The organism is Litoreibacter ascidiaceicola (genome assembly GCF_900129235.1).
Lineage (GTDB): Bacteria > Pseudomonadota > Alphaproteobacteria > Rhodobacterales > Rhodobacteraceae > Litoreibacter > Litoreibacter ascidiaceicola.
The window spans coordinates 1-57,671 of record NZ_FQUV01000011.1 but is presented as its reverse complement, the minus strand read 5'-3'; the positions used below and the strand labels follow the sequence as shown (position 1 = coordinate 57,671).

Annotated in this window: 52 protein-coding genes (1 of these 52 running past the window's edge); 20 read left to right on the top strand and 32 right to left on the bottom strand. The window is 55.1% G+C overall.

What is annotated here, in order from left to right; translation table 11 throughout:
* Window positions 1-1,416: the 5' portion of a 3D-(3,5/4)-trihydroxycyclohexane-1,2-dione acylhydrolase (decyclizing) gene (iolD, locus tag BUB72_RS17315; RefSeq protein WP_073146112.1), read on the bottom strand. It extends 450 nt beyond the left edge of the window; only the first 1,416 of its 1,866 coding nucleotides appear in the window; it begins with the start codon at window positions 1,414-1,416; its stop codon lies beyond the left edge, outside the window.
* A 121-nt stretch (window positions 1,417-1,537) separates the two neighbouring features.
* Between iolD and BUB72_RS17310 the strand changes: the two genes are divergently transcribed.
* From BUB72_RS17310 to BUB72_RS17300, 3 genes are all read left to right on the top strand, one after another.
* Window positions 1,538-2,641, top strand: a complete 1,104-nt coding sequence (locus tag BUB72_RS17310) for a Gfo/Idh/MocA family protein (RefSeq protein ID WP_073146111.1) — start codon at window positions 1,538-1,540, stop codon at window positions 2,639-2,641.
* Window positions 2,642-2,655: 14 nt separating this feature from the next.
* Window positions 2,656-3,543, top strand: coding sequence for a sugar phosphate isomerase/epimerase family protein (locus tag BUB72_RS17305; RefSeq protein WP_073146110.1), 888 nt, complete (start codon window positions 2,656-2,658; stop codon window positions 3,541-3,543).
* A 63-nt stretch (window positions 3,544-3,606) separates the two neighbouring features.
* Window positions 3,607-4,761 (top strand): Gfo/Idh/MocA family protein, encoded by a 1,155-nt coding sequence (locus tag BUB72_RS17300; RefSeq protein WP_073146109.1) that lies wholly within the window; start codon window positions 3,607-3,609, stop codon window positions 4,759-4,761.
* 33 nt (window positions 4,762-4,794) lie between these two features.
* Here the strand turns inward: BUB72_RS17300 and BUB72_RS17295 are convergent, their stop codons facing one another.
* The 15 genes from BUB72_RS17295 to BUB72_RS17225 all read right to left on the bottom strand — a co-directional run bounded on the left by BUB72_RS17295 (window position 4,795) and on the right by BUB72_RS17225 (window position 22,541).
* Complete coding sequence (locus BUB72_RS17295; protein WP_073146108.1) at window positions 4,795-5,799, bottom strand: LacI family DNA-binding transcriptional regulator; 1,005 nt, start codon at window positions 5,797-5,799, stop codon at window positions 4,795-4,797.
* Window positions 5,800-5,820: 21 nt separating this feature from the next.
* Window positions 5,821-6,042 carry a hypothetical protein gene (locus BUB72_RS17290; RefSeq protein ID WP_217653871.1) on the bottom strand — a complete coding sequence of 74 codons (222 nt, stop codon included), beginning with the start codon at window positions 6,040-6,042 and terminating at the stop codon, window positions 5,821-5,823.
* On the bottom strand, window positions 6,026-6,799 hold the full coding sequence (locus tag BUB72_RS17285; protein ID WP_073146107.1) for an ATP-binding cassette domain-containing protein: 774 nt from the start codon (window positions 6,797-6,799) through the stop codon (window positions 6,026-6,028). Before BUB72_RS17285 ends, BUB72_RS17290 begins: the two co-directional genes overlap by 17 nt.
* 15 nt (window positions 6,800-6,814) lie before the next feature.
* Window positions 6,815-7,888: an ABC transporter permease gene (locus BUB72_RS17280; protein ID WP_073146106.1), complete on the bottom strand. Its 1,074-nt coding sequence runs from the start codon at window positions 7,886-7,888 to the stop codon at window positions 6,815-6,817.
* Window positions 7,889-7,983: 95 nt separating this feature from the next.
* Window positions 7,984-8,922: a substrate-binding domain-containing protein gene (locus tag BUB72_RS17275; protein ID WP_073146105.1), complete on the bottom strand. Its 939-nt coding sequence runs from the start codon at window positions 8,920-8,922 to the stop codon at window positions 7,984-7,986.
* A gap of 73 nt (window positions 8,923-8,995) precedes the next feature.
* Window positions 8,996-9,316: a hypothetical protein gene (locus tag BUB72_RS17270; RefSeq protein WP_073146104.1), complete on the bottom strand. Its 321-nt coding sequence runs from the start codon at window positions 9,314-9,316 to the stop codon at window positions 8,996-8,998.
* Between the two features lie 298 nt (window positions 9,317-9,614).
* Entirely contained in the window at window positions 9,615-10,562 is a 948-nt protein-coding gene (locus BUB72_RS17265; RefSeq protein WP_073146103.1) for an ABC transporter substrate-binding protein, read from the bottom strand.
* Between the two features lie 42 nt (window positions 10,563-10,604).
* The gene (locus BUB72_RS17260; protein WP_073146102.1) at window positions 10,605-11,600 is read right to left on the bottom strand and encodes an ABC transporter permease; all 996 of its coding nucleotides are present in this window, start codon (window positions 11,598-11,600) and stop codon (window positions 10,605-10,607) included.
* Window positions 11,600-13,108 (bottom strand): sugar ABC transporter ATP-binding protein, encoded by a 1,509-nt coding sequence (locus tag BUB72_RS17255; protein ID WP_073146101.1) that lies wholly within the window; start codon window positions 13,106-13,108, stop codon window positions 11,600-11,602. Before BUB72_RS17255 ends, BUB72_RS17260 begins: the two co-directional genes overlap by 1 nt.
* A complete protein-coding gene (locus tag BUB72_RS17250) occupies window positions 13,105-14,238 on the bottom strand; it encodes a Gfo/Idh/MocA family protein (RefSeq protein WP_073146100.1) in 1,134 nt (377 codons plus the stop codon). Before BUB72_RS17250 ends, BUB72_RS17255 begins: the two co-directional genes overlap by 4 nt.
* A complete protein-coding gene (locus BUB72_RS17245) occupies window positions 14,235-15,293 on the bottom strand; it encodes a sugar phosphate isomerase/epimerase family protein (protein WP_073146099.1) in 1,059 nt (352 codons plus the stop codon). Before BUB72_RS17245 ends, BUB72_RS17250 begins: the two co-directional genes overlap by 4 nt.
* Before the next feature lie 16 nt (window positions 15,294-15,309).
* A complete protein-coding gene (gene xylA, locus BUB72_RS17240) occupies window positions 15,310-16,620 on the bottom strand; it encodes a xylose isomerase (protein WP_073146098.1) in 1,311 nt (436 codons plus the stop codon).
* Complete coding sequence (locus BUB72_RS17235) at window positions 16,617-17,624, bottom strand: LacI family DNA-binding transcriptional regulator (RefSeq protein WP_073146097.1); 1,008 nt, start codon at window positions 17,622-17,624, stop codon at window positions 16,617-16,619. Before BUB72_RS17235 ends, xylA begins: the two co-directional genes overlap by 4 nt.
* A 137-nt stretch (window positions 17,625-17,761) precedes the next feature.
* A complete protein-coding gene (locus BUB72_RS17230) occupies window positions 17,762-19,396 on the bottom strand; it encodes an MFS transporter (RefSeq protein WP_073146096.1) in 1,635 nt (544 codons plus the stop codon).
* An 808-nt stretch (window positions 19,397-20,204) separates the two neighbouring features.
* Entirely contained in the window at window positions 20,205-22,541 is a 2,337-nt protein-coding gene (locus BUB72_RS17225) for an AAA family ATPase (protein WP_083588724.1), read from the bottom strand.
* A 211-nt stretch (window positions 22,542-22,752) separates the two neighbouring features.
* Between BUB72_RS17225 and BUB72_RS17220 the strand changes: the two genes are divergently transcribed.
* Complete coding sequence (locus BUB72_RS17220) at window positions 22,753-23,904, top strand: DUF2130 domain-containing protein (protein WP_073146095.1); 1,152 nt, start codon at window positions 22,753-22,755, stop codon at window positions 23,902-23,904.
* Window positions 23,905-24,139: 235 nt separating this feature from the next.
* Window positions 24,140-25,690: a hypothetical protein gene (locus BUB72_RS17215; protein ID WP_139250715.1), complete on the top strand. Its 1,551-nt coding sequence runs from the start codon at window positions 24,140-24,142 to the stop codon at window positions 25,688-25,690.
* A 191-nt stretch (window positions 25,691-25,881) separates the two neighbouring features.
* Here BUB72_RS17215 and BUB72_RS17210 read toward each other — a convergent pair whose 3' ends face one another.
* Both BUB72_RS17210 and BUB72_RS17205 read right to left on the bottom strand, forming a co-directional pair.
* On the bottom strand, window positions 25,882-26,148 hold the full coding sequence (locus tag BUB72_RS17210) for a hypothetical protein (protein WP_073146093.1): 267 nt from the start codon (window positions 26,146-26,148) through the stop codon (window positions 25,882-25,884).
* Between the two features lie 253 nt (window positions 26,149-26,401).
* Entirely contained in the window at window positions 26,402-27,253 is an 852-nt protein-coding gene (locus BUB72_RS17205) for a cation diffusion facilitator family transporter (RefSeq protein ID WP_073146092.1), read from the bottom strand.
* Window positions 27,254-27,316: 63 nt separating this feature from the next.
* Between BUB72_RS17205 and BUB72_RS17200 the strand changes: the two genes are divergently transcribed.
* Window positions 27,317-27,667 carry an ArsR/SmtB family transcription factor gene (locus tag BUB72_RS17200; protein WP_014132722.1) on the top strand — a complete coding sequence of 117 codons (351 nt, stop codon included), beginning with the start codon at window positions 27,317-27,319 and terminating at the stop codon, window positions 27,665-27,667.
* Window positions 27,668-27,861: 194 nt separating this feature from the next.
* On the opposite strand, the gene BUB72_RS17195 is transcribed toward BUB72_RS17200, so the two are convergent.
* Together BUB72_RS17195 and BUB72_RS17190 are read right to left on the bottom strand one after the other, a co-directional pair.
* Window positions 27,862-28,296 carry a DUF4275 family protein gene (locus tag BUB72_RS17195; protein WP_073146091.1) on the bottom strand — a complete coding sequence of 145 codons (435 nt, stop codon included), beginning with the start codon at window positions 28,294-28,296 and terminating at the stop codon, window positions 27,862-27,864.
* Window positions 28,297-28,506: 210 nt separating this feature from the next.
* Window positions 28,507-30,027: an RNA repair transcriptional activator RtcR family protein gene (locus BUB72_RS17190; RefSeq protein ID WP_245814922.1), complete on the bottom strand. Its 1,521-nt coding sequence runs from the start codon at window positions 30,025-30,027 to the stop codon at window positions 28,507-28,509.
* Between the two features lie 333 nt (window positions 30,028-30,360).
* Here BUB72_RS17190 and BUB72_RS17185 point away from each other — a divergent pair, with 333 nt between their 5' ends.
* A complete protein-coding gene (locus tag BUB72_RS17185; protein ID WP_073146089.1) occupies window positions 30,361-31,773 on the top strand; it encodes an RtcB family protein in 1,413 nt (470 codons plus the stop codon).
* Window positions 31,774-32,101: 328 nt separating this feature from the next.
* Here BUB72_RS17185 and BUB72_RS17180 read toward each other — a convergent pair whose 3' ends face one another.
* On the bottom strand, window positions 32,102-32,734 hold the full coding sequence (locus tag BUB72_RS17180) for a tyrosine-type recombinase/integrase (protein WP_047998255.1): 633 nt from the start codon (window positions 32,732-32,734) through the stop codon (window positions 32,102-32,104).
* Between the two features lie 188 nt (window positions 32,735-32,922).
* A complete protein-coding gene (locus BUB72_RS17175) occupies window positions 32,923-33,789 on the bottom strand; it encodes a LysR family transcriptional regulator (protein ID WP_047998256.1) in 867 nt (288 codons plus the stop codon).
* Between the two features lie 231 nt (window positions 33,790-34,020).
* Between BUB72_RS17175 and BUB72_RS17170 the strand changes: the two genes are divergently transcribed.
* The 3 genes from BUB72_RS17170 (at window position 34,021) to BUB72_RS17160 (ending at window position 36,055) form a co-directional block, all read left to right on the top strand.
* On the top strand, window positions 34,021-34,665 hold the full coding sequence (locus tag BUB72_RS17170) for a putative quinol monooxygenase (protein ID WP_245814920.1): 645 nt from the start codon (window positions 34,021-34,023) through the stop codon (window positions 34,663-34,665).
* A 437-nt stretch (window positions 34,666-35,102) separates the two neighbouring features.
* Window positions 35,103-35,453: a TA system antitoxin ParD family protein gene (locus BUB72_RS17165; protein ID WP_073146088.1), complete on the top strand. Its 351-nt coding sequence runs from the start codon at window positions 35,103-35,105 to the stop codon at window positions 35,451-35,453.
* A gap of 2 nt (window positions 35,454-35,455) precedes the next feature.
* Window positions 35,456-36,055 (top strand): ATPase, encoded by a 600-nt coding sequence (locus tag BUB72_RS17160; protein ID WP_281250226.1) that lies wholly within the window; start codon window positions 35,456-35,458, stop codon window positions 36,053-36,055.
* 480 nt (window positions 36,056-36,535) lie between these two features.
* On the opposite strand, the gene BUB72_RS17155 is transcribed toward BUB72_RS17160, so the two are convergent.
* Window positions 36,536-37,204 carry a GntR family transcriptional regulator gene (locus BUB72_RS17155; RefSeq protein WP_073146086.1) on the bottom strand — a complete coding sequence of 223 codons (669 nt, stop codon included), beginning with the start codon at window positions 37,202-37,204 and terminating at the stop codon, window positions 36,536-36,538.
* A 161-nt stretch (window positions 37,205-37,365) separates the two neighbouring features.
* Between BUB72_RS17155 and BUB72_RS17150 the strand changes: the two genes are divergently transcribed.
* From BUB72_RS17150 to BUB72_RS17120, 7 genes are all read left to right on the top strand, one after another.
* Window positions 37,366-37,659, top strand: coding sequence for a ribbon-helix-helix domain-containing protein (locus BUB72_RS17150; protein ID WP_073146085.1), 294 nt, complete (start codon window positions 37,366-37,368; stop codon window positions 37,657-37,659).
* 111 nt (window positions 37,660-37,770) lie between these two features.
* Window positions 37,771-38,166, top strand: a complete 396-nt coding sequence (locus BUB72_RS17145) for a VOC family protein (RefSeq protein WP_073146139.1) — start codon at window positions 37,771-37,773, stop codon at window positions 38,164-38,166.
* Between the two features lie 20 nt (window positions 38,167-38,186).
* The gene (locus tag BUB72_RS17140) at window positions 38,187-38,711 is read left to right on the top strand and encodes a Twin-arginine translocation pathway signal (protein ID WP_073146084.1); all 525 of its coding nucleotides are present in this window, start codon (window positions 38,187-38,189) and stop codon (window positions 38,709-38,711) included.
* Window positions 38,712-38,726: 15 nt separating this feature from the next.
* Window positions 38,727-40,298 (top strand): GMC family oxidoreductase, encoded by a 1,572-nt coding sequence (locus BUB72_RS17135; protein ID WP_073146083.1) that lies wholly within the window; start codon window positions 38,727-38,729, stop codon window positions 40,296-40,298.
* 53 nt (window positions 40,299-40,351) lie between these two features.
* The gene (locus BUB72_RS17130) at window positions 40,352-41,590 is read left to right on the top strand and encodes a PQQ-dependent sugar dehydrogenase (protein ID WP_073146082.1); all 1,239 of its coding nucleotides are present in this window, start codon (window positions 40,352-40,354) and stop codon (window positions 41,588-41,590) included.
* 59 nt (window positions 41,591-41,649) lie between these two features.
* A complete protein-coding gene (locus BUB72_RS17125) occupies window positions 41,650-41,970 on the top strand; it encodes a c-type cytochrome (protein ID WP_073146081.1) in 321 nt (106 codons plus the stop codon).
* 122 nt (window positions 41,971-42,092) lie between these two features.
* Window positions 42,093-42,638, top strand: a complete 546-nt coding sequence (locus tag BUB72_RS17120; RefSeq protein WP_073146080.1) for a YaeQ family protein — start codon at window positions 42,093-42,095, stop codon at window positions 42,636-42,638.
* Between the two features lie 93 nt (window positions 42,639-42,731).
* Here BUB72_RS17120 and BUB72_RS17115 read toward each other — a convergent pair whose 3' ends face one another.
* Window positions 42,732-43,364: a tyrosine-type recombinase/integrase gene (locus tag BUB72_RS17115; RefSeq protein WP_073146079.1), complete on the bottom strand. Its 633-nt coding sequence runs from the start codon at window positions 43,362-43,364 to the stop codon at window positions 42,732-42,734.
* 265 nt (window positions 43,365-43,629) lie between these two features.
* Here BUB72_RS17115 and BUB72_RS17110 point away from each other — a divergent pair, with 265 nt between their 5' ends.
* Window positions 43,630-44,184 (top strand): tetratricopeptide repeat protein, encoded by a 555-nt coding sequence (locus BUB72_RS17110; RefSeq protein WP_073146138.1) that lies wholly within the window; start codon window positions 43,630-43,632, stop codon window positions 44,182-44,184.
* A gap of 419 nt (window positions 44,185-44,603) precedes the next feature.
* Here the strand turns inward: BUB72_RS17110 and BUB72_RS17105 are convergent, their stop codons facing one another.
* From BUB72_RS17105 to BUB72_RS17085, 4 genes are all read right to left on the bottom strand, one after another.
* Window positions 44,604-45,497, bottom strand: coding sequence for a hypothetical protein (locus tag BUB72_RS17105; protein ID WP_073146078.1), 894 nt, complete (start codon window positions 45,495-45,497; stop codon window positions 44,604-44,606).
* Window positions 45,498-45,854: 357 nt separating this feature from the next.
* Window positions 45,855-46,742 carry a DMT family transporter gene (locus tag BUB72_RS17100; RefSeq protein WP_342742175.1) on the bottom strand — a complete coding sequence of 296 codons (888 nt, stop codon included), beginning with the start codon at window positions 46,740-46,742 and terminating at the stop codon, window positions 45,855-45,857.
* Window positions 46,743-47,144: 402 nt separating this feature from the next.
* Window positions 47,145-48,524 (bottom strand): IS5/IS1182 family transposase, encoded by a 1,380-nt coding sequence (locus tag BUB72_RS17090; RefSeq protein ID WP_073146076.1) that lies wholly within the window; start codon window positions 48,522-48,524, stop codon window positions 47,145-47,147.
* Between the two features lie 92 nt (window positions 48,525-48,616).
* Window positions 48,617-49,510 (bottom strand): hypothetical protein, encoded by an 894-nt coding sequence (locus BUB72_RS17085; RefSeq protein ID WP_073146075.1) that lies wholly within the window; start codon window positions 49,508-49,510, stop codon window positions 48,617-48,619.
* A 669-nt stretch (window positions 49,511-50,179) separates the two neighbouring features.
* Here BUB72_RS17085 and BUB72_RS17080 point away from each other — a divergent pair.
* Window positions 50,180-50,653: a DUF3859 domain-containing protein gene (locus BUB72_RS17080; protein WP_073146074.1), complete on the top strand. Its 474-nt coding sequence runs from the start codon at window positions 50,180-50,182 to the stop codon at window positions 50,651-50,653.
* Window positions 50,654-51,020: 367 nt separating this feature from the next.
* Entirely contained in the window at window positions 51,021-51,716 is a 696-nt protein-coding gene (locus BUB72_RS17075; RefSeq protein ID WP_073146073.1) for a phytanoyl-CoA dioxygenase family protein, read from the top strand.
* 351 nt (window positions 51,717-52,067) lie between these two features.
* Here the strand turns inward: BUB72_RS17075 and BUB72_RS17070 are convergent, their stop codons facing one another.
* The 4 genes from BUB72_RS17070 to BUB72_RS17055 all read right to left on the bottom strand — a co-directional run bounded on the left by BUB72_RS17070 (window position 52,068) and on the right by BUB72_RS17055 (window position 57,429).
* On the bottom strand, window positions 52,068-52,415 hold the full coding sequence (locus tag BUB72_RS17070) for a hypothetical protein (protein WP_245814919.1): 348 nt from the start codon (window positions 52,413-52,415) through the stop codon (window positions 52,068-52,070).
* Window positions 52,416-52,677: 262 nt separating this feature from the next.
* Entirely contained in the window at window positions 52,678-53,100 is a 423-nt protein-coding gene (locus BUB72_RS17065) for a DUF7684 family protein (protein WP_073146072.1), read from the bottom strand.
* Between the two features lie 255 nt (window positions 53,101-53,355).
* Window positions 53,356-54,507, bottom strand: a complete 1,152-nt coding sequence (locus tag BUB72_RS17060) for a DUF2130 domain-containing protein (protein ID WP_073146071.1) — start codon at window positions 54,505-54,507, stop codon at window positions 53,356-53,358.
* Window positions 54,508-54,726: 219 nt separating this feature from the next.
* Window positions 54,727-57,429, bottom strand: a complete 2,703-nt coding sequence (locus BUB72_RS17055; protein WP_073146070.1) for an AAA family ATPase — start codon at window positions 57,427-57,429, stop codon at window positions 54,727-54,729.
* Window positions 57,430-57,671: the final 242 nt, after the last annotated feature.

The following is a 57,671-nucleotide window of genomic DNA, read 5'->3' as shown; positions in this document are numbered from 1 at the left end:
ACCGGTAAACACGATGGTGTCTTTATCAGGCTCCTTTTCCGCTTGGGCGATACGAGCCCCCCAGCCGCCTGCAATCTCATACCCCATGCACGAAAAGCCGAACTCCACGTCCACGGTGCCGATATCAAGCGTCCGCCAGTTCGCGGTCACCTCGGCAGGCAAACCACCCGCCGCAGCCACAACGCGGTCACGCGGATCGCATGCGGCATTCACCGCACCGATCGCTTGCGCGTAGGACGCAGGCCCGTTTTTGATGCGGGTGTTTTCAGCGACGTAGTCGTTCCACTTGGCGCGCTCATTCTGCGCCATTACAGTCCAGTCAGACGGTGATTTATAGCCGCCCAATGCATCATCCAAAGCAGCCAGCCCCAGCTTTGCATCACCGACTACCGTCATCGACATGTGCTTGGCCGCGTCATGCCGCGCAGCATTTAACCCGATGATGCGGGCGTCATGGGCGAAAGCCGTCCACGAGCCTGTTGTGAAGTCCTGCAACCGCGTGCCAACGGCCAAGATCACGTCAGCCTTCTCCGCTATGGTATTTGCCGAGTCCGATCCTGTGACACCGATTGGGCCAATGTTCAGGGCGTGATCGTCCAGCAGGTTGGCACGACCCGCGATGGTTTCCACGACCGGGATACCGTGCGCTTCGGCGAATTTGGTCAGTTCTGCCACGGCACCGGAGTACTGAACACCACCCCCTGCGATGATCATCGGGCGCTTTGCAGAGCTAAGCAGAGCCGCTGCGTCTGAAATCTCTTCCTCGTCAGCAGCTTGGCGACGAATGCGGTGTATTTGCTCGTCAAAAAAGGACAGCGGATAGTCATAAGTCCACCCCTGCACATCCTGCGGCAGGCCAATGAACGCCGGACCGCAATCCGCCGGATCCAGCATTGTATTCAAAGCGGCGGGCAGGGACTGCAAAATCTGTGCAGGATGGGTGATCCGATCCCAATAGCGGCTGACCGCCTTGAACGCATCGTTAACTCCAAACGTCGGATCTCCGAAATGCTCTAATTGCTGAAGGACAGGGTCGGGCAATCGGGTCAGAAATGCATCGCCGCAAAGCATCAGCATCGGCAAGCGGTTTGCATGGGCGAGCGCTGCTGCCGTCAGCAAGTTCGCCGTGCCGGGGCCAGCAGACGCGGTGCAGAACATGAAGCGACGACGCAGATGCGCTTTGGAATAGGCTGCGGCGGCGAACCCCATCCCCTGTTCGTTCTGACCACGATAAAGCGGCAGTTCGTCTTGGTGGGCATGAAGAGCCTCCCCCAGGCAGGTCACATTGCCATGGCCGAAAATACCAAACCCGCCGCCGCACACCCGCGTCTTCTCGCCGTCAATTTCGATAAACTGGGCGGCAAGGTATCGAACAATTGCCTGCGCGGTCGTCAAGGTTACTGTAGGCTGTCCCAAGGCGTTCTCCTGAAAGCAGGTTCAAATTCGGGTGGGCTACATTTCTTATTGACCACCTGTGCCAAACAAGGTTACGCATTTTGCAACCGGTTGCAATCGGTTTTTTGAGAAGGACGTTGCAATGACGGAATTGAAGGTCGGGATTGTCGGCGGGGGCTATATGGGCAAGGCGCATGCTGTAGCCTATTCAGCCGTTGGCGGCGTGTTCGATACACCTCTCCGGCCCAAGTTGGAGATGGTTTGCGCAAGGTCCGAGGAGTCAGCTGAGCGGTACCGCAAATCGTTCGGATTCGCCCGCGCAACAACCGACTGGCGGGTGTTGGTTAACGACCCCGACATTGATGCAGTTATTATCGCCTCGCCACAAGAAACCCATCGCGAAATTGCCGAAGCCGCCTTTGCCCTAGGCAAGCCCGTGTTTTGCGAAAAACCGCTGGGCGCCGATCTGTCAGACAGCCGCGCCATGGTCGCCGCCGCAGAGCGCGCAGGTGCGATAAACATGGTCGGCTTCAACTACATCCGCACACCTGCCTCTCAATATGCCCGACAGCTGGTAGCGGACGGGCGCATCGGCGACATCACATGGTTTCGCGGCGAGCACACAGAAGATTTCTATGCCGACCCGAAAGCACCAGCTTCGTGGCGAACAGATGGCGACGCGAATGGTACCATGGGGGATTTGGCCCCGCACATGATCAACGCAGCGCGGGCGATTATCGGGCCAATTGCAGCGCTATGCGCATCGGTTGAAACCGTGCACAAGACGCGTGGCGACGTGCCTGTCACCAACGATGACCAAGCCCAGATGATGGTCCGCTTTGACAGTGGCGCGCAGGGGCACTTGTTCTTTAGCCGTGTCGCGACAGGTCGCAAAATGGGCTACGCCTACGAGATCCATGGAACCAAAGGGGCCATCCGCTTCGATCAGGAAGACCAGAATGCGCTCCACCTCTACACAATGGACGGGCCGGAGGCTGAACGCGGTTTCCGCAAAATCCTGACCGGCCCTGCCCATCCGGATTACCTGCCATTCTGTCAGGGGCCGGGTCATGGCACTGGCTACCAAGACCAAATCATCATCGAGGCGCGTGATTTCCTGCGCGCGATCCACGAAAACCGTCCAATCTGGCCCACCTTTGCCGAAGGTATGGAGGTCAATCGCGTCGTTATGGCTGCGCTTGATTCCAGCCAGAAGCAGGCTTGGGTCACGCTCAAAGACTACTGATAAGGTTCAAGACTATGATCAAAATAGGTAACGCGCCCTGTTCATGGGGCATCGAGTTTGCGTCCGATCCAGCCTACCCATCTTGGCAATCCGTCCTGCAGCAATGTGCCAAGGCCGGGTATAAAGGGATCGAGCTTGGACCCATCGGCTACATGCCGGAAGACCCCGCCATTTTGGCCGATGAGCTGGCCAAGAACGACCTTGGTATCATCGGCGGGGTGGTTTTTCGGCCCTTCCATGATGCGGCGAAGTGGGATGAGGTCATGGACGCCTCCGTTCGGACCTGCAAGGCGCTTGTTGCGCACGGGGCGAAGCATCTGGTGCTGATTGATAGCATCTCCCCGCGTCGCGCACCCACGGCAGGTCGTGCGGACGAGGCTGAACAAATGGAAGATGCGGAATGGGCAGCATTCCGCGATCGGATCGCAGCGATCGCCAGAATGGGAACGGAAGAATACGGGCTCACCGTCGGCATACACGCCCACGCAGGCGGGTTCATGGATTTCGAACCCGAGCTGGAGCGGTTGTTGTCAGAGGTCGACGAAAGCATCCTGAAAATTTGCTTTGACACCGGCCACCACTCCTATGCGGGCTTCGACCCCGTCGCGTTCATGAAGCGCCATGTCGACCGGATCAGCTACATGCACTTCAAAGACATTAATCCCGCGGTAAAGGCTGACGTGGTCGACAAGCGCACCGACTTCTACAAAGCCTGCGGTCAGGGGATTTTCTGCAACCTCGGCCAAGGCGACGTCGACTTCCCGGCTGTGCGGCAAGTGCTGCTCGATGCTGGTTTCGAAGGTTGGTGCACTGTCGAGCAGGATTGCGACCCATCGATGCCCGGCACCCCGTTGGAAGACGCGGAAAGCAACCGCAAATACCTCGAAAGCATCGGGTTCTAGGAAAACGCGACATTTGCCCGAATACAAAACCTGCAAGATAGATTTTAGCGAAAGACATATGCCATGAAGAAACTAAAATGGGGCATGATTGGTGGCGGCGAAGGCAGCCAGATCGGACCGGCACACAGGCTTGGCTCCGGACTTGATAGCCTGTTCGAGTTCACTGCGGGTGCGCTTGACCACCGGCCACAAGAAGGCATCGACTACGGCAAAAGTCTGGGCCTTGGCGATCGTGCCTACGGTGGCTGGCAAGACATGCTGAGTGCCGAGAAAAAGCGTGATGACCGCGTTGATCTAGTGACAGTTGCGACACCAAATTCGACCCACTTCGAAATCACCAAAGCGTTCTTGGAAAACGGCTTTCACGTGCTGTGTGAAAAACCCATGACCATGACGGTGGAGGAAGGCGAAGAGATCGTTAAAATTGCCCGAACAACAGGCAACATCTGCGCGGTCAACTACGGCTACACGGGCTATTCTCTGGTTCGCCACATGAAAGCAATGGTCGCCCGTGGTGACATCGGCAAGGTCCGGCTGGTCAACGCCGAATTCGCCCATGGACACCACGCCGACGCAGCCGATGCCGACAACCCCCGCGTCCGCTGGCGGTATGATCCGGCTCAAGCTGGGGTGTCCGCTCAGTTCGCTGATTGTGGTATCCACGCGATGCACATGGCCAGCTTCGTGACTGGTCAGGAAGTGACCAAACTGGCAGCAGATACCGTTTCATGTATCGACGTTCGCACGCTCGAAGATGACGCGATGGTAAACTTCCGCATGGATGGCGGTGCGGTTGGGCGGCTCTGGACCAGTTCCATCGCCATTGGCCGCCAACACGGCCTCAGCATTCAGGTTTTTGGCGAAACCGGAGGATTGCGCTGGTCGCAAGAGCACCCGAACCAACTCTACTACATGCCTCTTGGTGAACGACTTCAAATCATCGAGCGGGGCGAGGCGAACCTTTCGCCCGAAGCTGACCGAACCACCCGCGTCACCATTGGTCATGCCGAAGGGATGCCGCTGGCCTTCGCCAATATCTATACCGATCTGGCCGAAGCGATCACCGCGCGCAAGGAAGGTCGCGACATGGATCCGGCGGCCAATCTCTATCCGAGGGCTGAAGATGGCCTGCGGTCAATGGCGGCGGTCTATGCCGTTGCAGAGTCGGGTAAGAAAGACGGAATCTGGCTGGACGCACGCCCGCCGATGTTCAGATAAAGCGACCTCAAGCCACAGCCTTAGGATCACAACCTAGGGCTGTGGTAGCGGGCGCAAGGTTCCGCGCTCGACCACGTGACACGCGAACAGTCGCGCTTCGGGGTAGCGCGTGTCATCGTTCAACGACGATTCAATCAGCTCAATCGAAGAAGCGATGATCTGCTTTATCGGGTTATGGATCGTCGTCAGGTTGATATTCTGCCAACCAGCCATTTCCATGTCGTTCAGACCAATGACGCCAATGTCTTCGGGAACTCTTTTTCCGGCACTTTGAATGGAAGACAACGCGCCGATGGACAGCACATCATCACCGCAAAAATACGCTTCGGCAGGGTTGGATTGCAGCAATTGGGTCATCTCTGTGCGCCCAGCATCGAAAGAATAGTTGCTGGCGAAACTCACCGACAGCCCGACATCCGGCGCGGCTGTTATAACCTCCTCAAAACCCTTCAGACGGTCCTGTGTCGAGGTCGCGGTTTTCGGCCCCCCCATAAAGGCCACGCGTTTGTAACCTCGGGCAAGAAGCGTCGTTGCGGCCAACCGGCCCGCTTCGATATTGTCGATCCCGAGCACATTGACCTTGGGGCTTGCCGACTGACGGCCAAAGGAATGGACCACCGGGACGCCCGCATCTTTAAAGGCTTCGGCAAAGCTGGCGGGCAAGGTGGAAGACGCGACTATGACGCCATCGACCGAATAGGCGCGCAGCATACGGATCGAGTTTTCCGGACTGACCTCATCCGTGAGGTTGACCAGCAATGGCCTCAAACCACGGGCTTGCAACCCCTTGGTGAACCCGTCGAATACTTCCAAAAATATAGGGTTGTGAAAATTGTTGGAAACCAGCCCGATCAATTTGGTTCGGCCAGTTGTCAACGATGACGCCAGTGCATTCGGGCTATAGCCCAAAGCGTCAGCAGCCTTTTGAACCTTCGATCGGGTTTTTTCCGATACCGATGCACCCTCGGTAAAGGTGCGGGAAACAGCGGAGCGGGAAACGCCTGCGCGCTCTGCAACGTCTTTGAGCGTGACCGCCAAATTATGCCCCCCAGTCCAGTGTTATGTATCCTTATCCATTGCTGCGACCGCTGACCAGTCAGCGGTCCAGAATTTCCAGGCCGCTATTCCGGCCATACCCCAGAAGATCACACCCCAAAGCGCAGCGCCCGACGAGAATTCGAACACCCCCCATAGCGCAGGAATGGTAACCGCCAGAACCCGCCGCCATACGGGAAGAAAGAACGGAATATCCAGATCGAACAGCTTAAGCCGCACCTTCATACTCCGCGCCCGTTTTTGCCCCTGTGATGTAGGACACCACATCCTCGCCGTTGGTGTCCTCCTTGTTGAGATTGGCGACCATACGCCCCCTACGAAACACGATAATCCGGTCAACCAGATCAAATACCTGCCGCATATTGTGGGAAACAAGGATCAAGCTCTCGCCCTGCTCTTTTAGGGTGCGGATGATGTTCTCCACCTGCGCGGTCTCCTGCACGCCCAAGGCCGCGGTGGGCTCGTCCATGATGGTCAGCTTGCTTGCAAACGTGGCCGTGCGCGCAATGGCCACGCATTGGCGCTGACCGCCCGACATGTTGGCAATGGTGTTTTTGATGTTGGGAATTTTGACGCCTGTCTTTTCAAGACCGGCAATGGTGTCTGCACGCATCGCTTTGTAATCCAGCACACGGAAGGGCCCTAGAAAGTTCCATTTCGTCTTTTCGCGGCCCAGGAACAAGTTGTCAGGCACGTTCAGATCATCGGCCAGCGCAAGGGTTTGAAACACCGTTTCAATGCCAGCTTCGCGGGCGTCCAACGGTCCTGCAAAATTGACCTTCTCGCCATCAAAGACAACCGTGCCACGAGTGCGCTGTTCGACACCTGTGATCTGGCGAACGAATGTGGATTTGCCCGCGCCGTTGTCACCCATGATGGCGACATGTTCCCCACGCTTGAGAACGAAGTTCGCCCCCTCCAGGGCATGGACCCCGCCGTAATGCTTGGTCAGGTCCGAGGTTTCCAGAATAGTATCCGACATCTTTAGACCCCTTCCTTAAGCTTTTGCTGCAGCGCGTTTTTGCTGCCATTGATCAAGTGCAACCGCACCCACGATAATGCACCCAAGCACCATTTCCTGATAGAACGCACCCAAGCGCAGGAAAGTGAAGCCGGACGTGATGACCCCGATGATCAGGGCTCCGATCACTGTGCCGATAATTGACCCGCGCCCGCCAAACAGGGACACGCCGCCAATAACCGCCATGGCAATCGCATCCAGTTCATAGGACAGACCCATGCCCGACTGCGCGGTCAGGTTTTTGGAGGTCAGGATCACCGCAGATAAACCGGCCAGCATGCCCGCAATCGCGTAGACCAAAACCAGATGGCGCGGCACGTTGATCCCGGACATCCTTGCCGCGGCCTCGTTCGAGCCGATGGCGTAAGTGTGCTTGCCATAAATCGTGTAGTTCATGACAAGGTGGAACAGCACGGCCAATGCAAGGAAGATGATCACGGGCATCATGCCGGCACCGATCTTGGCATAGCTCTCGGTGGGAAAGGAAACAGGGTTGCCACTGGACCACCACTGCGCAACGCCGCGCGCAAAGAGCATCATGCCGAGGGTCGCAATAAATGGGGGAATGCGGGAATACGCCACAAGGATACCGTTGATGATCCCTGCCAATATCCCGCATCCAAGCCCCACAAATATGGGCACAATCACAGGCAGATCCAGAAACGCCGGACCAAAGATCGCTTTGGGGTTGGGGTTGCCGTTCACGACCGACACCTGCGCGAAACTCATCGCGATCATCGCGGTCGCACCCAGTACGGAACCGGACGACAGATCAATACCAGCCGTGATGATCACCTGCGTCACGCCAAGGGCGATAATGCCCACAATGGCGACTTGAATGATGATGATCCGCAAACGCTGCTCGTTGAAGATGCTGTCAAAGCGGTCGTTGCTATCGAACAGAAGACTCTGTCCGACGAAGATAGCGCCGAGCACCTCAAAGATTCCGATAATCAGAAAAAGCGCGGCCAGAACATTCAACTCGTTCGGCCATTGGCGCTTGGACTTGTCGAAAGTCAGCCCGCCTGTCCCGTGGCTTGTATCTGACATGGGTCAGCTCCCCTTAAATCTGTTGGTCATGAGGTTTGTCGGCTTTGCAGGGCAATCCGCTGACTGCCCTGCAAATCGTGTCTAATTCCGAACGCTTAGTTCAGAAAGCTGTCGATATTTTCAGGCGTGACCAGCTTGAACGGGATGAAGACTGTTTTGTCGACGTCTTCGCCCTTGATCAGCTTGAGCGCGGTATCAATGGAACCTGCCCCCTGACCTGCAAGGTCCTGAAACACGGTGACGTCCAGATCACCGGCTTGCATCGCAACCAGCGCATCAGAAGTCGCGTCAACGCCACCCACCACGACATCATCCATGGAAATGCCCGCAGCTTTCATAGCCTGAATTGCTCCGATTGCCATTTCGTCATTGTTGCCGAACACAGCATCAAACGGCTCGCCAGAGGAAATCCAGTTGGTCATCAAGTCGGATGCTTTGTCACGGGACCATTCGGCGGTCTGCTTGTCGATCAGCGTGATGAAATTGCACATGTCCATGCCGATGACATCTTCGAAGTCTTTCGAACGCTGAACAGCTGCTTGGTTGGAAAGCTGACCCATCAGCATATATGCTTTGGCACCGCCCGATTTGCCCTGCGCGCGCAGGTCTTGACACATGCGGAACGCGGCCAGCGTGCCGGACTCGATCTCGTTGGAGGCAACAAATGCCTGACCATCTGGCAAGGTGTCCATGTTGACCGGCTGGCGGTTGACATAGACCAGCGGAACACCGGCAGAGGCCGCAGCGGCTGACATCGCTTCGGTCGCATTGGTGTCGACAGCGTTCACGATGATCGCGTCAACGCCAGAGGCGATGAAGTTGTTGATCTGGTCTAGCTGCTTTGCCACGTCGTCTGTGGCATCTTCGATTTGCAAGCTGACACCGTCCAGCGCTTCTTCATGTGCGGTCATGCCGTTGCGCATCACTGTCAGTCCGTTGTCGTCAAAACGTGCAACAGAGACGCCAATTTGCTGCGCCATCGCAGAAGTGCCCATCAGGACAGTCAGGCCGGCGGTAAGTAGTAGTTTCTTCATGATTTCCTCCCAGAAACGTGCCCGGCACACGCGAAAAAAGAACCGGGACCCCTTAGGGGCGATTGGCTCAACGTCACCTCATGCGGCCAGTGCTCGACATTCGGTTTCGATGAAGCGTTTTGACTTCAAAAGCTTTGCTCTTGGGTCGGTGATAGCGTGAAATTCCGGTGCGATAGTCTGCCGCGCACAGTTCAATTTCAGGAACAGTCCCGGTCACTTGCGGGATTGGAACGATGCCCTGCGCTGCATTTTCGGCACAACCTGCATAAAAAAGACCGGTTGCAAGATCGTTGCGCAATTCGTCCCCTAAACAGCCTAAGCCCCCCACCACATCGAAGAAGTCCTCTAACGGCAAATTCGGCGCCGTCATGCGATTTAGCGCAAATTGCAACATAAAGGCGGCGTCCTCCGATGTAGTTTGTCCAATTATTGAATCACCTTAGAGGCGTTTCAACAATTTTGCAACCGGTTGCACTTTTGAGCGACAATCGCTCCAAAACGCTCAGAGGTCCGCAATCTCCCCAACGACTGGATAGAACAGAACTTCATCCCGCCTAGGAATCCCTAGCGGAGTTTATGCTTGTCGATTGAGGGGGATTGGTGCTGACGGCCCCTTGATCGGTCCGCAGCCGCGATAATTTTCGCAAAAATTGCAGCGGGGAACCACCTGGCCCCCCGCTGCGTGTCTCGCCTTAGAACGGGCTGTCTGGGTAGTAGAACTCGGCCGCGTTCTCTTGTGTGATCAAAACCGAGCCGATGACGAAGGTACCGGACACTGGTGCCGTCGACGTCAGACCAACCGCTGTCATTTCAATCGCTGTTGCGATCATCGCAGGCGGATAGGTGACGTTTGCAGGGATCATCACGTCGCCGTCGCGTGTACGCGCAATCATTTCCTTCATGCCAGCGCCGCCCAGAACGAATTTGATGTCGTCGCGGCCTGCAGCTTCGATTGCGGCAAGTACACCAATCGCCATGTCGTCGTCAGAGGCCCAAACGGCGTCGATCTGCTCATGCTTGGACAGGAAGTCCTCCATGACCACAAAGCTGTCATCGCGGTTCCAGTTTCCGTGCTCCATGCCGATAATCTCGATGCCGGAGCCTTCGATTGCGGCTTCAAATCCGGCGACGCGCTCATTGTCGATGCTGGTCGGGATGCCACGGAACGCAACGATCTTGCCGCCATCGGGCATGGCCGAAACCATGTATTCGCCCGACACTTTACCAAAGCCCGAATTGTCTCCCGCAACGTAAAGGTCCTCAATGCCTTCAATGGCCAGACCACGGTCGACAACCGTGACCCAAGCGCCGCTGTCAGCGACGGCTTTGACCGGGCTTGTCAGTGGCTCGGATTCAAAGGGCAGCACGACCAAGGCGTCGATATTGCGGGTCGCCATCATGTCTTCGATGTCGTTGACCTGTTTCGCCGGGTCGGATGCCGTCGCCAGAACGAAATCCAATTGTGGATAGACGGCCTCAAGCCGGTCAACAGCTTGCTGTGCGTGGAAGTTCATGCCGCCGGCCCAGCCGTGGGTCGCTGCCGGAATGGACACGCCGATAACTTTTGTATCCTGCGCAAATGCTGGCAGCGCAAGTGTTGCAGCCAGTGCGAATGCACCAAATGAGTGAGTGAGTTTCATGGTTTTTTCCTCCTATTAACCATTCGTTTTATGCGACGGGTCTTACCCCTCCGCCTTCTTGTCGCGCTGTAAGATCACAGCAAGAATAATGATGACGCCTTGGACCGCACCGTTCAGGTAGGGTGAAACCCCGTCGGTCAGGTTCAATATGTTCCCGATCAGGGACAGGATCAGCACGCCGATCACAGTGCCCCATACGCGGCCAAATCCGCCTTTCAGCATGGTGCCGCCAATGATCACAGCGGCGATGGCCTCCAGCTCCCAAAGTACGCCAGTGCTGGAAGACGCAGAGCCCAGTCGCGGCACATACATGATCGTGGCGATCCCGACCAATACACCCAAGCCGACATAGGTCATCATGCGCACGCGGTTCACGTTCACGGATGAATAGCGCGCCACCTGATCGTTCGACCCGACGGCGGCGGCGTGACGCCCGAACGCACCGCGGCGCATGACAACCTCACCAAGGATCGCCACCAAGGCGAACACAATGATCGGCCAGCTAATACCAAGGATGCCGTCGAAATAAATTGGCCGGATGATCGCCCGCATCCCGAAATCAAGCGACAGGGTGCCGCCATCCGCCAGCCATGTCACAAGACTACGGTAAATGCCCATGGTGCCAAGTGTGACAATAAACGCCTCGATCCGCATGTTTGTGATAAGGAAGCCGTTTATGAAACCGGCGGCGGTCCCCGCAACGATGGCCGTCAGCATTCCGACGAAAACAAGCGGCCACCCAACGCCCATAACGGGCAGCAACCCGTTCATCACAAGGATCATAAGGCCCGCAATAAAAGCCGCCATCGACCCCACCGACAAATCCAGACCGCCTGCGGTGATCACAAAAGTCATGCCGACAGCGATGATCCCGATAAAGGCCGAGCGTGACAGTACATTGGTGATGTTCCCCGCGCTCAGGAAGTTGCCGTTCATTAACGCGCCGATGACCACCAGCACGACCAAAGCCAAAATCGGCCCCATGACTTTCAGGTCCAGTCGCATGGTGGGTTTTGGGTTTGTGTCTGCCGTGGCCATTACGCTGCCTCTTCTTTGTTCACGTCCAGGCCCATAGCGAGCCGCACGATTTTATCTTCAGTCAATTCAGCGCCCGAAACTTCACCCGCAATGCGGCCCATGCGCATGACCAGAACGCGGTCCGCGAGGCCGATGACCTCTTGCATCTCGGAGCTGATAACTATGATGGATTTGCCCTGCCCCGAGAGCGCGTGAATGAATTCGTATATCTGCTGCTTGGTGCCGATATCGATGCCGCGCGTCGGCTCGTCGATGATGACGATATCCGGGTCGGCCAGCATGACCTTGGCGATCAGCAGCTTTTGCTGGTTGCCGCCCGACAGGTTGCCAACGGCCACGTCACGCGAAGGCGCGCGAATGTCGAAATCCTCGATCGCTTTGGTCAAAGCTGCATCTTCGGACTTTTGATCAATCAGGACATTGGTGAAATCAGGCAAACATTGCAGCGTCAGGTTTTCCCTCATGCCCTTGGTCAGCAGCAAGCCACGACTTTTGCGATCCTCGGTCAGATAGCACATGCCCGCTTTCTGCGCCTGTTGCGGCGACTTGAGATGAACAACCTCGCCGTTCAGCCGCACCTCCCCCGTCGTTGAGCGCAGGCCTACCAGCCCTTCCATCGTCTCAGTACGGCCCGATCCGATCAGGCCGGACACCCCCAGAATTTCGCCCTTCTTCAAGGTAAACGAAATATCATGGGCAAACCCCGCGACCGACAACCCTTTGACCTCTAGCGCGATATCGGATCCGATGGGCACAGTACGCTCAGGATACAGCGAGGACACATCGCGCCCGACCATCGCCTCGGCCATCTGGTCCTCGTTGTAGTCGCTCGTCGGGCCTTGGGACACGACATGGCCGTCGCGCAAAATGGTGATCTGGTCGGAAATCCGCTTCACCTCGTCCAGCTTGTGAGAGGTGAACAGGATCGCAACGCCTTCCGCTTTCAACCGCTCAACCTGAACGAACAGCACTTCGGCCTCGCGCTCGGTCAAGACAGCAGTTGGCTCATCCATGATCAACACACGGGCATTACGGGACAGCGCCTTAGCGATCTCGACCATTTGCTTGTCGGCATTGGCGATGTCGCTGACACGCGCTGACGGATCAACCTGACAGTTCAGACGCGCTAGTAACGCGCGCGCCTCAGCCTGCATCGCCGCCTTATCCAAAAGGAAGCCGCGCTTTTTTTCGTGCCCAAGGAAAATGTTCTGCTCAACGCTCAACTGCTCCGCAAGGTTGAATTCCTGATGGATCAGAACCACGCCCTGCGCCTCGGCGTCTTGCGAATTGGCAAAAGACACCGGCGCGTCGTTCAGGGCAACGGCCCCGCTCGTCGGTGCTAGATAACCCGACATGATTTTCATCGTGGTGGATTTACCCGCACCGTTCTCGCCAATCAACGCGTGGACCTCGCCCGCTGCCAGCGTGATATCCACGTCGTGCAGAACTTGGACGGGTCCAAAGCTGCGACAAATTTTGGTCAGGGACAGGGCGAGCGGTTCGGTCATATCTTAACCCACGCCGCATTGCGCGCAGAGGACCACACGCAGGCGTCAATGAACACCACACCGTCGAGGCCATCATGAACCGTCGGCAACAGGTGATCCGGCGCGGCACCGTCACGGGCGGCGACGATCACGTCAGCGGCTTCGTTGTAGATGTTCGCAAACCCCTCAAGGTACCCTTCCGGGTGGCCCGGCGGAATGCGCGAGGTGCTTTGGTTTGCAGCATGCGCCCCTGCCCCGTTGCGGGTCAGCAAGCGTTTTGGCTCGCCGTGAGGCGTGAACCACAGATAGTTCGGGTCTTCCTGCGACCACTCCAAACCGCCCTTGTCGCCGTAAACCCGCAACTTCAGCGCATTCTCGTTGCCGGGAGCCACCTGCGACGACCACAACATACCCTTCGCTCCGCCTTGATAGCGCAGCATCACATGCACGTTGTCGTCCAGCCTGCGACCTTCCACAAAGCTGGTCAGGTCGGCGGCCAGACTGTCCAGTTTCAGCCCCGTCACGAAGCCTGCCAAATTGTAGGCATGCGTCCCGATATCACCGACACACCCGCCAGCGCCGGAGCGCGCGGGGTCGGTGCGCCACTCTGCCTGCTTCAGGCCTTCGCCTTCCAAAGGCTCGGTCAGCCAGTCCTGCGGATACTCCACCTGCACAACGCGGATGTCGCCGATCAGACCCTCCGCAACCATCGCGCGGGCTTGACGCACCATCGGGTAGCCGGTGTAGTTATGCGTCAGAATGAACTGCGCGTTCGACTTTTCCGCCGCCGCCACCAGCTTCTTGGCGTCTGCCAAGGTCGAGGTCAGCGGCTTGTCGCAAATCACATGGATGCCGCGTTTCAGAAACTCGCGCGCGGCAGGATAATGGACGTGGTTGGGCGTCACGATCGCGACAGCCTCAATGCCATTTTTCAACCGTGCTTCACGCTTGGCCATCTCAGTGAAATCACCGTAGCAGCGGTCCGCGTCCAGACCCAAAGCCGCGCCCGACGCCTTGGACTTCTCGGCCGTCGAGGACAACGCGCCGGCCACCAACTCAAACCGCCCATCAATGCGCGACGCGATGCGGTGAACCCCGCCGATAAAGGCGTCATTACCGCCGCCTACCATGCCTAACCGAATGGGTTTCATGATGTGATCCCCATCATCTTGGCGTTCAACGCCGTATCCGCGCCGCCATCCGCAAAGTCATCGAACGCACGTTCCGTCACGCGGACGATGTGGTCGTTGACGAACTGCGCCCCTTCGCGTGCGCCATCCTCTGGGTGCTTGATCGCGCATTCCCATTCGACCACGGCCCAGCCGTCGAAATCGTTGGCGGCCATTTTCGAGAACACCGCCCCGAAATCGACCTGCCCGTCGCCAAGCGACCGGAACCGGCCCGCGCGGTTGACCCACGATTGATATCCGCCATAGACACCCTGCCGCCCCGTCGGGTTGAACTCCGCATCCTTGACGTGGAACATGCGGATGCGGTCTTTGTAGATGTCGATATTGTCGATGTAATCCATGCATTGCAGCACATAATGCGATGGGTCATACAGCATGTTGGCGCGCGCATGGTTGCCTGTGCGCTCCAGAAACATCTCGTAGGTGACACCGTCGTGCAGGTCTTCACCGGGGTGGATTTCGTAGCACACGTCAACGCCGCAATCCTCGGCATGGTCCAAGATCGGCAGCCACCGCTTCGCCAATTCGTCAAAGGCTTGCTCCACCAGACCTGCGGGCCGCTGCGGCCAAGGGTAGACATAAGGCCACGCCAGCGCGCCCGAAAACGTCGCATGCGCACCGATCCCGAGGTTTTTCGACGCGGACAGCGCCTTCTTCACCTGATCCACAGCCCATTCTTGACGCGCCTTCGGATTGCCGCGCACTTCGGGAGCGGCAAAGCCGTCGAAAGCGTCGTCATAGGCCGGATGCACCGCGACCAACTGCCCTTGCAGGTGGGTCGACAATTCGGTGACCTCAACGCCGTTGGCTTTCGCTTGGCCAGCCCAATCCTCGCAATACCCTTTCGAGGCCGCGGCCTTGTCCAAATCAATCATGCGCGCATCCCAGCTGGGAACCTGCACGCCTTTGTAGCCACAATCTGCCGCCCATTTGCTGATGGCATCCCACGAGTTGAACGGCGCGTCGTCGCCTGCGAACTGCGCTAGAAACAGCGCTGGACCTTTGATCGTTTTCATAACTTCCTCCTTGCCGTCACACGTAACGGTTGACGATATTCTCAAGTTTTTCCTGTTGACCCGATGCGGGTTGCGGGTTCAGGCCAGCGGCTTCGGCCTTTGCGGCAATCCCGTCCAGTGTCGCGCCTTCGGCCAGCATCGCTTGCGCGGCGTCACTCTCCCAGCCTGCGTAACGGGCGCGGCGCGGGGCTTCCAACGCATCGTCCGCCAACATGGCGTGGGCCGATTTCAGGCCACGCGCGCAGACATCCATCCCGCCCACATGGGCCGCAATCAGGTCGCTGGCATCCAAGGATTGTCGGCGCAATTTGGCGTCGAAGTTGGTGCCGCCGGTGGTAAACCCGCCCGCCTTCAATACCTCATAGTAAGCCAGCGCCGCCTCGGACGGCGAGTTCGGGAACTGGTCAGTGTCCCATCCCGACTGGTAATCATTGCGGTTCATGTCGATAGAGCCGAAAATCCCCAACGTCCGCGCCATCGCCAGCTCATGCTCGAACGAGTGGCCCGCCAAAATTGCATGGCCTTGCTCGACATTCACCTGCACTTCGTTCTCAAGCCCGAACCGCTTGAGGAACCCGTACACCGTGGCCACGTCGTAGTCGTACTGATGTTTGGTCGGCTCCTGCGGCTTTGGCTCGATCAGGATCGCGCCTTTGAAGCCGATCTTGTGCTTGTACTCGACCACCATGCTCAGGAAACGGCCCATCTGTTCCAGCTCCCGGTCCAGATCGGTGTTCAGCAGCGTCTCGTACCCTTCGCGCCCGCCCCACAGCACGTAGTTTTCGCCATTCAGGCGGTGGGTGACGTCCATGCAGCTTTTCACTGTCGAGGCGCAATAGGCGAACACGTCAGGGTCCGGGTTGGTGGATGCTCCCGACATATACCGCCGGTTCGAGAACATGTTGGCCGTGCCCCACAGCAGCTTCGGCCCGCCATTCGCCATTTTCTCGGCGAAGTAGTCCGCCATTTCGTTCAGGCGGTCGTGGCTTTCTTGCAGGCTGCTGCCCTCTGGCCGGACGTCATGGTCGTGAAAGCAGAAATACGGCACCCCGAGGATGCGGAACATGTCGAACGCGTCGTCGGCCTTTTGCTTGGCCAGCGCCATCGTATCCGCCGGAAACCACGGGCGCTCGAACGTCTGCCCGCCGAACGGATCGCTCCCTTCCCAGACGAAGTTGTGCCAGTAGCAAACCGCAAAGCGCAGATGCTCGGCCATGGTTTTGTCACCCAAAGTCTCGGTCGGATTATAGTGGCGAAACGCCAGCGGATCTGTGCTGTCAGGTCCACCAAAGGTAACGGGTTCGATGTCGGCGAAGTATCTGCTCATTGGATGTTCTCTCGGCTGAATATGTTTAATCGGATTTTTCCTGTGTCTGCTGGCAAGTCGCGCCCCTCGGTCAGGTCGCGCATGATCCGGACAGCAGCCACAACGGCGGCGGAGGTGTCTTGGTCCAGCACCAAATCAATAGTCCCGTCGCGTAAGCCCTGGCGCGATGTCGGGGTCAGTTCGTGAACGATGGTGACGGGTTTGGCATCAGCCTTTTGGACGGCGCGCACCAATCCCTTGTTGCCCGCGCCAATGGCGTAAATGCCAACCAAGGGCCGCGCGGCGGATGCCTCGGACACCAGCCTTTCAACACTTTGTGCGTCGTCATTGCCCTCGACCGCTGGCAAGAGCGTCAGGTGCTGGAAACGCTCCTGCATGACCCGTCGAAACCCCATAAGGCGTTCATTGTGGTCGCGGGACGATAGCGAGCCCGCAATCATCAGAATCTCACCAGAGTCGCCCAGAAAGCGCCCCATGAATTCCGCAGCCGTGCGCCCGGCAGCGACGTTATCAAGCCCCACATAGGCCTCGCGATCGGATTGAGGAAGGTCGGCAACAAGGGTGACGACCCGCACGCCCGACGCGCGCAGGCGGCTCACTTCCTCCTGAATTTCTGGTGCCTCACTTGCCATGATCGCAACGGCGTCACAGTCAAGATTGCGCAAGGCTGCAACCTGTCCGGCCACGTCGAACGCGTGGGTCGGAATGATCTGGATCAGGATTTGCTCTTCAACCAACCTGTCGCGTTCACGCTCTAGTGCGGCCTGTAGCAAAGCAACAAAACCGGTGTCACCAGACGGGACCACGAAACAGAACCGATAAACACGACGACGCGACAGATTTGCAGCGGCCATGTTGCGCACGTAGCCGGTCTGGGCAACGGCAGCTTTGACCTTTGCCTCGGCCTTGGACGACACACCACCGCGATTGTTCAAGACACGATCCACAGTGGCGAGGCTCACCTGAGCCGCCTTCGCAACGTCATGAACTGTCGGTCCACTCATCTTCGACTCCCCCTGTTCATCACGGTAAAATGTGATTTGAGGTACGTCAATCAATTTGTTGAAGTTCTCCCATCAACTCCCCGCCTTTCAGAAGTCGGAGCACTGTTGTCAGTCGATGCAGGTCAAGACCCGACCCTCTATTCAGCAGCTTCCTCAGGCGCATCCTTCAACGGCGTGTCGTCACGCAGCGAGATCGCCTGCCGCTCGATCATGCGATGCACCTTGGGCCGTTCCTTGCCACGATGTAGCTTCAAAATCCGTTCGTAGGATTCAGCATCCGCCTGAGTGCGGCGTTCGTGGTGGCGCACATATTCAAGCCATGTGGGGACGTGATAGGTCTCGGTCCAGACATCGGGGTTTTCAAGATCCCTTAGAAGCGCCCATTGCTGCGCCCCGTCGCGAATTCTGATGCGACGCCGCGCGCTCATTGCCGCCAGAAATTCGCTCACGTCCTCTTGTGCAATTTCATAATCGACCATGACCATGATAGGCCCGCTGCGCTGTCTCAGGTCCAGCCGCAGGGAGGGCTCGGTAAACGTGTTCAGCGGATCAAGGTTAAGGTCGGCGGAATCTGGCAACGGGACGCTCAGCCCCGCCAAGGCCCCGATGACCAGCAGGACCGCTGCGCCAAGCATCGCACGATCCGCGCCGAAGTTCTCCGCCATTACACCCCATGCCCAGCTCCCGCCCGCCATGCCACCAAAGACGCCAGTCTGATACAGCGCAATCGCCCGCCCGACGACCCAACGCGGGGTAGACAGCTGAATGGTGACATTGAACAGCGACAGCGCCATGACCCAACTTGCGCCCGCAAGCATCAATGCGGCCCCGCTAAAGACATAGTGACGGCTCAACGCCAGCGTGATGCTGCTGACCGCAAACGCAAGAAATGCCGCCTGCGTAATGCGCTCGTTTTGAAACCTTGCCCGAAGGCGCGCATTCATCAACGCGCCGCCCACAGCGCCCGCGCCAAAACAGCCCAGCAAGACACCGTAGACAAAGGCCCCGCCCTGTAGCAATTCGCGAACGATCAGCGGCAACAGCGCCAGAACCGCGATGGCGGAGAGGCCGAACAGAAAGCCGCGAAAGATCACTTTGATGAGGTTGGGCGACATTGCAACATAGCGCAGACCCGCGGAAAACGCGCTGCCCATTCGCTCACGCGGCAAGCGCCGCTGCGGCGTCGACGGCTTCCAGAACCATAGGGCGGTGATGATGCCGATATAGCTGAGGGCATTCACCGTAAACGCAGCAGCCGCTCCCGCAATGGCCACAATCGCGCCCCCCGCAGCAGGCCCGATGCTGCGCATCAGGTTGAACCCCATACTGTTGAGCGAAACCGCCGCCGACAATTCCTCCCGCGACACGATATCGCCCATGGACGCCTGCCAGGACGGGTTGTGCAACGCCGTGCCGCACCCGATCAGAAAGGTGAAACCCAACAACAGCCAGGGTGACAGCCATCCCTCATAGGCCATAAAAGCAAGCATGATCGACACCATGAGCATGAAGGACTGCGCGATCAGCATAACCTTGCGGCGGTCGCAATTATCGGCGAACACACCCGCCAACAATGAGAAAATCATGATCGGCAGAGTCACCGAGGACTGCACCAGCGCCACCATGCTTTGGGACTCCGTCAGCGACGTCATCATCCACGCCGCCCCGACCGCCTGCACGAGCCCTCCGAAATTCGAGGCAAGGGCGGCGATCCAGAGCATCCGGAAAGTCTGGTTTCGAAAAAGCGTCAGTGTGGATGTACTTTGCGGCACAAAGCGTTCCCTTCCTCAACCAGCCTCTCCCGCGATTGTTACTGCCGTCGGGCGTCATGAGCAACCTGACGTGCATCCGGCTAGGGGTCAGCCAGTTGCCACGACCACCTGAAACACCAGAGCAGTCTAGGGGAAAAGAGCCGGCTTGAAGCTCCCCAAAACCGCACCGGACAAATAAAACCGCAGGTTCGAAATGTATCCGAGAGGCACATGCGCCCCTCTACAACTGACCTTAAAGAGCATTCCAAGCTGCAGCCTAATATCTACGGCACACAAAGAATGGAAAGCAGACATTCGCTGCAGGAGCTTGTTTGAATTGTTTGGAGAGGTCTGGTTAGCGGACTAAGCGGCCTTATGCACGCGCGGCTATTGCTAACGCAGCATTTCCTCGCAGTTGCAGCAGATTTCATGCTGCGATGCAGCCCAAGTCGCGGAAGCAGCCATTCATTGATGCCGACGTCAGTGGATTTCAGACCGACCCTTCGCCGCATCTTGCACGAATTGACAGAGGGCGGGACAGAACCGACCTTGCGACTTTTTCAACTAATGGCCGCTTTTCCAGGGCTGCACTTGCAGCGAAAAGCACCTCGGGCGGAAAGCGGTCTTTCGCTGCGGGTACGAACTCGAATGGCGGCACTGCGAAAGCAGACATTTGCGAATGAGCTGAAGTGCAAAGGCGAGATGGTTTCGGCACTAGGTGGGTCTCGGTGGGGTTGGGCGATAACCGTGAGGAGTTCCTCGCGAGCAGCTAGCCGAGAGTCTATTGCCAAAGGACTAACGCTAGGATCACGGAACTATTGGAGCCATTTCATTTTCCCGTATCAGCAGCACCCTCGATCAACTCTAGCTGGCCAACTGCAAAACGCCCTACAACGACAATGGTTTCCTCACAAGCGAGCTTGAGATCGCCAGGCACCGGCGTCTCCTCATAGTACGTTCCGTGACAAAGGGAGTTAATGAGCACGCTTTTTACGGCAATACCCTCGTCGCCAGCTAGATGCTGCACAAACGTTGAAAGGCTCTCTGATTTATCCGGGCGACAAAAACGGCCAATAGCCTCCAGTACGGATCGGACCGAGTTCGCCGTTCGGTGGTCCGGATCACGGCCCTTGGCAACATCATAGACGTCTCTTAGTTGCTCTTTAAAGGGGGCAACATATTCCTTGAGGCGAACTAGCTTGTGGATGCCTGAATCTGGCTGCAAAGCGAATGCAGCCCCCTTTCTTTCATCTACGATCCTGTTGGTTAGACATATGTTGAAAAAATAGCTGCTGTGCGTGAGGATCAGAAGCTCTGGCCGTAGGTACTTGTTGCCATCTATCTGGCCCGGATTGATTGAGACTTCACCTTGATCTGAGATGCTCAGATTTTTGAGTGTCTGGGCAATTGAAAAAACATAATCATAGGACATCGAGGTGACAGGATCATCAAAGACAAGAAACAACTTTCGATAGTCGCTGTTAGCCTCAACCTTTCTATGAACGCAGGCCACAAAGTAGCAGAACGCAATCACCGTTTTCTCACCATCGCTAAGCGTACGATGCGGACCGCGTGTCATCTCGCATGTGCCGCGCTTTAGAATGAACTTGTCCTTATCGAGTACATACTTGTCAGAGAAGAAGTCTTTCAGCAGCAACTCAAAAGTCTCGGCAACCCTAGTCCGCGCGTCAGTAGACGGGCTCGACTTTTCAACAATAAGTAGTGCTGTGCCGGCTGCAATTGTCGCCTTGAGAAGGGTTCTAAGCGTTTCAATGTCGGTCCAGTTGGTAATTGCGAACTCGGCCTCAAAGGCAGCGCAAGCTTTGCGCTGCAGATCACGGCGTTCTTCACCAGATTTTTCAACCGCTCGCGTAAGCTTTTGTGCCTTAGAATTGTTGGCAGCGATGAGATCATTAACTGCCGTAATGTTCACTGACAGATTACTCTCCGGCATCGAAAGCGCCGCTGTCAGCGCATCTGCTTTTTTTTGAATTACATCCTTTAGCGTGAAGAGACTGGCTCGCAGGTTCTTGAGCTCTTCTGCACCATCGTCAAGCGCAACATCCTTTTGAGATGGAACAAAGCTCTTAAGGGTATCAAACCGTGATTTTTGGCGGGAAAGCTGATTCTCGAGTTCTTTGAACGTTGCCTCCTTTTCTAACAGGGCGCGGAAGAAGACGCGCAGCTCATTCTTGTGCTTTTCTTCTGCGTCTGAAAAATATTCGACATATGCATCTATTATTGCTTTGGGATCACCGGCTGAAATCCCTTGTTCGCAAAAAGGACAGTTCTCAAGATGTTCATCCTGCACAATGTTCGTGCCGGTTGCGTAAAATTCACGATGGTCATCGATCTTTTTCTTAATGTCTTCTGAGACGCTTGAAGGTGAGGTAATCCTGCCCAAAGAGTCCTCTATTGCCTTCAGATAAATATTATCGCTAGGAACGAGCCCAACATCATCAGGATAGATCGGATCAGATGGTATGGCCTTAAGGGCATCGAGGTCCTTAATGATTTCGGCAACGCTTGGTTTGGGTGGTTCAGGCTTGTCTGAGAAGCGCTCAAGCAGACGATCAAAAGTCAGTTCTTTATATTCCTTCAGCTGCTTATTGATTCCGACCTTCTCAGCAAGTTCAGCAAGCTTATCTTTGTCGAATTTTTCCCGCAGCGCGGCTTCAGCGGCCTGCTCATCCGTTTGCGCTTTAGCGAGCGCATCTTGTGCGTCTTTAATCTTGATACTTTCGCTATCGACGGCAATCTGGTTCTCTATCTCACCATCGACCTCATACTGGCGCTCCCGAAGCTCCTCCTGAACAAAATCCTCAGAAAAGACGTGGAAGATCGTGCTGCCTAGTTGGGGCGTCACCACATCGCCGTTTTTGTCCAGGGAGAGCGTTCCCATAGCTGCTGGACCTCGCGCAAATGAAAACGCTGCCTTGCCATCTACAGATTCATCGGAAACCAAGTTCTTTGCGGCATCATCTACATCTCGTCCTTGCCCATGCAGATCGAGGTAGCGAAACGCGCGTGACAGGAAGGACTTACCTGTACCATTTCTTGCAAAAACCAGATTCTGGGCTTTATTGGTAAACTCTCCATTGAGGGAAAGTACCGGTCCCAGGAAATTTGCAGAAATCAAAAAGCTAGGTTTTGGAAGTGTGCTCATAATAAATCACTCAAATTTCAATTCAGCTTAGCAATTGAGAGCCAATAGATCCACGGGCTGCGCGCGGGTCAAGTGCCACCACCCAGAGGCGTTTTGAATTAGATATGCGCGAGTAATCAGTCCCAACGTGCGCGAACCATATGCATCCACTCTGGAGACGCATTCGGTTACGTGGTAGGTTGAACGCCCTCTGAATGGCCAAGGTGAGTGCATGCCCGAGTTGAAGATCCAGTGCCCTAAATGTTCCAACGAAATTGAGTTGACCGAGCAACTAGCTGGCCCGATGCTGGCCGATCTCCAGGCGTCTTTCAATGATGAGCTGGCCAAGCAGGAGGCGCAAGCAACTAAGGCGTTGGCCGCCGCACAAGCGCAGGCCAAGGATGCGGCCAAAGCCGAAACTGCAGCAGAACAGGCTGCACTTGAGGAACGTATAAAAGCGCAGGACGAAAAGCTGCGGGAGGCTCAGAAAGCCCAAGCTGACGCGCTTAAACGGGAAGAAGAGCTCAAAGATAAAGAAGCTGAGATGGAACTGACGTTGCAAAAGATGCTGGCAGCAGAACGCCCAGTCTTAGCTGAAAAGTTGTCCCGTGAGGCAGACGAAAAAGCCGGATTGAGATTGGCTGAGCAGGCGCAGGTCATGGAGGGCATGAAACGCCAGATTGAAGCGCTTAAGCAAAAATCCGAACAGGGATCGATGCAAACCCAAGGAGAGGCGGCTGAGATCGTTCTGGAGGAAACTTTGGCCGCAGCTTTCCCGACCGATGGATTTGTGCCGATAGCTAAAGGTGTCAGCGGGGCGGATGTACGTCAAGATGTGACAGGGCCGAATGGAACCTCAGGCAGCATTCTTTGGGAAAGCAAACGCACGAAAAACTGGACTGCCGGTTGGCTCGCCAAGTTACGCAACGATCAGAGGACGTCAGGGTGCGAGGTTGCGGTCATCACGTCCCATGCCTTGCCTGAGGGGGTCGAAAGTTTCGGCTTGGTCGACGGCATTTGGGTCTGTGCTCCGCGATATGCAGTACCTTTAGCGACGTCGTTGCGGCAAGGATTGATTGATGTGGCAAGTGCGAAGGGGCGCGCCATGGGTCAAGAAAGTAAGATGGAAATGGTCTACGATTATCTTACAGGTACGCAGTTCAAGCAGCGTGTTGACGCAATTGTTGAGCGTTTCGAGGATATGCAAGACAATCTACGTAAAGAACGTGTTTTTATCGAGAAACAATGGGCGCTGCGAGCCAAACAAATCGACTTGGTGATTGCGTCTACAGTCGGGATGCATGGTGATCTGCAAGGTATAGCAGGGAGATCAATGCCTGAAATTGAGAGCGTTGATGCGCTGTTAATCGGGAAGGACGATTAAACCCCCAAACCGCTGCTCTAGTGCGGCGAATGCCTGCAATGCAGGCCGTAAGTGACTGCTTCGGAAAACTTGCAGTCCCACGAACTGAACAACACTAGTGGCAGCTTGGGCCGAAGAGCGAAGCGGCTTCTAAACAGGAGCCAAAGCCGCCGATAACTTCGCAGCCTTAGCGTTTAGGTAGCCCTGAGGCTATCAAACATTCACAGTTACCTGGTCGATCAAAGGATGGGTTAGTTTGTCAAATTTGAAACAACGCCACCGAAAAAAACTGAACAAGCTACTTGGCTCATTTAGCAGTGAAGGATTCATACAACTTCTTTGGTCGGTCAAAATGCTGCAATCCGAAAAGCCAGGGGTAGGAGCGAAGTTCCTTGACCCAAACACTATCCCAAAGGGTGCGGAGAACGTAGGGTTTAACGCTACGCATCGGATTCACCCGTGGGAATTAGAAACGCTTGCAAACCAAATCTTGACCGTTCCAAAGACGGCACAGTTCAAGAGTCGGAAAAACCGTAAAGAGCGAAGCTGGCGTTCTTTCGGAAATGCTATTTCTTGCGTGAACACACTTAGGTCGTTGGAGGATGAAGAAAGTTGGTTTTGGAAAAAGGACGGTGGTGTGCTTGTTGAAATGGCGCGCTTAGCCAGCCGTCAGTTCGCTTGGCAACGCGGTTACGCGAACATGGCGCAATTCTATCGGAACGTCTATATCTATGGTCAGGGAGAGTGTGCCAAGTATTTCAAGGAAACCAATGGTTTGAGCATCAACAGCTTCAATAGGACAGGCTTCGTCCTTCATGCTGCATTTACAGGAAGGCCTATCCTGAAACTTGATGAAGACTGGGAGCGCTTGGGTGTAACGCAGGATGACGTTAACAAGACTTTGGCGCTAATCTGTCAGCCTTTCACAAAGGCCGAGCAAAAGGCGCGATTGAATCTAAAGGTGCTACAGCCCACTGCTTACCGTGCGAGTGAGTTCCGAAAGTTCCCGTGTATCGAGTTCACGGATAGTGCTAGACGCATTCGATGCCCAATACCCGAATTGATACTCGAACGCACGACATCCGGTCTATTCTATGACGTTGCAGATGGTGGTGGTGCGGTGCGGAATGATTATGCGAGGCGATTTGAAGCGTACTGTCTTGAGTACTTAACCTTGATGCTTCCCGGATTGATTTGGTGCGGCGAAACAAAATACGGAACTAGAAAAGCGAAATTTGATACACCTGACATTATCTGTAAGTTGGATGGGCAGATTAAGCTTGCGCTTGAATGCAAAGCAACCCGTATGTCGCAGGCCGCTATGTTTGGGAGAAAACCGACCGATGAACGCGGTTTCGAAGATATGGCAAAAGCAGTGTTTCAACTTTGGCGCTACTTCTCGCATTGTCGTCGTGGGTTGACAGGACACGACCTTTCTCCCGGCGCATTGGGGGTTATACTGACTTTAGACAACTGGTTGGCGATGAGCGGGCCTTTGCGCGATCACGTTCTTGCAGAAGCGGGCAAGATGGCAGATGCAAAGGACGCCTTAATTATAGACGAGGACCGACGCCCAGTTGTTTTCGTTGCAATCGACCAGTTGGAGCGAACACTGGCCACGGCAGATGAAGACGCATTTCTTGCCGCCGTCGCGGAGGGCGCAAATGAGTGCATTGGTTGGATGCTGGACGGTGTCCATAAAAGGTTGATGGGCGATGATATGCCAAGGGGCGAAAAATATCCGTTTGCCCACAGACTTGGTGAAGTTTTACCGTGGTGGGATGATCATCACAGTAGGGCGGAGTAATTTGATCGGGCAGGTATAGATCATATTGTTGCTCTTGTTCGGTAAGCGGCGGTCAGCAAAGGCTGGTACCTGATGGGAACTCATGTGAGTTCGAAGGCAACAAGATCATGCAGGCGCAGCGAAGGTCCGGTCTGAGGGGCCGCACCGCAGCATGGCCAGTGCCTGACCAACGGCAGCAATGGGCCGGTCACTTACTGCTTAAACTGGACGACGTTTGAGCCACCGTTGGCGAAAGCAACTGCGCCCTCGGTTCGAATGGTGCTGATTGCCTCTTCGAGTGCGGCTCGGTCGTCCTCAAAAAGATCGTCCCAGACAATGGATGTCCCATCTTCGGTCACAACTTCCAGTGACCAACCGTCCCCGCCTTCGAGTTTGTAAATGTCCACCTTGAATGGCGCCCCATCCTCAACGATGCGCTGCGAGACACTGGAGATGACAAGGTTGGGTTCGCGTTCCATCTGAATACCTCTTTGAGCTGCCATAAATGATAGAGGCACTGATCACGGAAGCCAATGTCCGCAAAGCGGGCTGCGCCCGCAGCATTAGGAACATCCGCTAGGTGTCGGCTTTGGGCCGTCCTCAACTGAGGAAGTCAGCTTAAGAGCCCAGATGCTGCACTAACCACGATGGCTGCAACGAGCCCAAAGTTCCGGACTCGCTGCGCAGTGGCGAATGTCGGTTTCCGGTTCGCACGTCAGCTTTTCCGCCAGATCACTCGGTTTCTGACAGATCACTCCGCGCATCCCGGATGATCATCCATGACGAATGCAGGAACAGCCCTGCGATGGCGAAAGCAACGATGAGGTCAGGCCAGGCACTGCCGAGCCAGGCGACCAGTCCGGCAGCGATCACCACGGCGAGGTTGCCGATGGCGTCGTTCCGGGAGAACAGCCATACGGCCCGCATGTTGGCGTCGCCCTTGCGGTGTTTTAGCAGCGGCAGCACCGCAAGAATGTTTACGATCAGCGCGCCCACGGCGAAGGCTCCCATTAACCCGGCCTCTGGTGTCGTCTGATTCAGGACACGCAAGATTGTGCTGCCGACAACGCCAAGCCCCAGAAATCCCAAGAACACGCCCTGGATCATCGCCGACCGCGCCCGCCATGTCAGACTCCAACCGATAGCGAGCAGGCCCAGAAAGGTGATTGCGCCGTCGCCCAAAAAATCCAGGGCATCTGCTTTCAAAGCTTGCGATCCGGACAGGAACCCGCCGAACATCTCGATCACCCCGTAGCCGAGATTGAGCAGGACCACGATCCAGAGCGCGCGGCGATAGCTCGGGTCTTTGTAAGCCGGATCGGACGATGTATCCCCGCTCTTGATCAGCTCAAAGCCATAGCCGGTTGCGTCCAGTGCTGGACGCACTTTCGGCAAGTCGTCTTCGGCGATCCGCAATGTCATGACATGGGTTGCGGCAGACACCTTCACATCGCCTTCAGCCACGCCCGCAGACCGAGCGGCCCGTTCGATCTCAGCGGCATCCTTGGCGCAGTCCATGCCATGCACCCGCATCCGGATCGGCAAAGACGTTGTAGGCAATGTGGTGTTATCTGCTCGGCTCATATGCGATCCTCTTGAAGGTAGCGTGCGAAAGAAGTCGCCGCTAACGTATCAGTGGATAATGATATGACATTGCAAAACATTCAAGACGATCTTTCGGCAGCTGACACCCTTGAGCCGCGGGCAAAGCTCTTCCGGGGTCTCGGCGACCCCAGCCGTCTTGCGATCCTCGATGCGCTACTGTCGGACGAACGCAGCGTGCAGGAAATCGTTACCCAAACAGGGCTTGGTCAGCCCAATGTCTCGAACCATCTGCGCTGCCTTTTGGATTGCGGTCTGGTCAGTCGCAGGAACGAAGGTCGGTTCGTCCGGTATCGCCTTGCGGACAGGCGGATCGCTGATCTCATCCGCGACGCAGATCAACTACTTGCCTCGACAGCCGTAGGGGTCGATGCCTGCCGAAGCTATACGGATTAACCGACGTGTCCTGCTGCAATGTTCTATTGGTGCGCCAGGCCTAAAGCAGCCATTTGCGCAGCCGCAGCAAAATGGCGCTTTGTCCCGCATTGCAGTCATCGGTTCCATCACAGTGCTGGGCGACCGATCAATGGCCGCTTCGGGGAAGCTGCACCGCAGCGTCGGTCCAACTCGCCAACGGCAGCTTTGGGCCGTCAATCAACGTTCTTAGACTTAAAGGCGAGATAAGGCCCGATGTGTGGTTGTTCATGAGTGAAGACCATCGTCCATTTCATATTATGGTGAGCCACGTAGATGTCTGCTCGTGATGAAGTAAGGTCGGGATACTTCTCAGAAGTACAGTGATACGCCCAAGTGTCCTCCTCATCGAAAATCACATAGGGGGCTTGCCATTGGCTTTGGTAAGCAGTCAGAGCATCTGATCCCGAAACTGCGGATTGAAAGCCGTAGCTGAAGCCATGCCATCGAAAACGATTGTGTATCCACACACCGGTCTCTTTCTTCACTCTCGCGGCATAGGCAACTAGCCAAAGTCTCTTGAATTGCTCGCTTTCGTTGGATTGAACGGGGCTAAAGTCGACCTCATGTTCCGAAAGGAGGCTCTCGATTTGGATCTTCTTCAGGCTCATGCTTGCCTCGAGAGTCAAATAGACATCGAAATTCTGACCACCATCGCATTAGTTTTCGTTTCTGTCTAACGGCTGAACGTTCCGGAGCCCTTTGGTCCACTAGTGACCCAGCGTTACGGAACGAACGTCCGGTTCTGCGGGCCGCATCGCAGCATTTGATTGAAAGGCTCAAGGTCCGTTATGGGCCGGGTTGGTCGCCTCCACCTACTGTCAGCCATCATTTAGCTCGGCCCAGCTGAGGTCAAATTTCGCAAGATATTTGCGTAACCGGTCTGCATCGTTCCGACTCTTGCGATCTTCGCGTGATACCGCAAATAGCCGCCGCCCGGCCTCGCTGATGGTCGCCGAGGTCTGACAAGTATGAAGGACATTCGCGAGTTGCGGGATGTCGAATGGATCTACCGGTCCATTAACATATTTGGCGACAAGCTGGGAGTTCTGGTCAGTATCTGCCGCACGCCATCTTCGTTCAAGCGTTGCAATTTCATCAACAACCTGTGCCCTGGTGATCCGCCCCCGTGGGGCGAGGGTGCATAAGCGCAAGATAGCCCCGCTGAAATCCCGAAAATTACCAGGCCAAAGCGTACCGGGCGCACTGGCGAACCGTAGCCAAGCTTCAGAGGCGTCGGAATTAAAACCTACACGTATACCGAGCGTCTTTTCGGCCTGTGCCAGTTCGTGCCTGAGATTGACTTCGAAGTCCTCAGGGCGATCACGCAGCGCGGGCAAATGGAACGTCCACAGGTTCAAGCGCGTTAACAGATCAATTCGGAAAACGCCTTCAGAGACCATGGCGGACAAATCGCCGCTGGCCCCGGCGATGACCTGAAACCGGCTAGTGACTTCCGCATCAGAACCAAGCGGATAGTATTGCCCCGCCTCAATGGCGTGGAGCAGCAGGGCTTGTTCTTCCAGTCCGAGCGCGTCGATCTCATCGAGGAACAAAACACCGCCATCTGCTTCCCGCAAGAGCCCTGCGCGTTCTGTGCCGGCCTGCCCTGTAAAGCTGCGGCGTTGACCGAACAGAGTAGCATTCGCGGTGCCACCACGAAGCGTGGCACAATTCACATGAACTAAGCGGCCTTTCACGCGCCTACGTTGCAGCTTCAATTCGTAGATCCGTTGCGCAAGTTCAGATTTCCCGGTGCCAGACTCGCCCTGCAGCAGGATGGGCGCATCCGACAGTCCTGCCACTTGTTCAATCCTGTCAATTAGCCTGTTATATGCCACATTGCGCGTCTTAATCCCGCCCTTGAGTAGGTCTCCATATTCGCGCGTTTGTTGATCGAACCGCTGTTGCAGGGCGTCGTAGCGACTGAGATCGAGATCGATAAGGTCAAACGTACCGACATCGTCGCCTCCCCGTGGCGGGCCAGTTTGTATCAGAGCGGCTGGGATATGACGGGATTCAGACAGCAGGAACCAGCAAATCTGCCCAACATGTGTGCCCGTCGTCAGATGAATGTGGTAGCGTTCGCGATCTTCGTCAAAACCATAATCTGAGGCGAAATCGAACAGCTTCGTGTAGACTTCCTCCAAATCCCACGGGTCGTCCATATCCATACGATGAAGCAAGACCTCGGTTTCAGGCGATGCTTCTTCAATATCGCGCTTAACGCTATGTGCGAGCCTGTTGAACTTGTGGTCGTGGATCAACTCGAGCCGATCAACGGGAAAGCCTTCCGTCCGGCACAGATCAACGGTTGGGCGCCAGCGGCGACGTTTGCCCATGTCCAACTGCGTGCCTAGGAATCCGATGACGACGTTTCGCACGAGCCTGCGCTCCAAATGGATAAGTTACGATTTATATATATCGTATCGATATGGTTCATTATCCGCAAGATGGCTTATTATCTTTATAAAACAGTTACTTCACGACTTTTCACAATTGTTTTGGAGTGGGAGTAATTAGCTGCCAAACATATCCCACCAGAAGAGAAGAACCTGGACAGGCGGATGAATACGCATCCGTAGCTGCGGCGGGCCGGGCCCATTTCCGGCCCGCTGATTTTTTTGAAAGTCACCCCTGAGCGTCAGGGGAGCATTGACCGAAGGACGAAGACAATGAACGACATGACGATGACGCCCATAACTGGCACTATTTTGAAAGGATGGGGCCATACGCCCGGCCCTGCTTTCCCGAACCTGATTGATCGCGCAAACGACATGCTCCGCTCTGGCGCTGATATAGATGCGATTCAAACAGCGCTTGCAGCTGAAATCCCCAAGCAGCCTGCGCAGATCAGTTTGCACGAGGATGGCGAGGTTGTGTTCCATGAGAACCTGACACCAGCTGATGCAGATGAGGAAAAGAACCTCGCCAAAGTGCGAGAGACGATGCGCGCGGTAATGCGGACACCCACGGTTGTCGGTGGTGCGATCTTGCCTGATGCTTGTCCTGCAGGGCCTGTCGGGACAATTCCCGTCGGCGGTGTCGTCGCGGCGCAGAACGCCATCCATCCGGGCATGCATTCGGCCGATATCTGTTGCTCGCTCATGTTGACTGATCTTGGCGATGCCGATCCGACCACTGTGCTGGACGCCGCATCGGCGGTGACGCATTTTGGTCCCGGCGGACGGCCTCAAGGCAACCGCTTTACGGTCTCGCTTGATCTGCTTGACGCATTTCGGGCCAACCCGTTCCTGAGCAATGCAAAAACTGTTCGCGCCGCGCAGGAGCATATGGGGACGCAGGGCGACGGGAACCACTTCCTGTTCGTCGGAAAGTCTCGTGCAACGGGCAATACCATACTTGTGACGCATCACGGTTCACGCGGGCCGGGGGCGAAACTGTATAAGGCGGGTATGGAAGTAGCGGAAAAATATCGTAAGCGCCATTCGCCGATGACCTTGAAGCAGAACGCGTGGATTCCGGCTGACAGCGAAGAAGGTCAAGCCTATTGGGATGCGCTGCAATTGATCCGAAAGTGGACCAAGACCAACCACAATTCCATTCATCAGGCGACCATGGAAAAAGCTTGTGCTTCGGCAGGGGAGCGTTTCTGGAACGAGCATAACTTCGTCTTCCGGCGCGGCGATATCTATCTGCACGGTAAAGGTGCGACACCGGCTTGGTCTGGGTTTGCGGCAGACGCAGATCCGAATGGGCGCACGATCATACCGATGAACATGGCGGAACCTATTTTGATCGTGCGAGGATCCGATGCGTCGAACGCTTTGGGCTTCAGCCCACACGGTGCTGGGCGCAACTGGTCTCGGACTGAGCATATGCGCAGGTTGGGAAGCAAGACCCCGGCCGAAGCCCTTGCAGAGGAAACGGCAGGTTTGGATGTTCGGTTCTACGAAGGCAAAGTCGATGCATCCGAGTTGCCGTCGAGCTACAAGCCGGCGGTGGCAGTCGAGGCGCAGATCGATCAGTTCGGCTTGGCTACGGTAGAAGATTGGATTGATCCGGTCGGCAGCATTATGGCTGGTGAGTTGCCACGTTTCACACGTCGAACACGTGGTCGCAAATAAAACAGATCGGTCCCGGCTATGCGCGGGGTTGGTCTCATTGAAAATGCAAATTTGGTTTCGGGAGTGTCGAACTGTTGACCAAATAACTGTGAGTACTATGCCCGCAATGAACGACCGCTTTGACGAGCCGCGCTGCAGCATGAACAACACAGGGTGAATGGCGGCTATGGGCCGTCTGTTCGAGAGCCATTGTGAACCTATCCCCGTACCGGCCATTGGTGCGCGGCGCAGCATCCGTTGATATTGGGCTCAGTCCTGCCGACCGCTGCGGGAACCATGAAGGCCTGGTCTTGATTGGCGAACGGCAATAGCCGCACGCCAACTTCGTTCAGATGTCGATCCGTTCAGCAATGCTTAGCGCATCTTCCAGCTCAACGCCCAGATAACGCACTGTGCTATCGACCTTCGTATGGCCTAACAAAAGTTGTACGGCGCGGAGGTTCCCCGTCTTGCGGTAAATCTCCGCAGCTTTGGTTCGGCGCATCGAGTGTGTTCCGTATCCGCTGGGTTCCAGGCCAATCGCTGTAACCCAGTCACGAACAAGTCGACCATATTGACGTGTTGAGATATGCGGGCGGTCGTGGAAACGGCTCGGAAACATGAACCGGCACCCGATCATCTCAGGAGATCGCACCCACGCAATGACGGTATCTCTTGTGTTTTCAGTGATTTCGAACTGAACGGGTTTCTTGGTTTTACTCTGGACTATTGAAACGCGTTCGCGAACGCGGTCATCTTTGACCAAATCGGCCACGGCGAGTTTTACCAGATCACAGCCGCGCAGCTTGCTATCAATCGCAACGTTGAACAGCGCAAGGTCACGAAGATAACCCGAAAGTTCAAGCCGCGCCCGGATGGCCCACACTTGTTTGGGAAGAAGGGGACGTTTTTGGCCGATGATCCGACCCTTGTTCCAGGCTTTGTGTTTTGGGGTAACTGCAGGAAGTTGCACTCTTGGCATAATATGCCCTCCAATCCTCCCTCCAAACCCAGACATCAGCACAGCGCAGACGACAATAGCATAGCATCCTATTGAACGGCTGGTGCCCGAAGTCGCTGCCAAGCGGTGTTTCTGCGAACGCATCGGGCCGCAAGGAGCCCACTTTGACCGATGCTGCACGAAGCGCCAATGTCCGCTCTTTACAAAGCTCAGTTCCGCGAAAACTCCCGCACCAGTTCGTTTGTTTCTGAGCGAGAAGCCTGATGGCGGAAACGAAGCGCTGCCACATCTCTTGCAATTTCCATGTCGGCTATCGGAAGTGAGACGAGATTGTCATGGTCAGGGATCGACGTTTCGGGAAGGATAACGGCCCCCGAGCCTCGCCGCGCGAGCTCGACCAACCAGTCCACGCGGTTTGACCGGTATGCCGCATAGAGCGTATGACCATGGTCCGTGCACGCCCCATGCAATGCCTCTCGCATTTCACAATTTGGGCGATCCAACATGGTTGTATCTGCCAAATCAGCAAGCGATACGGCCGGCAACTCAGACAGGGGATGACCTTTCGCCACAACCACACGATAGGCCTCTTGATAGAGTGGGTCTATGCGATAAAGCTCCTCACTGACCTCTACTGTTGATATCACGAGATCAAATTCTCCCTCGCGAAGTCCCGCCAACAAAGTGTCGTTTGCGTCGACGATCAGTTCTATCTCGGCTTGCGGCACGCGTTGACGAAACCGTTCGACGGCCTCCGAGACTTTGGCATGGCCTATCGTTTCACCTATTCCGATGCTAATCGGGACTCTTTCTAGCCGCGTATGTCGGACAGCCTCGGCTTTTGCCTCCCTTGCCTCAGACTGCATACGTTCCAATCTTGGCTGCATAAGCTTACCAAGCGCTGTCAGGCGGCAGCCAGCACGATCTCGGATGAACAATGCATCGCCCAATTCGTCCTCAAGTTTTTTGATCGCCGCCGTAAGCGAGGGTTGCGATACGTTGGAAGCACTCGCGGCATGGGTGAAATTGCGATGCTCGCAAACCGCCAAAAAGTAGCGGACCTGATTCATTTCCATGACGTCCTCCTCATACGCAACCTCAACCGCGCATCAATCATAGTCAATGCCTATCGAAGTATAGGACTTCAAGATTGGAGTCATGAGGGTGGCACATGGGACAAGGGCTCATCGAAAACGAACGATGAACCCAAACTCAGGAGAAGACCAATGAAATCCATAATCCTTCACACCATCTCAGCACTCGCTTTGATTTCTGCAACAACTTCCGCAAACGCACAGGAAAACGTCATGAACGATCACACTGCCAGCTTTATCGAAATGCCCGCCGCATCCGGCCAGACCGACGCATTTGCCGAGTTTCTTGCAGGTGCTGCCCCACTGGTCGCAGAAACCGAGCCCGGCACCAAACTCTGGTTTGCTTTGCAAGCAGGCGACAGCCTAGCGATCTTCGATGTCTTTGAGGATGAAGCTGCCCGCAATGCCCATTTTTCAGGTGCTGTCGCAGGCGCACTGAATGGAAACGCAGACACATTAGTGGACGGCGGTTGGGATGCTGGAGTTGTCGCCAACATCAACAACTCGGACGTTCTGTCAGCCAAAGCACCGGTTGATCTCTACAGTGCCACAACTGCAACATATATCCGGCTCGAAGCGGCTCCAGGACAGGCCGATAATCTGGCTGCATTGTTGACGGCGGCTGGCCCGATCGTGGCCGATACAGAGCCAAAGACGCTGTTCTGGGCGGCTTTGCAGATTGACGAAAACAACTTCGCAATCTTTGACATCTTCGCCGACAACTCAGGTCGCGAGGCACACTTTGCTGGGCAGGTTGCCGGGCTTCTGAACGAAAAAGCGTCGGTTCTGGTCGAGGGCGGCTGGGACGACGGCGTGGTCGCCAACGTCAGTAACTTCGACATTCTGGCAATCAAGTAAGTAACGAGTGCCTTTATCGAGTGCCCGGCGGCCAATGGTCGCCGGGCATTTGTTGCCTCAGATACAAATTCTATTTTGCCGCGAAGAGGACATTCATTGGTGCCGTCCGGTTGGCGGTTTTGTCCCGCAACCTGTAAATCCGCGCTCCAATCTATGCCGCGCTCTGCATAAATGACCGCTTGTCTCGCTGCGCCGCAGCGAAGGTTCTTTCGCTCGTGCCGCATTCTTCGTGCTGCGTGCGCGCGCAGCACAAAATCACAATGACTGGGTCGGGCTCTCTGTCGCCGTTCGCTGCGTTATGCACCAATAGCTGCTTTGCAGCTGCAACGGATGAAACCCGGTGCACAGGCCTACCAATTAACTGGACATTTACGGGTTTATCGCCATATATGTGATGCAGGTGGCATTTTGCTACCTTTTCTAAGAATGGAGTTGTTATGGCCCAATCTATCAAGCTTTCCGATGACGTTATGTCGGTTGTCCGCCGCGAGTCTGGTTTGCAAAGCCGGTCCGTTGCGGGGCAAATCACCCATTGGATCAACATCGGTCGCGCGATCGAGCAATCGAGTGCGTTTGACTATCAGCACATCAATGCTGCCCTTGCAGGTGAGCTTTCCCCCGATGAGTTGAGCGCTGAGGAGCAAGAAGTCTGGTTTACGCAATTTGCGGAGGACGTCACCAAACCATCCGAACAAGAAGAAGCATTGTTCGCTCAGCGTCGCCAACTCGGGCGTGGTGTTGGGCTGAATGACAAAGGCGAGGTGGTCTACCCTGAGGCCGCAGCCTGAGCGTGGCCCCTGTCCCGCGTCCAATATTCGTGATGCTGGCAGGTCCGAACGGATCAGGTAAATCCACGCTTTACGAGACGCGGATCGCGCCAAAATTTGCCGTGCCCTTTATCAACGCAGACGTCATCCAGCGTGATGAGCTCAAGGACGGTGATGTCAATGCAGCATACGAGGCGGCACAAATCGCCACCGAGCGCCGCACGTCCTTGATGGCGGATCGTAAAAGCTTTGCTACGGAAACCGTGTTCTCTCATCCTTCTAAGCTTGACCTTATTACCCAAGCCAAAGCCTTAGGTTATCGCGTTATGACGTTTCATATCTCGGTAGCGCATCCCGACCTATCCGTCGCTCGCGTCGGTGAAAGGGTCATTGAGGGTGGTCATCCCGTACCTGAAGAGAAGATTAGAAACCGATATGATCGATCGGGTCCCTTGATCCGCCAAGCCATTCTGAGCAGTGATATCGGTCATGTCTTTGACAATTCGCAGCTGAACCAACCGCCGGTGCGGGCGTTGTCCTTCACAAACGGAACCCTCACCTTCGCCTTGCCGCAGCTTCCCAATTGGGTGCTCGATCTCTACGGGGACGATTTAGTTCTGTAGGTAGCGCTGTTTATGACAGGCCCATCAGCCACAGTTTGCTGTCCGTCAACGACCGCTATTGGCAGTGTGGAACGAAATTCATGATATTTGCAACGAACACAGCCAATCATAAGAATAAGGCCCGGGGAGCTGGTGCATAACTCCGGTGCAGAACTGAGCTGATCCAAATCGCCTTAACCTGTCGCTTTGGGAACAATGTCTAGGGGCGGTCTATGGGCTTGTTAGGGCAGGGGACCCACGGCTTCATCGCAGTTAAACGTTCGACACCAAGGGCGGAAACCGGACTTTCGCTGCGAGTGCGAGAGACTCCCACCCCAAATGAAGAAGTGGACCTTCAGACTGGGAGCACTGGCTGTCCTTACTCGCCAGCCACGTTGGGCGGAAAGCAGATTTTCGGAGCAGGTGACAGAAGCCCCTCACAACATGACTAAAGCTCCCTAAAACGCGATCAGATTTCAGATGAGCAATGATGATCGCAACTCAACTCGATTTTTCGGGGGCAGAAATTGCTTCTGCAATCGCCTCATAGGCCCCATTTATATGGTGCTCCATGACTTGTGATGCCTTTTCCGTATCCCTTTTGAAGAGGCAGTCAACGATCTCCGAGTGTTCATCCCAAATCTGAAGGACAGCGTCGGGGCCACGCAGGACTTCAGCCATGGACCTGCGGATATGGTGCCAGTTCGTTTTCATGGATGCCTGAATCACATGGTTGCAACTCCACCCGTAGATCATTTCATGAAACTGCATATCAGCTTGCAGCAGGTCGCTGAGTTTGCCGCTTTTGAAGGCCTTATCGCCCGCGCGCAGAACCTTGTCCGCTTGCTGCCTGTCGGCTACCGCAAGATTGCGCCCTGCCAACCGCACCGCAAATGGTTCAATCACCATGCGGTATTCGAAAATCGAGCGGAAAAGCCCCGAGTCAAAGCTGCACACGACGACGCTGCGCCTGCCGGTATCCTCGACGAGGCCGTTGGCTTTGAGGATTGATATTGCGCTGTTTACAGGCTGCCGCGAGACGTTGAGTTTTGCTGCAATCTCATCTTGATTGAGCCGCTCTCCCGGTGGGAGCTCGCCGCTGCAAATGGCATCGATGAGGATATTGTAAGTCTCTTCGACCAGTGTGCGTTTCGGTTTTACTGAGTCCACTGGTCAATTCCGATATCGTTAAGCGAGTCGACATCTATCATCTTTGACGCAGGTGGATAGACTCTATTTTGCATTTCGTATACGAAATACGAGAGGGAAAACGACTCGCATTTAGAGAGGCGAGGATCGTTTGGAAGGACAGCCCCAAGGGAGGACATCCAATGTGCCAAGTGTTTGCCGGCCAAGATCCGGATCGTTATGCCAGTACAACCCGCCGTTTGCGCCTGAATGGTCAAAGCACCAGTATCCGGCTTGAGAATGCATATTGGCAGGTGATTGATATAATTGCAAAAAATGACAAGATGACGACTCCGATCTTCATCTCCAGATTGCACTCCGAGGTGTTGGAATTGCGTGGCGAGCCGGTCAATTTCACCTCTCTTTTGCGCTGTGCTTGTCTCAAGTTCATGGAGCTTTCCCCTCGTGAGGAAACTGTAATCATTGCCGCTGAGTAGCCCTCTCAGGCTCCCATAGAAATAAACCATTCGGGTAGTAATCCGATACTACCCCGCCCCTACGCCGCCTCTTGTAGCCTTTTCTTACGACCAAAAAGGGGAGAGGTGGCTTTGGCCAAAACAATACATTCCATGATCCGCGTGCTCGACGAGGACCGCTCTGTCGCGTTCTACGAAACGGCGTTCGGGCTTAGCGTGGCGGACCGTCTGGATTTTCCAGACTTCACACTTGTCTACATGAGCAACTCGGAAAGCGGCTTCGAGCTTGAGCTGACGCTCAACAAGGACCGGACCGCGCCTTACGACTTGGGGGACGGCTATGGCCACCTTGCCGTGTCGGTAGACGATCTTGATGCAGAACATGCGCGATTTGAGGCTGCGGGCCTCGCGCCCAGAAAACTCGTCGAATTCGCACCTGCCGGAAAATTGGTGGGGCGGTTCTTCTTCGTGGCCGATCCTGACGGCTACCAGATCGAAGTGCTTGAGCGCAGCGGACGTTTTCAATGAACAATAGGGGAGGATACAAGATGGAACCCAAGCAAAGCCCAAAGGGGCTAACACGGCGCGAATTGCTTTCGCGCGCAACGGCAGCAAGTGCAACTTTTGTGGTTGGCAGTGGATTTCTTGCAGCGACAGATGCCGCATGGGCCGCAGAGCTGAACGCATTGCAGCCAGAGACGTTCGCGACGCTGGTGCAGATGGCACGCGATATCTATCCGCATGACCAAATCGGTGACGAATTCTATGTGATCGCCGTGAAAGGTTACGACACGGCAGAGGCTGCCCCCGGTATCGAAGTCGGCATTGCGGCCCTGAACGCAGCAGCGCAGGGCAAAGGCCACACAAGCTACCTTGGCACCGGATGGGAACGCGACCGCGTCGACATCTTGCGCGGGATGGAAGACGGCGCGTTCTTCCAGCAGATCCGCGGCGGGCTTGTCACGGGACTTTATAACCAAAAGGCGGTCTGGCCGCTCTTTGGCTATGAGGGCGCCTCGTTCGAGCTTGGTGGCTACATCGAGCGCGGCTTCAACGACATCAACTGGCTTTAGGGGAGGGCGCGTATCATGACGGCACCTTTTGATCTCACCGACGACTCCGTTGTTGTCATTATCGGAACTGGCGCAGGCGGCGGCGTGCTGGCCAACGAGTTGGCGCAAAAAGGCGTGAGCGTTGTCGCCCTAGAGGCAGGCGGACGGTATCTGCCCGAAGACTACGTGAATGACGAATGGGAAAGCTTCGGCCAATTGGCTTGGGTCGACGCACGCACGACCTCTGGCGACTGGCGTGTGGCCAAGGACTTCTCAGGGCTACCTGCGTGGATCGTCAAGGCAGTGGGCGGCACGACTACCCATTGGGCGGGCGCATCGCTGCGCTTTCAGCCCCATGAGTGGAAAGCAAAGACCACTTACGGCGACGTTCAAGGCGCGAACCTGCTGGACTGGCCGATTGACGCGGACGAGATGGACCCTTGGTATACATTGGCCGAGGACAAGCTGGGTGTGACTCGCACGGGCGACCGCCCGGGCCTGCCGGGCAGCAACAACTACCTTGTGTTTGAGAAAGGCGCGAAGGCGCTCGGCTACGAGGAAGTCCACACTGGCCGCATGGCGATTAATTCAGACGAGAACCGCGACCGCACAATGTGCCAGCAAACTGGCTTTTGCTTTCAAGGCTGTAAATGGGGCGCCAAATGGTCCGCCGCCTATACAGACATCCCTGAGGGCGAGGCGACCGGCAACCTGGAGGTGCGCGATCATGCCCATGTGGCCCGTATTCTGCATGATGACACGGGCAAGGTCACCGGCGTCGAATATTTCGACAAGGAAGGCACGTTGCAAACGCAAATGGCGCGCGTTGTCTGCGTGGCGGGCAACTCGTTTGAGAGCCCGCGCATTTTGCTGAACTCCGCGTCGGAGATGTACCCCGACGGCATGGCCAACAGCTCTGGCCAAGTCGGGCGCAACTACATGCGGCACATGACGGGCTCGGTCTACGCGGTCTTCGATAAGCCCGTGAAGATGTGGCGCGGCACGACCATGGCGGGGATCATTCAGGACGAATCCAAACATGACCCCGAGCGTGGCTTTGTCGGCGGCTACGAGCTTGAGACCCTGTCGCTGGGGCTGCCCTTCATGGCTGCGTTCCTTGACCCCGGTGCGTGGGGTCGTGAGTTTACATCCGCCTTGGATGCCTATGAGAACATGGCGGGGATGTGGATTGTGGGCGAAGACATGCCGCAAGAAACCAACCGTGTGACCATCAACCACGATGTGAAAGACCAATGGGGTCTGCCGGTGGTCAACGTGCATTTTGACGATCACCCTAATGACATCGCGATGCGCAACCATGCCTATCAGCAGGGGCAAGCGGTCTATGATGCGGTCGGGGCGACACGCACGTTCCCGACGCCGCCGTATCCGTCGACCCACAACCTTGGCACCAACCGGATGTCCGAGGATCCGCGAGACGGCGTTGTCAACAAATGGGGCCAAACCCACGACATTGCGAACCTGTTCGTCTCGGATGGGTCGCAGTTTACCACGGGGGCCTCGGAAAACCCCACGCTGACCATTGTCGCATTGGCCATTCGCCAAGCCGACCATCTGGCCAGCGAAATGGCCAAAGGTACGATCTAAACAACCGCCGCGTCCCATACTGGGGCGCGGTTTATTTTTGGGAGGATAGAATAATGAAATCACTATTATCTGCCTGCGCAACCACAGCACTGATAGCCAGCGCAGCCTCGGCTCAAACCAATCTGGAAAAGCTCGGGGCGTTCAAGTTAACGGGCACTACAGAGCACACCTTCGTCGACCAAAACGGCCCCGCTGCGGATTCCATCCGGGAGGTTTTGACAGGCATCACTGTGCCCGAAGGCTTCAAGATCGAGCTTTACGCATTGGTTCCAGATGCCCGTCACATGGCGATGGCCCCCCAAGGCACCGTGCTGTTTGTCGGCACCAAGAAAACCAAGGTTTGGGCCGTGATGGACCGCGACCGCAACCGCGTGGCCGACGAGGTCAAAGACTTCGCACCGTCGCTGGAGATGGACGTGCCCAACGGCGTTACCTTCTCGAAGGACGGGTTTTTGTTCATCGCAGAGCGTAACCGCGTGATGATGTATCCGGCAGCAGAGTTCTTCCACGAAAGCCCCGATGTGGTTGCCGTCCCGATCGTGCCCCAAGGCACGCTGATCCCTGTCGAAGAGGAAAGCTACAATCACACGGCACGTGTCGTGAAGGTGGGGCCGGATGACAAGTTGTACATTTCGCTTGGCCAGCCCTTTAACGTCGCGCCAGCTGAAAAGCTGGATCTTTATGCCGAGACGGGCATCGGCGGCATTATCCGCATGAACCGCGACGGCACGGACCGCGAGGTCTATACCTACGGGGTACGCAACTCGGTCGGGCATGACTTCCATCCCGTCACCGGAGAGCTGTGGTGGACCGATAACCAAGTTGACGGCATGGGCGACGACATCCCCCCCGGTGAGATCAACCGTCAGACTGAAATGGGCCAGCACTTTGGGCACCCTTGGTACGGCGGCGGGACAACACGCACCAATGAATACGCAGGCCAAGAGGTCCCCGTGGACGTGGTGCATCCGGTGTCTGAAACCATCGCACATGCGGCTGATCTGGGCATGACGTTCTACACCGGAAATATGTTTCCGGAGAAATACAAGAACGCCATTTTCTCTGCGCAGCACGGCTCTTGGAACCGCACAACGCCGGTTGGCGCGCGGGTCATGGTGACGTTCATCGACGATGAAGGAAACGCAACCACTGAGCCTTTTGCGGAAGGCTGGATTGACGAGAACGGCGAATATGATGGTCGTCCCGTTGATGTCGCCATGATGAAAGACGGCTCGATCCTTGTGTCGGACGACTTTGCGAATGCGATTTACCGGATCACCTATTCGGAATGACGAAACACTGGCTGCCTGCACGCAGGTGTGGGCAGCCATCCCTTAACGGAGAGCTTTGAATGAAACGTATTGCTGCGGCTATGGTCGCGATTGGGTGTCTCGCCATGCCTGCCTTTGCAGCTGACCCCGAGAACGGGCAAAAGCTGTCGCGCAAATGCTCGGTTTGCCACGGCAAGAACGGCATTGCCAAAGACCCCGAAGTTGCCAACCTCGCGGGCCAATCTGCATTTTACCTTGAAAAGAGTCTCAAGGATTTCCGCAACGGCATCCGCGAAGATCGCCGGATGTCGCTGATTGTTAAGAACCTTAGCGACGACGACATCAAGGACTTAGCGGCGTGGTATTCATCTTTTGTGGTCACTGTCGACGTTCCAGAATGACGGGGTGCTGCAGAGTGTGATCAGTATCCCTTAAAGGCTTGGGTTTCGGACGGTTTTTATCTGCTTTCACAAGGTCACCAGACGCATTAGGCATCAATAGCTTTGCAAAGCTGGGGACAATCATGGCGCAAAAGGCCACTATCTATAAAGTTGAACTGTCCGTTTCGGATATGGACCGTCACTATTACGAGACCCATAAACTGACCGTAGCGAAACACCCGTCAGAAACGGATGAACGATTGATGGTACGCATTCTCGCTTTTGCACTGAATGCCCATGAACGCCTAGAAATGACCAAGGGACTTTCAACGGATGACGAACCCGACATCTGGCAAAAGAGCCTAAGCGGCGAGCTGGAATTGTGGGTCGCGTTAGGGCTTCCCAGCGAGAAGGTCGTGCGTCAATCCTGCGGTAAAGCGGACAAGGTGAGCGTCTATAGCTACGGCGGCAGAACAGCTGACATCTGGTGGGAAAAGATCAAAAACAGCACCACCCGGTTTGACAATCTTCAGGTTGTTAACTTTTCTCAAACGGACACCAGCGCACTGGAAAAACTCGCGAGTCGCGCGATGAAACTACAGGTGAATATTCAGGACGGCGATGTGATGGTCAGTGTTGATGATAGCATCGTGTACTTCACCGCGGCGAAATGGAAAAATGCGGTGTAGTAGACCAATGTCCGCATTGCGAAAGCTGCAACGCAGCACAAGACTGGCTGACCAATGTCAGCTCCGGGCCGTCCGTGAAGACGGCCCAAGTTGTTAGATTTCAATGGCCTCTGCAATCGCAAGGGCATCTTCCAGTTCAACGCCGAGATACCGGACGGTGCTGTCCATCTTGGTATGCCCCAACAGGAGCTGGACCGCCCGCAAATTTCCAGTCTTCTTGTAGATCTGTGTCACTTTTGTCCGTCGCATGGAATGCGTGCCATATGCGCTCGCCTCCAGTCCGATTGATTTCACCCAATCCCGAACGATGCGGGCATATTGGCGGGTCGAGATATGCAGGCGTTCGTGGAAACGTCCAGGCCAAAGGTACTCGGAGCCTACCATGAGCTCGTCTTCCATCCACTTTTCAACCGATGCGCGTGTGCCTTCGGAGATTTCAAAACGAACCGGCTTCTGCGTTTTGCTTTGCAACACCGAAGCTCGTTCCTTGATCTGGCCGGACGCCATCACGTCGACGACTTTCATCTTCACGAGATCGCAGCCACGCAGTTTGCTGTCGATTGCCATGTTGAACAGCGCGAGGTCTCGATGGTTCTCGGCGAGTTCAAGTCGAACACGGATTGCCCAGACGTGTTTTGGTTTCAGTGGCCGTTTTTGCCCGACGATGCGCCCCTTGTTCCAAGCCGGGCGAAGTGCGCGAATGGCCGGTAAGTTTGGTGTTTCCATGACTGATCCTCCGATCCGCCATGCCCTCCCCAACGACAACCCGACGTTGACGATGCCACCATATCACAGGTTGCTGCGTCGCATCCGAGGTCGGCTTCGAGCCCTCTTCGACCGATGCTGCGCGATGCACGAATGTCGGCTGACTGGAAACTTTTCGGCGGGGCTGACCACCTACGTTTTGCAGGTGAGCAATTGGGCTTACGACTAAAGTAACGACGACTTTCTTTGGGGTTATTGGTATCACCTTCTTGCGGAGGACATGAAAATGCGACGATCGAAACTATCTCTGGCTGCAGTTTTTCTGGCGAGTGTCGCCAACGCAGAACCGCGTCTCACGTCCGAAGATGAGCTTGGAATTCTCAACCCGCAAGATACCGGTCGGGAAATGCTGCAACGCAAGATCGAGATGGGAGTCATCGACTCTGTGACCTGCTCTCTTGGAGTTAACGCAACCAAATACGACAATCACGAGCTGGCGAAAAAGCTGGCCAAGCAATGTGCCGAAGCGGGCTTCACCAAGGCAATGACCTGGGTAAGTCAGATGGAAAACAATGGATTAGGCGGAGAGTACAATCCTGATGAGGCCGCCGAGTGGGACCGTCGCGCCGCCGAAGCGGGCGACCCGGTCGGGCGCTTCAACCATGGACTGAACTTGATGCGTGGTCATGGCATTGCACAGGACGTGGAATTGGGTCGTCGCTTTGTGGATCAGGCCGCAGAAGATGGTTTGGAAATTGCGAAGCGTCTTCAGGGAGCCGAGTATGATCTGGATGAAGTGACGCCGGATGCGGACAACTGGAAGTATGCGCCACTCTTCTAAATCATCGACGCCGCTTTTCGCCATCGGTTCAAGCGCAAAGAACGAGAAGCAGTACTTTGAGTTGACCCGAAACGTATTGTAAATGAGCTTGGCTGCAGAACAGTTTATCGGGCTACGATCGTTGGAGCGGCCATTGCTGTCCACAGCATAAACGGCACAAATGTCCCGATGCAGTCATCTGGACATCCTGAATTGCTGCACTGTGCACCAAAGTCCGCTTCGGTGGGCCGCACCGCAGCATATCAAATGGTCGGCCAAGGTCAGCTTTGGGCCGTTCCCGAGGGGGGATGCGCCCTGTCAGGCAAACATGCTGCGACCGATCTAATGGCGGCTGTGAGCCCAGAGTGCAAATTTTCTGCGACGCAGCCAACGTCCGGTTCGGCTGATTTACTCAAACTCAAGTCGTCTTGGCGAAGTAATTAGGCCCACGAGATCATAAATTCCGGTGCTTCGACAGGGTGCCAATTCTTCCGTTCCGAATACCAGAGAAATTCCTTGTCCGCTTCATATAGGTAGCGAAAGCCAGCCAAAATTGGATAACGAACAGAGTCGGGTAGTGCGTTGTACTCAGCGGCAAGGCGTTCCCAGCGGAATTCGAACCACCCCATACTATCATTGGTGGGAAGTGCGTTAGCCAACAAAAGCGCTGTGCAGACTACAAAACCTGGTGTTTCACGCACATGAGCAACGAGTTCGACAACTTCACTAGGAAACCATGTTTCGTCTTTCGGAAATTGGCAGTTCTCCGACGACAAAACTTCATCTAACGCGTGCAGGTGTTCATCTGCACGATAGCCGTAGTCAGCCTTTGCGACGCTCTGGCGGGTTTGCTGATCCATTCCACGCGCGATTTGGCATAGTCTTTGGAGTATCTGATCCTGTGGCCTTGTGAGACGGCTCTGATCCGGTAGCAGATAAGACGCGGGTTCGTACCTATGAGCGTAGTCTTCCAAAGTATCTAACCCGCGAAGAATAGCTGAGCGCAGCTTCGATGGCGCGCTTCTAATGCTCTCAGTTGCCATCTCGGCCAACTCTTTTGCATCACCCGAGCAGAAACCGCGTTGAAGTTCATTACTCACGAGTGCGGCCACTGCAACTTCAGCACCCAAGTCTGGCTCCAACACTGTTGATATTAGCGTTTCATAGCATCCGGCATCAGCTTCGCCTTCTAACCGACAGGCGGCATGCTTCACTATTCTAGGAAGGTCGCTGCCCCCAGACTGAAGCAGCATTTCGTCATCGTACGATTGAAGAATGGAAATTAGATCAAAGGCAGATTGCGCCTGTCGAAAGGTAAAGTCTGTTCTCTCCATGCGCCGAAGCTATCAGCATGTTTTGGCGGATTAAAGGCTTGTCGCTGAAATAGGGCTTCGACCCAACTCGTACCAGAAGCCGACATTGCTGCGGCCGTAGCGAATGTCTCAAAAGTCCCGCAGACTGTGAGTTCAACCAGCCCAGGATACTGCTTATGCAGCGAATGGCGGCAATGCGGGCTGCGACCGCAGCATCTGGAATGCCCGCTGGATGTCGACTTTGGGCCGTCTGTGCTGGCGCGATCTGGGTTGATCCGAATGGATGCGCGAAGCGATTTAGTGCACGAGCCCTTTATTCCGCTTTGCATAACATGGATCAGTGACAAGTCATGCTGCAGTTAGGACGTAGGGCCGGGCCTAAAGTTCCACGGTCTTCGCGCGCCAAATGACAAATAGACCCGACAGGAGAATAAAGGCAGACCCTATTATCATGTTGGTGCTTAATCGTTCGCCGAAGAGGGCGATCCCGAGCGTGATGCCGAAGAGGAGTCGCGTATAGCGGAGCGGTGTGACGGCAGATACATCACCGGTCCGCATGGCTCGCATAAGAAGTGCATAAGCACCGACCCCGACAGGCACGGCAACCGCGAGGCAGAAGGCTGCGTCGCGACCGGGAATAACGAGCGGCGCGCGCTGCCAGAGGGTGAAGAGCGCGCCTGCGACGAAAACGGCAAGGAACCCGTAGAGCCCGAGGATAGACGTGGAGAGCGACCGGGGTGCCGCGCGGCTCGCAAGGTCCCGCCCCGCGAACCCTATCATACCGAAGATTGCCAGAAGGGAGAGGAGGGAGAAGGCCTCCGTTCCCGGCTGCACGATAACCAAGACCCCAATCATGCCCAGCAGGACGGCCCCCCATCTGCGCCAGCCAACGCTTTCGCCAAAGACAATCGAAGCTCCAGCCACGACGACGAGCGGTGTGGCTTGCAGGATGACCGTCGCTGTCGAAAGGGGGATCAGCGCCAGGGCGAGTACGTAGAATAGCCGGCCAGCGACCTCGAAGACGACACGGGCCAACATCGTCCGTGAAACGACAGCCGCACTGAACAGCGGCTGTCCATCGATCATGGCAAGCGCGGCGAAAACAAACGCGCCACCAAGGCCGAAAAGGATCAGGATTTGGCCGGTAGGCAGCGTTTCGGAGGCTGCCTTAATCAGCGCGTCTTCGGCGGCGAAGGCGGCCATAGCGCCGATCATGAAGCTCCCGCCGAGCAGGTTCTCGCGGTGATCGGCGGCAATTGAAATCAAGACAGCGTCCCCAAAAGGTGCAAATGCGGCATCATGGCATCCAAAAGCTTCTCAGCCGAGCAGCGATGCAACAGTAGCCTCGATTGCTTGAAGATGTAAAGGTCCGCACTATGCGCCAAGTGAAGACCAAGTGAACACGCGGCGAACTTCGTCTTTCTACCCAAGATGACGTCCGCCGCGCCAGCACCGTCCGAGCTTTCGCAACCGCGGCGAACGGCAGGAATGTCCGCAAAGCAGTCACCCGACCAGCCGAATATGCCGCGCCCAACACGAACGGCAGCTTTCGGGAAGGCAACCTGTTGAATTTTGCTAAGCTCGAATGTCCGGTTAGGGCCGATTGTGTTGAAAAACTCGGCTTGAGCGTTGTCATGATCTGCCGGTTTGTTGTTGGCCGCGTTGATCTTATGCCATCGCCGGGCCCATTGGGCGCAGTTTTGCGAGTTTCCGAAGGTTTTGGGCGGTAGCTGCCAGGAGGAATTCGTCTTTTGCGCCGTTTGGTCCACGAAGGCGGAGGCGGTCGAGCCGCATGATCTTCTTGAGATGTGCAAAGAGCATTTCGACCTTCTTTCGTCGTCGGCTCGCATCGGCGTAGGCGTCCGTTTTGGCAATCTGGCGTGCCTTGTCGCGGGCGGCCTCATGGACATGTCGTGAGACGATGCGCGCGTCTTTGTTTGGGACGCATTGTTCTTTGAGGGCGCAAGTTGAGCAGTTTGTCTTGCTGGCATAGTACCGCTTGATACCATCCTTGCTGACGCCCGTGCGTGCGGTGCGCATCTTTCGCCAGTACTTTTTGAGGGGATTTCCACCCGGACAAGTGTACTCATCTGTCGCAGGATCATAGCTAAAGTCGAGATTGGAGAACGTACCGTCCTTGCGATCGGATCTATCAATGACCGGAACATGCGGCTCGATGTCCTGATCCACAAGCCAACCAAGCATGTTGCCGGAACCATAAGCTGTATCAGCAGCCAAGCGGTCCGGAGACAGGTCAAACCGGTCTCGCGTGCGCGTCAGCATTGTTCGGGTCGCACCGACTTCGGCCTGACGAATGGCGCGGGACGCTTCAACGTCGAGGATGATCGCATGGTCTGTATCGATCAGGTAGTTGGTCGAATAGGCAAAGAACGCTGGCCCCTTCAACGCACCGGTCCACTGGCTGGCCGGGTCTGAGAACGATGTGAACTTTGGTGTCACTTCGCTGGCTGCACCGAATGCGGCATCATCCAAGGTCTCAAGATATTCTTGCACGGCTCGTGGCACGACCGCGGGGTCTATCTGCGCCGCGTCCCAGTCCGCTTTTGGCGCCGAGTACTGCTTGTTGGCATCAGCCTGGATGATGCTGGCATCCGTCGCAAAAATCTCGCCACCCACCAAACCCTCTGCCATGCAGCGTGCCACGACGGCCTCAAACAAATGCCGGAACAGATCGCTATCACGGAACCGGCCGTGTCGGTTCTTGGAGAAGGTCGAATGATCTGGGATCGGATCTGAGAGATCGAGCTTGCAAAACCAACGGTAGCCAAGGTTAAGATGGATCTCTTCGCACAAGCGGCGCTCTGACCTGATGCCAAAGCAATAGCCCACCAACAACATGCGGATCATCAGTTCCGGGTCAATCGAAGGGCGGCCAGTATGACTATAAAAATCCGAAAGATGGGCGCGAATGCAGCTCAGATCCGTGAACCTATCAATCGCGCGCAACAGGTGATCCGGTGGAATGTGATCCTCAAGCGAAAACTCATAGAATAACGCCGCTTGCGCTTCCTGCTTCGGTCCCATCATCGCGATAAATCCCCTGCATCGATACAAAGATTGAATCAGCCATCAACGTCATAAACAAGAAGAGTTTTTCAACACAATCGGCCGCATCCAGCCTATTCGGCGCACTGCTCTTCATACCCCTCAATTGCCATGCTCAAAAAACCTGCAATCATTTGATCGCCCAGAGCATCCAAGTTCGGGTTCGAATTCATTTCGCCACTCTCCATGAACCTCTTTAGCAGATCAGGATGATGCTTGTTCATGAGTGCCGCCAAGATGAAAGCAGTGCCCATCGCCTGCTTTTCATCTGTTGCCTGCAAGAACTCGATAGAGGACTGAGACACGCCAAGTGCCAAGATACTATTAAAACGCTCATCTTCCGGAAGCGCTTCTGCCGCAGAAAAGGCTGACTCAAAGTCAGCAGCAGTGTTCGACGAAAGAACTTGTTCGAAGTCTCGGTAGGCGGAGCACGCTTGTGCACTCAACCCATGATCTTTTCCATCATTTCCTGCTTCGGTGGGCCTCTCCGCTGTCTGATCTTCTTGGGGGCAACCTTTGAAGGGAAAGTACGTCTGCCCGCCGTAGAAATACTCTTCCCCAATATGGTTGCGGCGCGCTTGCTTGTTCTCTTCCACAATCCGGTCGTAGATGCTCGGGTCCGAAATCGACGCAAAACAAGCGTCTTTCATGTTTTCGACTCCGATCATTCCTCGTGTTTCTGCGGCTTGCTCTGCGGCATTCTCAAAGCAGATCCAAACTTTTTCGTAAGTATCATTGCGCTCCCTGCATCCATCTATGACGCGTTGCGCACTCGGTCCGTACAAATCATCCAGAAGCGCCGTTTCCAGCATCTCGTGGGCAACAACGCCTTCCTTCAAGCATTGTGGCATATTGTTGTATGAGTCTGCGTGCACCTCATTGCACTCATCGATAACTTCCGTTGGCACTTCGGCTCCCGCCATCGATGCCACACAATAGAAAATACTTGCTGTCAGAATGCGCTTCATTGCCAACCTCATTGTTTGCCTTCGAGGCTAGTTTGGATCGTGGGGCAAGATCAACATCAACGTCTACTGGGGAGCATCGGGCAAACTCAGCGCCCGATAGATTGCCATCCGTGACATGTCCACCTTCAATGGCACCCCATCCTAAACAATGCGTTGCGAGGCGCTGGAAATGACAAGGTTGGGTTCAAGTACCATCTGAATACCTCTTTGATCTGGGGTAGAAGATAGAAGCACTGATCAGGGAAGCCAATGTCCGCAAAGCTGGATGCTGTCGCAGCATTTTAAGCAATCGGCGAAGGTCCGCTAATGGGGGCCGTCCACCGCGATCTCTTTGCGGTAGTCTGGAAAGGTCGTGGATAGTTTCTATGAGGGATAATAACACTGCCGAATTCGAGCATTTTTCCTGAGGCTAACTACGTGCAGGTAGGGGGTCAGTGAGATAGACATTGCCAAATGTGTTCAATGCCAGATTCGTCCGCCTATCCAAACTCACCAACGCATAATGCCCTTGTCAGGATCGAGTTAACTCAACATGGTATCCTAGGATGAAATTTATCTGGGTCACCTTGGTGAGTGGACGAATGGACAAGAGTTACGCTATGGGGAGCGTGTTTCAAGCTCTTGAAGGTGCTTCGTAACATGACATGGCGAATGGTAGGAGGAGCAATCATGCTTGCTACGATCATCTCTGGAATTTTTCCGGGAAACGGCAAGACCCCACTATTCCTTGAGTATGGCTACACTGCGGACTTTCCGCAGCAGCAGCACATCGTTTCGGGTTTCGACACTGTTGATGGTGAACTGATACGATCTCGCTCCACCGAAAAACCATTGTTCGTAAATTCTCGCAAGGTGCCTGCAACTGTAGGTGTCGCCTTTGGCTTCTGGGTCGAAGTGCCAAGTAATGTATTTGCAAAACCATTGCGAGGGTCAGTTCACCACCCTGCGATGGGACCGGAGAGCAGGACCAACCAAACTTGGCCACTCGAAAAGCATTTTTTTGGGGGAAGGCTATTTGTCGGATACCGTCTCGAAGACGAATACGAGCTCGTACTGGGTGATTGGACGTTTGAGCTTTGGGAAAATGATCTGATACTTTTCGAGCAAACCCTAGAGCTGGTAGATCCAGCGACCCTTCCGTGAACTCGAGGCACTAGGGTCCTCTAGTCAGACATCAAACTGCTTTCCCAAGTAAGTAAACGCTAGGGGTATCTAAGCTAGCCTTGGCAGTAGCTAAATTGCCATCGTTCGCGATAGCTGAACTTACGAAAGGCAGTTATGTCCGCAGACTGTGAGTTCAACCAGTTCAGGTTACTGCTTATGCAGCGAATGGCGGCAATGGGGGCTGCAACCGCAGCATCTGGAATGCCCGCTGGATGTCGGCTTTGGGCCGCTCGGCGCGCTTACTGCTCATGCTGCGGGGCGGAGAATGGCTGGAAAGAGCCCGAAGTGACATTATTCGGCGGCGCAGCTAATGTCCGCTCAAGTAGTTAGGAAGTACTCGCGCGTAATGACAACGGATCGAAAACTTAAAGATGAATTTGAACAATATGGCCGCGTTTGGCTTCGGGATGCTGTTTCGGATGCCGATCTTAAGCTTTTGGACCAGGCTACTGCTGACAACACCAAGGCTGGCCAAAGGCTTGGCTCATCTTCGGCGCTCGACACGGTTCTTTCGAAGAACAGCTCATTGCTGACTTCGATCCAGAGGCTTGATCCAATGGCAGTACCTGTCCGAACTGTTGCTTTCAATAAGTCAGAAGGTGCCAATTGGGGCGTTCCGTGGCATCAAGATCGCGTCATAGCTGTGAACGATAAGGTTGAAATTGAAGGTTATCACAACTGGACCAAAAAATCAGGTACTTGGCACTGTGAACCACCTGAGGCCATCTTGGATAGCATGCTGTTTGTTCGCGTTCACCTTGATGAATCAAGCGAATCTAATGGCGCTATGGAAATCTCTGTTGGAAGTCATATCGGCGGCATCGTCCCGTCAGCCAAAGCTGAAGAGACTGCAAACGCTTATCCAATCGAGGTGTGCAACGCCAAACGCGGCGACGTACTTATTCTCAAAATGCTGACACTTCATCGTTCAAAACCTGCGACAGTCCAATCGGGACGAAGAGTTTTGCGGATTGATCTATCTTCATTAGCGTTGCCGCCACCCATGTTTTGGCATGCGGAAAAAACCGAAACCCGACTTTAATCATCTGGATACAAACGGCGGCAAAGTCCGCGCTGCGGACATCTGCGCTATACTGCAATGTACTGACCGCCGCTGACTGGGCGGCAAGGTGCGGGTTCGGTGGGACTGCGGTTGCGTTAGCTCAGATCCCGGGCAAAATGGCGGAATATTCTTAACCTTCGATTCCAAAGGACGGACAGCTTCTGGACAAGACGGTCCAAGTGCCGATTTTCCTAAAGCTGAAGGGTTAGGAGACCGGTTCAAGAGGTTTAAATGAAAAAAGCAGAGGAAAATTAGGTCAGTACTTTTTACCTATAAGCTTGATTATGTTGTATCAAATCGGGATGCCGACTATTCCTGAAGGTCAATTGATCACTTATTGCTGTCGATCCAGCGTGACATCAGCTGGCGATCTTTGAAACACTCATGGGGAACTTGGCGCCGTTTGATGCGGGCAATGCGTTCAGCAAAAGCAACCTGTTTTGAGCTCGCATACTGGGAAAACTCGCTCGGCGAATTGAGAACAGCAGCATTGGCATCAATCCATTGAGACAGCGAGCGACGCGACACCTGTGCTTCCCATGGCAACACAATCCCACCAGTCAATGCAATTCGTCGCGCGAACCGGATCTGTTTTTCTGTAGCCGGCAACTCAGACTGATCGGGTCCGCCATAAGGGTTCGCCTGAGAGTTCGGTTGAGACTGGAGAGCAAATACCATAATCTTGTCCTCTCTTACTGATTTAGAACAAAAATAGAACATGCTGACTGAATAGTCAACATTTCGGCAACTTCGCCCGGTGCCAATTGAGATAACTTGGCCTTGAGATGGATCGCCATCCACGCAACGAAGGCAGCCGTTCGGGTTCTGAGCTACTGATCAGTTGGATCAACTGCTTTGTACGACAGTTTACCCTCAGATGGCCGCAAGGTCTGCTGTGCGGGACAAAGCTACCTTCTTTTAGGTTACAATTGTCGCAATATCATCCAACTTTATTGAATAGTTCTTCGATGGCCTCAGCTCGGCTTTCGTCTCTAAGATCAAGCACCAAAAGATTGGTGAGTGGTTCGTCCGTATAGGAGAACATCGCATCTATCTTTGCAAACCTAACCACTTCTTCCAGTGTGTCATCCGTGTGCCATGTCGTCATCACGAATTGATCGTCAGGAATACCGCCATCGCCAAATTTCTCAATGCTTGCATAATCTACGCTGTCATCCCAAAGAGAACAATCGAGACCCCACGCCATGGTATACAGGCACCCGCTATCGACTAAGGAACGGCTTAGTTGATGTCGGAAGCCATCTTCGACAACCCTTTCAATCAACAACAAGCATTTGTACTTGCCGAGCTGAGACGGGAGCAAGGTTGATTTGTCAGAAGACACCAATTGATACAAGAACATGTGGTCAGGTCACTCGATTTGAAGCGAAGTGTCAATTTGCGCATTAGGTAACTCAGGGCTCTCACCTGCCGTTAGATCGATCGCAGCATCTGATCGCTAGGGCGTCGTTGCCTCGGACAGGCACGGCCCAGAGCCGCCGTTGGCTGATACCCGGCAATGCCGCGGTGCGGCCCGTCGAAGGAGACATTCGCTGCACATGCATCAATAAAGCTGCCGACAAAATACCAACCGCCTATTTCGAGGCATTATCGAGCCTTAGTCATCTTTCCCGATCAACAACGCTTCAACGCTTTCAATGTCAGGCATCGAACGTCCTGCGATCCCTTGCAAATCGCCGTGCATCCCAACCGTTGACGCTATCACCAGATCAATCTGTTTGGCTCGCAAAGCCCATTGCTTTTCGATGAAAACGCGTTCCTTGCGTAGGTTATCTTGCATGTCCTCGAAGCGCTCGACGATCGCATCGACGCGCTGCTTGAATTGCGTTCCGGTCAGGTAATCATAGATCATTTCCATCTTGGTCTCCTGACCCATCGCGCGGCCCTTGGCATTTGCCAAGTCGATCAAACCTTGGCGCAATGAAGACGCCAGCGGAACCGCATAGCGCGGCGCGCAGACCCAAATGCCATCAATCATGCCGAAGCTGTCAATCCCCTCAGGCAAGGCTTGGGAAGCAATCACAGCCACCTCACATCCCGCGGCCCGCTGGTCATCGCGTAATTTGGCCAGCCAACTGGCGGTCCAGTTTTTTGTCCGTTTGCTTTCCCATAAGATACTGCCTGCAATGCCGTTGGTTGCGGTCACGTCCTGACGCACATCGGCACCGCTTACGCCTTTGGCGATCGGAACAAAGGAATCCATCGGAAAAGCCGCACCAATGGTTTCTTCCAACACGATCTCTGCCGCCTCACCTTGGGTCTGCATCGAACCTTGTTCGGATTTTTGTTTCAGCGCTTCGATTTGACGTTTCATGCCCTGCATGACTTGTTCTTGCTCGGCCAGTTTTAATTCGGCTTTTTCATTCGCCTCGCGGGTTAGTTTTTCGGCCAGTGCAGGACGTTCCGCCGCAAGCATTTTTTGCAAAGTCAGCTCCATTTCGGCCTCCTTGTCTTTGAGCTCCTGTTCCCGTTTCAGCGCAGCAGCTTGGACCATCTGAGCCTCGCGCAGCTTTTCGCCCTGCTCTTTGATGCGTTCTTCAAGAGCTGCCTGTTCTGCTGCGGTTTCAGCTTTGGCCGCATCCTTAGCCTGCGCCCGTGCAGCTGCCAGCGCCTTTGTCGCTTGTGCCTCTTGCTTGGCCAACTCATCATTGAAAGTCGCCCTGAGCTCGGCCAACATGGGGCCAGCTAGTTGCTCGGTCAGCTCAATTTCATTGGAACATTTTGGGCACTGGATCTTCAACTCGGACATGCGTTCGCCTTAGAAATTCGGAGAAAATACAAGCTATCATGTAACTCAATGCACCTCCAGAGCGGCACTTCTGACCAACAATGTTTCGCCTGATCATACTGCGTTGCGCTTACAGTCAGCTCTCCTTAATCAAGCCCCGTGGGCTGACAATGGAGCAACCTGTAGAAATTTTATTCTTCGAACGTTTGAGATGAACCAGCCAAGCCTTATGATGAATCGTCACAGAAACTCTGGCACTGGACCCTTCTCATACTGATGACCTTTCTCAAGAATGGCTTTTCGATCTGAGACCGTCTTGTGAAAATCGCTCAAGGCTTGCAAATCTGCATCGATTTCGATCTTAGTTGGCAGGTCTTGCGGCAAGTCTGCCGCCCTATCGTGCCCGGAATAATGCGAGCATCGCTTCATTCCCTCGAAGATCGCTGGGTAGTCATCTGAAGGATGATAGCAGGCATGTTTTAGACTTTGGGTCATTACACCTGGCTGGAAGCGCTGGATAGTACCGTTGAATAGGATTTCCTCAACGATCCGCTCCCAAGTCTCGCGCATCAGCGTATAGATGGATACGAGTGAATCGCGAAATTCCTGAACCGCCGGATCATATCCACCCTTATAAAATTTGGCCTTAGCTTCGTTGAGCTCGCCGATGCGCTGCTTTGCCTTCTTGGTGTGGTTCGGCTTACCCGAGTCATCAATAATCCCGAACTTAGTTCCACCTAGACTCGACATCCATTCGGTATGGCAGGGAATATCGGCACGGCGTGCCTCATTCTCCATCATGTAATGAAACATGATATTGTGCGTAAAGATGATGACTTGGCGGCCAGCCGAGGCCTCTGCCGCAAGCCGCTTTGCAACTGCTTCCATTCGGGAGTGATCCAAAGAGGAAACCGGATCATCGACTATGATGCCGTGTTCGGCACCAACTTCGATCAGCTCGGCAAGAAAACATGACAACGCAAGCGCTCTCTGCTCACCCTCGCTGAGCACATCGCTATTGTTTGCTACACGCTGATGGGCAGTCAAACCAACTTCAATAATACTGTCAGAGCCCGCACTGCGGTCGGAAAGATCGATGGGAATATGCGAGAGCTTAAGGGTATCCAGTTCGTCTGTGAGTTGCGATTTCAGGCTCTTGGTCAATATCACACGGCGACGGGCCGTGAGCTGGCGTGCAATGGGACCTGAGCCACACAGCTTGCGCGCCTCTTTGATCTTGAGCCGTTCCACGAGCTGTTTAAGCCGGGCGACCACAATTTCGACCTCCTGACTTAGCTTCTTTGCATCTTCGAGCTCTGCCTTTTCGGATGCGAGCGCTGTCATGCGCTCTTCATCGGCATCTGCGTTTACCAGATCATCGATCTGCGCCTGCAGGTTTTCAAGCGCTGCATCGATCTTTTGGATGAGATCGGCTTGGACAACTTCCATAGCATCCGCCCCATCAAAGATGCCCGCTTCGATCTTCGCCTTCACCGCCTCAAGACGCGAAGCAAGAACACGGTAACCAAGCGCAATCTCATCGACAAAAGCCTGATGGTCATCGCTCAACCCGCCAAAAACGCCAAGAAGTGCTTTGGTTTGATCCTGCGTGCCAAGGCGGACAGCATTGATCGAAGCGACAAGCACCTCGTAGTCTTCTGTGGCTTTCTGACTGTCGCTGGCAGTGCGCCCCGAAATATACTCATCGAACTTCGCCATCCGTGATGCCGCGTCGTCCTCCAAAGGTTGCTGACAAAGGACGCAGGATTCGCCAGTGGCCAGCTTGGGGTCATCGCGCTCAGGGAAAGCTTCACCGGCAAAGTCGCGGGCATAGATCAGCATCTGTCGCCAGGATTCCGAACCGATTTCCGGGATCGGCATCCCTTTTCCCAGACCTTGGGCTGCAGCCTTGGCCGCCTCGGACTTTGTCGTCATATCGGTGTGGGCATCTTTGATCTTGGCGATACCATCATCGGCAAGAAGTCCAAGGTGACCGGAAACCTCGGTCTTTATATTCTCTAGCTCCTGCTTCGCCGATCTGTGAGACCGCAGCCGCACCTTAGGATCATCGCGAATTTCATCGCTGACGCTTAGGAGAGCGGCCTCCTTTTCATCATTCCATACGGAGAGCGCGCGCAGGCCCGCTTCATCGGGAAGATCGGCTAGCTCTGTTTCAGGGACGAGTTTTGCAAGAGCCTGCGAGACAGCGGTGCCATCCGTATAGCCAGCAGGAAGTGGCGTACGGATCGCCACATCGATGCCGTTTTCCCGCACCTCAAAATCACCGTCCAGCGCCTTTGCTGCCAGAGCGAGCTTGTTCAAAAGGTCGAGCTCATAGGGTAGGAATTCAACTTTGCGGTCTTTGTCTACGTAAACGCGCGCCGTCGCCGTATCGAATACGGATATCCTTGCTAGTTCTGCCGGAGACGGATCGCCATGTCGCCAGGTTGTCTCTTGACGCTCAGGTTCGTCGCCTTCCATGCCGAACACAAGGTCAACTTCTGGTGGGTCGGCTGCGGCGGCCTCATAAACATTGCCTTTGAGGTCCTGAGGACTGAGAGACCTGCAAAGCTGTTTAGCTATTCGGCAGTAGCCGCTCTTACCTGATGCATTGGCACCATAAACAAGTGTGATCCCATTCTTCGCGAATTTGATCGGAGGCTGGTCGCTTGCCAGCCGATCTACCCGACGAACAGGTCCAATCGCGCCAAGAATTGTGCGGGGGGCGTCGGCTGCCGGATCAGACAGGTGCTCCGCAGCTAGGGGAGTAACCGCAGCAACCTCATCATCGATCAGTTCGCCTGCCTTCTCAACAACCCTTCGTAGGTCAGATAAGTCTTCTTCGCTCAACTCACCCGTTGCCGCCAGCCGCCGTAGCGCGTCCCTTTGCCAATCAGGCCGTACTTCTTGATTTGACCAAGTAATAAGCTCTTCAAATGCCATCAAACTATTGTCCTTAAAAATGCCGAACAGCGATGAGCCGCTGTTTGTTCGCCACAGGCTAAGCCAAGTGCCCTTTATGCGAAAACGCAGAATCGTTGGAGCGGAAGAATTATTTTGAAAGAGTCGAGAACAAGCTCACAAGATCATTGTCGGAAAACTCTGTATCGGCGTGACTGCTTCGCCCACGAGAGTTTGGTTGGTAGTCACCATAGTCTGACACTTCAATTTCACTGATTTTCTCA

Bases quoted from the DNA above. Each gene is read 5' to 3' on its own strand.
- BUB72_RS17310 (WP_073146111.1), top strand. From the start codon at position 1,538: ATGACGGAATTGAAGGTCGGGATTGTCGGCGGGGGCTATATGGGCAAG.
- BUB72_RS17305 (WP_073146110.1), top strand. From the start codon at position 2,656: ATGATCAAAATAGGTAACGCGCCCTGTTCATGGGGCATCGAGTTTGCG.
- BUB72_RS17300 (WP_073146109.1), top strand. From the start codon at position 3,607: ATGAAGAAACTAAAATGGGGCATGATTGGTGGCGGCGAAGGCAGCCAG.
- BUB72_RS17290 (WP_217653871.1), bottom strand. From the start codon at position 6,042: ATGAAGGTGCGGCTTAAGCTGTTCGATCTGGATATTCCGTTCTTTCTT.
- BUB72_RS17285 (WP_073146107.1), bottom strand. From the start codon at position 6,799: ATGTCGGATACTATTCTGGAAACCTCGGACCTGACCAAGCATTACGGC.
- BUB72_RS17280 (WP_073146106.1), bottom strand. From the start codon at position 7,888: ATGTCAGATACAAGCCACGGGACAGGCGGGCTGACTTTCGACAAGTCC.
- BUB72_RS17275 (WP_073146105.1), bottom strand. From the start codon at position 8,922: ATGAAGAAACTACTACTTACCGCCGGCCTGACTGTCCTGATGGGCACT.
- BUB72_RS17270 (WP_073146104.1), bottom strand. From the start codon at position 9,316: ATGTTGCAATTTGCGCTAAATCGCATGACGGCGCCGAATTTGCCGTTA.
- BUB72_RS17265 (WP_073146103.1), bottom strand. From the start codon at position 10,562: ATGAAACTCACTCACTCATTTGGTGCATTCGCACTGGCTGCAACACTT.
- BUB72_RS17260 (WP_073146102.1), bottom strand. From the start codon at position 11,600: ATGGCCACGGCAGACACAAACCCAAAACCCACCATGCGACTGGACCTG.
- BUB72_RS17255 (WP_073146101.1), bottom strand. From the start codon at position 13,108: ATGACCGAACCGCTCGCCCTGTCCCTGACCAAAATTTGTCGCAGCTTT.
- BUB72_RS17250 (WP_073146100.1), bottom strand. From the start codon at position 14,238: ATGAAACCCATTCGGTTAGGCATGGTAGGCGGCGGTAATGACGCCTTT.
- BUB72_RS17245 (WP_073146099.1), bottom strand. From the start codon at position 15,293: ATGAAAACGATCAAAGGTCCAGCGCTGTTTCTAGCGCAGTTCGCAGGC.
- xylA (WP_073146098.1), bottom strand. From the start codon at position 16,620: ATGAGCAGATACTTCGCCGACATCGAACCCGTTACCTTTGGTGGACCT.
- BUB72_RS17235 (WP_073146097.1), bottom strand. From the start codon at position 17,624: ATGAGTGGACCGACAGTTCATGACGTTGCGAAGGCGGCTCAGGTGAGC.
- BUB72_RS17225 (WP_083588724.1), bottom strand. From the start codon at position 22,541: ATGAGCACACTTCCAAAACCTAGCTTTTTGATTTCTGCAAATTTCCTG.
- BUB72_RS17220 (WP_073146095.1), top strand. From the start codon at position 22,753: ATGCCCGAGTTGAAGATCCAGTGCCCTAAATGTTCCAACGAAATTGAG.
- BUB72_RS17210 (WP_073146093.1), bottom strand. From the start codon at position 26,148: ATGGAACGCGAACCCAACCTTGTCATCTCCAGTGTCTCGCAGCGCATC.
- BUB72_RS17205 (WP_073146092.1), bottom strand. From the start codon at position 27,253: ATGAGCCGAGCAGATAACACCACATTGCCTACAACGTCTTTGCCGATC.
- BUB72_RS17200 (WP_014132722.1), top strand. From the start codon at position 27,317: ATGACATTGCAAAACATTCAAGACGATCTTTCGGCAGCTGACACCCTT.
- BUB72_RS17195 (WP_073146091.1), bottom strand. From the start codon at position 28,296: ATGAGCCTGAAGAAGATCCAAATCGAGAGCCTCCTTTCGGAACATGAG.
- BUB72_RS17190 (WP_245814922.1), bottom strand. From the start codon at position 30,027: ATGGGCAAACGTCGCCGCTGGCGCCCAACCGTTGATCTGTGCCGGACG.
- BUB72_RS17185 (WP_073146089.1), top strand. From the start codon at position 30,361: ATGAACGACATGACGATGACGCCCATAACTGGCACTATTTTGAAAGGA.
- BUB72_RS17180 (WP_047998255.1), bottom strand. From the start codon at position 32,734: ATGCCAAGAGTGCAACTTCCTGCAGTTACCCCAAAACACAAAGCCTGG.
- BUB72_RS17175 (WP_047998256.1), bottom strand. From the start codon at position 33,789: ATGGAAATGAATCAGGTCCGCTACTTTTTGGCGGTTTGCGAGCATCGC.
- BUB72_RS17170 (WP_245814920.1), top strand. From the start codon at position 34,021: ATGAACGATCACACTGCCAGCTTTATCGAAATGCCCGCCGCATCCGGC.
- BUB72_RS17165 (WP_073146088.1), top strand. From the start codon at position 35,103: ATGGCCCAATCTATCAAGCTTTCCGATGACGTTATGTCGGTTGTCCGC.
- BUB72_RS17150 (WP_073146085.1), top strand. From the start codon at position 37,366: ATGTGCCAAGTGTTTGCCGGCCAAGATCCGGATCGTTATGCCAGTACA.
- BUB72_RS17140 (WP_073146084.1), top strand. From the start codon at position 38,187: ATGGAACCCAAGCAAAGCCCAAAGGGGCTAACACGGCGCGAATTGCTT.
- BUB72_RS17135 (WP_073146083.1), top strand. From the start codon at position 38,727: ATGACGGCACCTTTTGATCTCACCGACGACTCCGTTGTTGTCATTATC.
- BUB72_RS17130 (WP_073146082.1), top strand. From the start codon at position 40,352: ATGAAATCACTATTATCTGCCTGCGCAACCACAGCACTGATAGCCAGC.
- BUB72_RS17125 (WP_073146081.1), top strand. From the start codon at position 41,650: ATGAAACGTATTGCTGCGGCTATGGTCGCGATTGGGTGTCTCGCCATG.
- BUB72_RS17120 (WP_073146080.1), top strand. From the start codon at position 42,093: ATGGCGCAAAAGGCCACTATCTATAAAGTTGAACTGTCCGTTTCGGAT.
- BUB72_RS17115 (WP_073146079.1), bottom strand. From the start codon at position 43,364: ATGGAAACACCAAACTTACCGGCCATTCGCGCACTTCGCCCGGCTTGG.
- BUB72_RS17110 (WP_073146138.1), top strand. From the start codon at position 43,630: ATGCGACGATCGAAACTATCTCTGGCTGCAGTTTTTCTGGCGAGTGTC.
- BUB72_RS17105 (WP_073146078.1), bottom strand. From the start codon at position 45,497: ATGGAGAGAACAGACTTTACCTTTCGACAGGCGCAATCTGCCTTTGAT.
- BUB72_RS17090 (WP_073146076.1), bottom strand. From the start codon at position 48,524: ATGATGGGACCGAAGCAGGAAGCGCAAGCGGCGTTATTCTATGAGTTT.
- BUB72_RS17085 (WP_073146075.1), bottom strand. From the start codon at position 49,510: ATGAAGCGCATTCTGACAGCAAGTATTTTCTATTGTGTGGCATCGATG.
- BUB72_RS17080 (WP_073146074.1), top strand. From the start codon at position 50,180: ATGCTTGCTACGATCATCTCTGGAATTTTTCCGGGAAACGGCAAGACC.
- BUB72_RS17075 (WP_073146073.1), top strand. From the start codon at position 51,021: ATGACAACGGATCGAAAACTTAAAGATGAATTTGAACAATATGGCCGC.
- BUB72_RS17070 (WP_245814919.1), bottom strand. From the start codon at position 52,415: ATGGTATTTGCTCTCCAGTCTCAACCGAACTCTCAGGCGAACCCTTAT.
- BUB72_RS17065 (WP_073146072.1), bottom strand. From the start codon at position 53,100: ATGTTCTTGTATCAATTGGTGTCTTCTGACAAATCAACCTTGCTCCCG.
- BUB72_RS17060 (WP_073146071.1), bottom strand. From the start codon at position 54,507: ATGTCCGAGTTGAAGATCCAGTGCCCAAAATGTTCCAATGAAATTGAG.
- BUB72_RS17055 (WP_073146070.1), bottom strand. From the start codon at position 57,429: ATGGCATTTGAAGAGCTTATTACTTGGTCAAATCAAGAAGTACGGCCT.